Raw genomic sequence first — 56,863 nt, 5'->3', positions numbered from 1 at the left:
AGCTGGCTCGCCTGGCCCTGCATCCTGGTCATCTGCTTCTCCATCTGCGCCAGGGCGTCCTCGTAGATCGTCTTGGCGCGGATGAAGGCCTCGGCGTCGACCTTCGAGCGCTCGACCTCGGCCTGGTGCTCGACCTGGAGCAACGCGCTCTGCTGGGACTTCTTGCTGGCGTCCGTCGCGGACCGGAAGGCGAGGTAGGCCACGCCGAGCGGCACGACGCCGACGCCGAGCTGGACCAGGATGTCACTCAGACCGGACATGGCGGCCCCCCAAGGGACGGATCACCCCTGTGTAGGTGACGCCGTCGTCGCTGTACCAGGCGTTGACCGTCAGCCCGATCGCGAACTCGCTGCCGTCGCGATGGAGGCCGACCAGCGGGATGATCCGGCCGGCCAGCTCGGAGTGGCCGTCGGAGAGCACCCGGGCCAGGCCGTCGGTGTGCGGGTCGCGGAAGCGCGGCGGCATCAGGATCGTCAGCGACCTGCCGACCGCCTCGTCGGTGTCCCAGCCGAACAGGGCCTCGGCCTGCGGGTTCCACGACTGGATCGTCCCCGAGGAGTCGGCCACGATGACGGCCGTCGACGACGCGGCGCGGCGGCCCGGCAGGCGGTTGATCACGACGGCCTCGGGCCAGGTGGCGATCAGCGCGATCCAGCCGCCGAAGGCCAGCCACACCGCCCCGCCGACCCAGCCGCGCGGGTTGTCGCCGGTGAAGGTCGAGAGCAGATAGATCAGCCCGTACGTGAGGAGCACCGCGGTCGCGGCGGCGAAGGCCACCCGGTCGGACCGCATGAACGCCTGCGTCAGGCAGAGCAGGCCGAGCGCGCACCAGACCGCCGCCCAGGCGGGCAGCGGGGCGATGACGGCCAGCGTGGCGTAGCCGGGGGTGCCGCGCTGGCTGCCCGGCACGAACGCCAGCGAGGCCGCGATGGCCAGGCTCAGCAGGCCGACGAACGTCAAGGAGGCGCCCCGCCTCCCGATGCGGCGGAGGACTCGGGTGAGGGTACGGCGACGCGGGGGCGTACCGACAACGGACCCATGACTCACAGTTGCCAGATTAATGCAGACGGTTATTTTCCGATGAGACTATCGCGCCTGGAAACGCCGGGGAAACGGCGCCGGCGCTTGCATTCCTCTCCTGGAACCGCCCGAGGAGAGGCGTGCAATGAGTGGAGCCGGATTCGCGCGGCCGTCACGGCGGACGACGTTGGGCCTGCTGGGGGCCGTGCCCCTGGCAGTCGGCGGTGGGGCTGCGCCTGCCGAGGGTGGGGTGGCGGCCTATGACCGGTATCTTCGCTCGCTGGCCGAGCGGGACGAGTTCTCCGGGACCGCGCTGCTGGCTCGCCGTGGGCGTCCGGTGCTGGCCCGTTCGTACGGGATGGCCGACAAGGAACGGTCGATCCGCAACCGCACCGACACCGTCTACTGTCTGGCCTCGGCGTCCAAGCCGTTCACCGGGCTGGCGGTCGTGCAGCTCGCCCAGCAGGGCAGGCTGAAGTTCTACGAGAAGCTGGGCACGTACCTGGACGGGTTCCCCGACGAGGTCGCCAGGCACGTCACCGTGCACCAGCTCCTCACCCACAGCTCCGGCCTGCCGGACTTCACCGTCCAGGACCCCGACGACGTCAAGCGGGTCACCCACAGCGTCGAGGAGCAGACCCGGTTCATCAGTACGCGCACCCGCCTGCTCAAGCCCGCCTACACCCCCGGGACCGACAAGACCTACAGCAGCTCCGGCTACGAGATCCTCGGCGAGCTCGTCGCCACCCTGTCCGGGCTGCCCTTCCACGAGTACGTGCGGCGCAACATCTTCGTCCCCGCCGGGATGACCCGCTCCGCCTACTACACCCGGACGGACTGGCTCAACGACGCACGCATCGCCCATCCGTACATCTACCAGTCGGACGGCTCGCGGGTGGACGGCGTCCGCCACCTGGAGGCGGGGGCCGTGCTGAACGGCGGGCCCGGCACCAACGCCGCCCGCGCCTTCATCGGCTCAGGCGGCGGCAGCGGCTTCTCCTCGGCCCCCGACCTGGTGCGGTTCGCGCTCGCGCTGCAACGCGACAAGCTGCTGAACCGCGCCTACACCCAGCTCTACCTGAGCCCCAAGATGTCCGGCCCACCCCTCGCCGGCCCCGGCCCGGCACCCGCGGCCGAGGCGTTCCAGGCGTACGGGCCCATCGCCGTGATCACCGGCGGCCAGCGGCACATCGGCCATGGCGGCGGGATCGCCGGCGGCAACACGAACTGGTCGATCTACCTCGACAGCGACTGGGTGGGGGTCATCCTGTGCAACTACGACCTCGACATCCAGTCCGTCATCCGCCAGGAACGGCAGGCCGTCCTGGGTGCCTGAACGCCGTCGATAGGGTCGGGCGCATGGGTGTCGAGGTGGGTGTGGTGCGTGAGGTGGACCAAGAGCTCGTGGACGCCTTCGGGGTGCTGCTGCCGCAGCTCTCCGCGTCCGCCGAGCCGCTGGACCGGGCGGCGCTCGAACGCGTCGTGCGCAGCGAGGCGATCACCGTGCTGACCGCCCGCCTGGACGGGCGGATCGTCGGGACGTTGACGCTGGTCCTGTTCCCGGTGGCGACCGGCATGCGCGCCCGCATCGAGGACGTGGTGGTCGACGCCTCGGCGAGAGGGCGCGGGGTCGCCGCCGAGCTGACCCGGCACGCCCTGCACCTGGCCGGACAGGCGCGGGCCCGTACGGTCGACCTCACCTCCCGCCCCGACCGCGAGGCCGCCAACCGTCTGTACGAGCGCCTCGGCTTCCGGGCCAGAAGCTCGACGGTCTACCGCTACGGCTCCGAGCGGTAGCCCGTACGGCAGCTGGTCAGGAGGCGGGCGAGGGTCCGGGCAGGGGGGTCGCCGTCGGTGTGGAGGACGGTCGTGGCCAAGGTACGGGTGCCCGGGTCGCGTACCCACTCCGCGAGGAAGTCGTGCCCGTCGGCGCCGATCCAGTCGGTTCGCTTCGTGGCGAGGCTGCGCCGCCGCAGAATCCGGACGGATCGTTCCTCGTCGGAGCAGGGCAGCACCAGCACCACGTGCTCGACGGGGGCAAGGGCGGTCCGGACCCGCCGGAACAGGTCCGGACGCGTGTAGTGGCTGTGGCCCGCGCCCAGCGCGACGACCGCGTCCGGATGGTCGGCCACCGCGCGTTCCACGGCATGGGCGCGTGCCGGTTCCCATTCCCGTTCGGCCGCGACCCGGCCCACGGCCCGGATCCGGGAGCGCAGCCGGTCCATGTCCCAGCCCACTTCGGCGTAGTAGCCGCCGCCGATCGCGTCGAGGTCGACGAAGCTCCGGCCGGTCGCCGAGGCCATGCCCTCGCCGAGGGTGCTCTTGCCCGTCGCGGCGGGACCGATGAGGATCATCCACGGCGCTGCACGCATCTGTCCATTCTCCCGGCAACCGGTGAAACCTTGTCGAGGGCACCGTGAAACCGGCGTCCCCGACAGTGGAGCCATGAGCATCACAGAACTCGGGCACACCGGGGTCGGCCCACCCCTCAGCGGGGCCACCGAACTCGCCGTACGCGCCGAAGGGCTGGTGAAGACGTTCGGCGCGCACCGGGCCGTGGACGGCATCGACCTGGACGTACGCACCGGCGAGATCTTCGGCGTCCTCGGCCCCAACGGCGCCGGCAAGACCACCACCCTGCGCATGCTGGCCACCCTCCTGAAGATCGACGCCGGCCGCGCCGAGATCTTCGGCGTGGACGTGGCCGCCAACCCGCACGTGATCCGCCAGCTCGTCGGCGTCACCGGGCAGTACGCCTCGGTCGACGAGAACCTGACCGCCCGCGAGAACCTCTGGCTGTTCAGCCGCCTCCAGGGCATCGCCAAGCCGCGCGCCCGGAGCATCGCCACCGAGCTGCTGGGCCAGTTCGGCCTGGAGGACGCCGCCGACAAGCCGATCTCGCAGTTCTCCGGCGGCATGCGCAGGCGCCTGGACCTGGCGGTCAGCCTGATCACCAGGCCACCGTTGATCTTCCTGGACGAGCCCACCACCGGCCTCGACCCGCGCACCCGGGGCCAGATGTGGGACGCCATCCGCGACCTGGTCGCCGACGGCTGCACGGTGCTGCTGACCACCCAGTACCTGGACGAGGCCGACCAGCTCGCCGACCGCATCGCCGTCATCGACCACGGACGCAAGGTCGCCGAGGGCACCCCCGACGAGCTGAAGAGCGCGGTCGGCAACTCGACCCTGCAACTGCTGCTCGCCGACCCGGACGAGGTGCCCGCCGCCGTCGAGGTCGTGCGGCGCGTGCTCGGCTCCGACCCGGTGCTCAGCCCGGAGCAGGGCCGCCTCAACGTCGCGCTCGACCAGGCGGACCTGGCCGCCGAGGTGCTGATCGCGCTGCGTACCGCCGGGGTGTCGATCTCCTCGGTGAGCGTGGCCAAGCCCAGCCTGGACGAGGTGTTCCTCGTACTGACCGGCCACGAGACGGACGGCGACGCCGCGACCGGCACGGAGGAGAACCGATGAGCACCATGATCGCCCCCACCCGCGAGCGGGTACGGGCCGCCGACCGCGTGGAGGCCGCCCGGCGGCGCGTGACCATGGGGGAGACCGTCGCCCAGACGTTGTCGATGGCCTGGCGGGCGCTGAAGAAGATGCGCCGCAACCCGGAGCAGTTCTTCGACGTGGCGCTGCAGCCCATCCTGTTCACCGCGATGTTCGCCTTCATCTTCGGCGGCGCCATCGCCGGCGACGTGCAGAACTACCTCCCGCTGATGATCCCCGGCATCCTCGCCCAGACGGTGCTGACGACCTGCATGGCCACCGGCACGCAGCTCCGCGAGGACATGGAGAAGGGCGTCTTCGACCGGTTCAAGTCGTTGCCGATCGCCCGGATCGCGCCGCTGGCCGGCCCGATGGTGGCCGACCTGCTGCGTTACACGATCGCGGCCACGCTGACCTTCGGCATGGGCCTGGTGATGGGCTACCGGCCGGGCGGCGGCGCGGTCGGCGTGCTGGCCGCGATCCTGCTGGCCATCTTCACGGGCTGGTCGCTGGCATGGATCTTCACCTGGGTCGGCACGATCGCCCGGAGCGCCCAGGCCGTCCAGGGCATCTCGATGATGATCCTGTTCCCGCTGACGTTCCTGTCGAACGCGTTCGTCCCCGTGGAGACGCTGCCCGACTGGCTGGCCGCGTTCGTCCGGGTCAACCCGGTCTCACACCTGGTCACCGCCGCCCGGGACCTCGCCAACAGCGCCTCCCTCAGCGGCGAGGTGGCCTGGACGCTCCTGGCCTGCGCGGCCGTCATGGCGATCTTCGCTCCCCTGTCGGTACGCAGCTACAAGCGGCACATGTGAGCGCCGCCGGTCAGGGCCGAAGACCTGCTCGACGTGCCGCCGCGCCTCGTCGAGCAGGTCCGGTCCGCGCCGGTCGCCGTACTCGGAGCGGACGGTGGCGAGCATGCCGGGCGCGGCCCGTTCCGCGTACGGCACGATCCGCTCGAAGCTCATGCTCGGCATCGTGCTGTTGTACGTGAACCGTTCGGCCAGCACCAGCAGCCTGATCGCGTCGCGCGCGGCCATGGCCTCCCGCAGCAGCCCCCAGGTCCCGAACGCGAACAACATCGTGCCGCACACCGGGAAGTCGAGGACGGGGTTCTCCACGACCAGCAGGTCGTAGCGCCGCGCCCGCGCGAACAGCTCCTCGCCGAACCGGACGTCCCGCGGCCCGGCGTGATGCGCGTACGCCGTCAGCGTGATCGCCTCCGTGACGATCGACCAGGGCGTGGTCTCCTCGGGCGGCACCCCCGGCGGACGCAGGTCGCCCGCCCGCTCGACCGCCCTGCGGTACTCCGCCAGCGCCGCGGCCGTCTGCCCGCGGGCCAGCGCGATCTCGGCCGCGCACAGCAGGTCGATCGCCGCCCCGCCGAGTATCGCGTCACCGTCGTTGATCCCGGTGATGCCGGCGAGCTCGGCCTCGGCGGCGTCGAGATCGCCGTCGGCCAGCGCCGAGACCAGCAGGACCGAGCGGAGCTGGGCCTCGTCGTCGGCGGCGCCGAGCCGGCGCAGCACCGGGATGGCGGTCCGCGCGTGGCCGACCGCGCGTCCGCGGTCGCCGAGCTGCATGACCAGATGGGCCAGCACGGTGTGCGTGATGGCGGAGATCCACGGCCCCTCGTCGCCGCGGAGCAACGACAGCGTCTGCTCGGCGGCCTCGATCGCCTCGTCCACGGCTCCCACGTTCTCCAGGACGTGGATGCTCGCCTGCGCCGCCGCCAGCGCCACGTCGCGGTCGGGGCTCCGGCGCAGCACCATCAGCTTGCGGAAGGCGTCGTCCCGGTCCCACGAGAGCACCACCGTGCTCATCGCCCCCAGGCGGGGGTCGGTCTCGCCGGTCTCCGGCAGCTCGCACAGGAGCAGGCGAAGAGGGTCGTGGGCGCGGTCGCTCACGGCGATGGTGTTCATCAGCGAGATCAGCAGGGCGGCCCGGGTCACCTCGACGAGGTGCGGCGGCGGCGCCCAGCCCTTGATCACCTGCCCGATCGCCTCCCGGTGGACGAAGATCCGGGAGTGGTCGCCGCGGATCGACCACAGGGCGCCCACACCGGCCAGCAACTGGACCGTCGTGACCGGATCGGACTCGGCGAGCGCCTGCCGGAGCAGGTCGGCGAGGTTGCCCTCCTCCGCGCACAGCGCGTCGACCGCCGTGTACTGCTCGGGGCCGAACAGTTTGTAGGCGTACGCGTGGGCGTACGCCGTCGCCCACTCCCGTTGCGCCGTCCGGGCCGCGGCCTCCTCGCCGGCCTCCTTCAGGCGCATCCGGCCGAACTCCCTGACCGTCTCCAGCATGCGGTAGCGCAGGCCGTACGCCGTCTCGCGGACGCTGAGGATGGACTGCTCGGTGAGCGCGTCCACGACGTGCAGGGCGTCCAGGCCGAGTACGTGCTCGGCCGCGGCCAGCGTGAACCCGTCGCCGAACAGCGCCAGCCAGCGCCACGCCTGCCGTTGGGGCTCGTCCAGCAGGTTCCACGACCAGTCGATCACCGCGAGCAGCGTCTGGTGGCGGTCGGGGGCCGTACGGTTGCCGCCGCGCAGCAGGACGAACCGGTCGGCCAGCCGCCGCGCGATCTCCTCGACCGACATCACCCGCACCTTGGCCGCGGCCAGCTCGATCGCGAGCGGCAGCCCGTCGAGGCGGGCGACGACCTCCCCGACCGCCTGCCCGTCCAGCCGCACCCCCGGACGGGCGGCCGTGGCACGCTGGCGGAACAGCTCCGCGGCGTCGTCCGCGCGCAGCTCGCCGAGCAGGTAGACGCGTTCGGCGGGGATCGACAGGGGAGCCCGCGAGGTGGTGAGCACCCGCAGGTCGCGGGCCGTCACGGTGAGGAAGGCCACCAGGTCGGCGACGGCCTCGATCACGTGCTCGCAGTTGTCCAGGATCAGCAGCGCCGGAGCCTGGTCGAGATGCTGGGCGATCCGGGCCCGTACGTCGGCGCGCTGCTCGGCCGTCAGGGTACGACGCCCGCCGACCGAGTCGCGGACCCCGAGCGCCGACCCCACCTCGCCCACCACGCCCTCCGGCGAGGAGACGCCGACCAGCTCGATGAAGTGGACGACGGACTGCGCGGCGTTCCGGCCGACGACATGAGCCAGCCTCGTCTTGCCCAGGCCGCCAGGGCCGATGACGGAGACCACCCGGTTGGTCGGCAGCAGCGAGTGGATCGCACGGATGTCGTCCTCGCGGCCGAGCAGGGACGAACCGTCGAACTGGATGCCCACGCGTACCGGCCGGTCCGCGTGGAGGAGTTCGGCGTGCACGCGGGCCAGGCCGGGGCCCGGTTCGGTGCCGAGCCGGTCGATCAGCCCCGAACGGTGACGTTCGTAGCGCTCCAGCGCGGCGGCGGCCCCGCGTACGGCGGCCTCGCTGCGCAGCAGGCAGGTCAGCAGCTCCTCGTCCTGCGGCCGTTCGACCGCGACCTCCTCCAGCAGCGGCAGCGCGCTCTCGTGCGCGCCGCTGCGGCTGCCCGCGATCGCCGCCACGCGCCTGGCCTCGGCCACCTGCCTCGCCGCGACGGCGCGCAGGTCGGCGAGCGGGCCCGTGGCGCCGTCGGGGCCGGCCACGACCAGGCCCATGGCCTCCTCGGCACGGCGGCGCGCCAGCGCCGTGTCGTCCTCGCCCAGCGCCGCCCGCGCCTGCTCCACCAGCGTCCCGAGCAGCAGCACGTCGACCTGTGCGGCGGGGAGCCCGAGCCGGTAGCCGCGCGGGACGCGCACGACGGCGTCGGGGCAGGTCGCCGCCCTGGTACGGGAGACGACCACCTGCAACGCCTTGGTCGGGTTGGCCGGCGGCCCGTCGGGCCACAGCTCCTCGACCAGCCGGTCGTCGCCGACCCCCGCGCGTCCCTGGAGGGCCAGCACGGCCAGCAGGGTGTGCGCGCGGTCGCTCACGACGTGCGCGCCGCGCCACCGGACGCCGTCGAGGAGGACCAGTGAGGGAGACACATCCTCAGCTTACGGACGATTCACCGGCCCGTGCCGCCTCCGGCGCGCGGCCCACCGGAACGCCTTGCCCGCTTGACACTCAGACCACCTTCGCCCGACCTCGCCGACTGATTCGGGCGCGTCGGAGGTGCGCCCGCCCGCTCTGACCGGTGTGATTACGATGAGGTGTGGAACGGCTTCGTAGCGTGCCCGTGGCGGACGACGAGGTGGAGGTGCTGATCGTCGGTGGCGGAGCGGTCGGGCTCACCGCACGGGCGCTGCTCGAACGCTGGGGCGTGCGGACCCTGCTGGTCGAGCGACACCGCGAGCCGTCACCCTTTCCCAGGGCCCGGCTGCTCAACGTGCGCTCGATGGAGATCTACCGCCTGCTCGGCCTCGCTCCCGAGATCACCGCCACAGCCTTCACCCCCGAGTACGGCCGCATCCGCTTCCGCGACACCATGCGGGACCGCGACTTCGCCACGGCGGCGATGATCGGGATCAACGCGCCGGTGCCCGAGAGCCCTGTGACCGGCGTGGTCACCTCCCAGGACCGGCTGGAACCGATCCTGCTCGCCGGGGCATCGTCGCCGGTCCGCTTCGGCGCCGGGCTCGTCGACCTGACCGAAGAGGCCGACGGCGTCGCGGCCCTGATCGGCGGCTCTCACGGTGGTTCTCTCGGTGGCTCTCACGGCGCCTCTCGTGGCTCTCGACCCGGAGACCGGACCCGCCTGCGCGCCCGGTACGTCCTCGCCGCCGACGGTGCGAACTCCACCGTCCGGAGCCTGCTGGGCATCGGCGTCTCCGGCCCCGGGCGGATGGGCGGCTTCACCACCGTCGTGTTCGACGCTGACCTGCGCCGCTGGTGCGCCCACCGGCCCGCCGGCGTCTACTTCACCGCGCATGGCCTGTTCGTGCCGCTGTATCCCGAAGGTGGTTGGGCCTGGATCGTCCCCACGCCGGACGACGGCCCGCACGCCGACTGGCCCGGCCTCCTCTCGCGCGCCCTCGGCGGCGGCGTACGGGCCGACGTCGTACGGATCCAGCACTGGGAGATGAACGCGTTCGTCGCCGATCGTTTTCGTCACGGCCGAATCCTGCTGACCGGCGACGCCGCGCACGCGATGCCCATCGTCGGCGGCCTGGGCCTGAACACCGGCATCGCGGACGTGCACAACGTGTGCTGGAAACTGGCGGGCGTGCTGCGGGGATGGGCCTCTCCGAGCCTGCTGGAGACGTACGAGGCGGAACGGCGGCCCGTCGCCTTCCGGACGCTACGTCAGGCCGTGACCAACACCGCCCTCATGCTCGACGCCCAGAACCGCCGCCACCAACAACTCCACCCCGACCAACCACCGCAGACCTCCGTAGAACGCCCGTGGTCTGCGGTGTCGGGCGACGTCGAGTTTTCAGGGGCGGAGGCGTCAGGTCATGTCGAGCTGCCGTGGTCGGAGCGGTACTTCGCGCAGCTCGGCCTGGTGCTCGGCGTCACGTACCGCTCGGCCGCCGTCCTGGCGGGTGAAGGCCCTCCGCCGGAGCCGCCGGGCGCGGACTACGTCCCCGGCGCGGAACCGGGCCGTCGTATGCCACACCTCTGGCTCGGCACCGGCCGCTCGACGCTGGACACGTTCGGCGAGTGGTTCACCGTACTCACCCCGGACCCCGCCGCCTGGTCACCCCGGACGCCATGGCCGCTGCACATCGAACCCCTTCCCGACGAACACGCCGCCTTCTGCGGCCTCACGTCCCGCGGAGCACTGCTCGTCCGCCCCGACGGCCACATAGCCGCCCGCTGGCCCGACCTTCCCCCGACCGGCGCCACCCTCCTGAACACTCTCACCGCACTGACCGGCGGAGGCACCGAGGCCGTCCGTCGCACCTGATCTCCGTGACGCTCAGCCGCACCGAGCCTTGGAAGCCGCGTCCGAACATGGAGGGTCGCCCACACCGCTAGGGTGTCGCGAAAACGGAGATCAGCTTGTCGCGATCAGCCCCCCTCGCCTGGGTGGCCGCCCTGGCCGCCGCAACGTTCTCGACCTGGAGCGCCTGGCAGGTCGAGTACGGGTCCTCCTACACGCCACTCGGCTGCGTGGCCCCCTTCGACACCAACGGCTACGGCCCCACCAGGCTGGGAGCGGCCTTCCTGGGAGACGCCTACGACATCGCGGGCCTGGCCGTCCAATGGGGTGTGCCCGCCGTCCTCGTCCTTGCGGGGCTCTGCATGTCGGTGGCCACCGGGAACAGGACGATCATCGGACGCCGGGTGGCCGGCCTGCTCGTTCTTCTCGCGGTCGTCGGGCCGGCCGCTCCTGCGTACGTGGCTTCGGACGGCTGCTCGGAGATCCCCGTACTCAGCGGCGAGTGGTTCGCGACCGTGGCGACCGCCTACGGGTACGAGGAGTCGGCCCTCCTGCTGTCCGCGTTGCTGGTGCTGCTGGCCACCCGGACAGCGGGGGAGACCTGGCCGAGTGGATCCACCGGGCGCCGGGCGGTGGCGCTCACCTTCGACTACCTGGTTTTCGTCAGCCTCCTGAGCCTCTTCGAGGGCTGGCCGGGCAGCTTGGACTACGGCCTCCTGAACTGGTTCAGGATCAACGAACCCACATCGTCGCTGGTCGCCGTACCCGCGTTCCTCTACGTCCTGTCAGGGCGGACGTTCGGCAAGCGGCTCATGCGCATCCGCGTCGTCTCCACCGAAACCGGATACTGGCCGGGCTGGCGCAGGGCCGCGGTCCGCGGGCTGGTCTTCCCCGTCCTCGTCTGCGTGCCACAGGGCGGGCTGGTCATGCTCTTGCTGGACGGTCTGTGGTCGTTGGCCGACCCGGCCGCCCGCACCCTGCACGACCGCCTCGCCGGCACTCGCGTCGTACGCGACCTGCTGTGACCGCGAAGACGTCGTCGCCGCCGGCGTGGCCGCACTGCAGGACGATTTGGCGGAGGAGATCACGTCGCTACTCGACTGCGGAGAACGTTACCCGCGCCAACGCCAAGCCCTTCAGGCGCGACTGGCTGAGCACAGAGACACAATCTGGCAACAGGCCAGACGGTTACGTGCCGACGCTGCTCCAGGTCGTGCTGACGCGGCGCTGGAACTCGAAGTGGCCAGCAGCGCCACCCGTGTCCTCATGGCCGCCCTGCTCCCGGACCCGATCGAGGCTGCCCTCACGGCTGCCTCTCAAGGCGCATATCTGCGGCTGCCCCCGGTCGAGCACGAACGTATGGAAGTGCTCTACAAGGTGGGACGTCGCATTGAGTACGAGCTACGGCATCCCTGATACGCCACGATCGGAGATGGGGCATCCATTGCCTGCCGACCGCCGCCCATCCGTGTACACGAGACCCGGCACAACGTGCTCTTCGCTCTGGCCGCCCTCGACGTTCACCCGCGTGCGGCGATGCGCGTTCTGCGGCACTCGCAGATCCCGAGACCCGCAAGGTGCTCGACCGGCTGAAGAGCCTCTGATCCGTAGCAAGGTCGGAGACGTCCACCACGACCCAGCGCCGACGTCAGCCAGATCATGACAGTCCAAGGTGTTGTCGGCCCCAATGACTACTCTCCGGCGCATGGCAGTCCCCGACATCATCCCCATCGTTCACGAACCCGACCATCACACCGGCACGATCGGCCATTGGAAAGGCGGTCAGTTCTTCGGCTCCGTCGTCGCCGCCTTCCGTGAGGGCTACACCCACACCGACGACTGGCCGAGGCACAAACGCTGGTACGCCGTCCTGCACACCTTCGACGACATCCCCATCCGGCCCTTCCGGCACACGTTCGACGGAGTACTGTTCGGCCTCGTCATCGAGACCTTCGAAGGCGAAGAACACGCCGAGTTCCACCCGGACAACATCGGTTTCTACGAACCGTGGGACGGCCTGTACGACACCTGACCCTCTGATCGGCAGGGAAGGGCGGACGCCTCGTCAGTCACCGGCGCCCCTGGTGAAGCGGGGAACGCCGGCTCATTCACCCAGGGGCCGAAGCTGTCTGGCCTCCACCGCATGCCGCCCCTTGCGTCGCTCGGCCAGCCGCATGCCCACGAAGACCAGCACGGCCAGCAGCACCGCGGCGATGACGGCGTTGGTGCCCACGCCGACGTAGGCCTCCACCAGCGACCAGTTCTCGCCCAGGATCCAACCGGCCATGACGAAGATCGTGTTCCAGATCAGGCTCCCGGCGGTGGTCAGGAGGGTGAAGACGCCCAGCGGCATGCGTTCCACTCCGGCGGGAACGGAGATCAGGCTGCGAAAGATCGGAATCATCCGGCCGAAGAACACCGTCTTGCGCCCGTGCTTGAGAAACCACGCCTCGGTCCTGGCGATGTCGGAGACCTTCAGCAGCGGGATCCGGGCGGCCAGGGCCAGCGTGCGCTCGCGCCCGAGCAGCGCGCCCACCCAGTAGAGCGCCAGCGCACCGATCACCGAGCCGGCGGTGGTCCACAACAGCGCGGAGGCCAGGTTCATCTCGCCCTGGGAGGCGGTGAAACCGGCCAGCGGCAGGATCACCTCGCTGGGCAGCGGCGGGGAGAGATTCTCCAGCGCGATCGCGATCCCGGCTCCCGGCGCGCCGAGCATTTCCATCAGGTCGATCAGCCATTCCGTCATGCACATGAGACTAGGAATGATCAGGTGAGGCCACCATGAGGTGTGTGGCCGTTCAGGGGTGCGGGAAACCACACCCCTGAACACCTTCGCAACCGACCGCTCCGCGCAGTCGCGACGGTCTCGTAGCTCCTCGGACAGGAGATCTGCGGCCGAGACGGGCCGCAGGTCGCTGACGACGCGGCCGACCGTCTCGTTGCAGCGGAAGTAGTCCACCGCCCTGCTCGATCGGTGTCTTCAGGGGTGGACCGACTGGTCGGCGAGGGCTTCGGCGACGGTGAGGCTGTCTTCGTAGACGGCATATCGGGTGATCAGCCCGTCCTTGACGGTGAGGTGAAGCGCGCACAGGGCCACGTATCGCCTCCCAGTGGCCTTCACCATCTGCTTGATGTCGCCGAGCACCGCCGCTTCCGTTCCGTCGATGAGGACGCGGGACACCTCTCCGGCCGACTCTTCGGGGACGTGGAAGGCGGCTATGTCCCGGAAGTGGTCGGCGACGTCGGCGCGGGTGTACCGGGGACGGATCCACGGCACCGCCGGATGGCCGTCCTCCGGCCAGTCCAGTTGCCACTCGACGTGCTCGGCGAACAACTCGGCTATCCGGTCCGGATCGCCTTCGCCCAGCCGGCGAAGGAACTCCTCCGTCGTGGCACGAGTGCTCGCCTGGTTCGGCGTGCTCATAGTGAACTGGTACTCGTGTCGGATCAGCCCCTTTCCGTCGAGGGTGAGAAAGATCCGGCCGGCCCAGACGATGTTCCCTCCTGTTGCGGGGACCATGTGGGTGGTGAAGGTGACCGTGTCGTGGTGGCCGGTCGCGTCGCCCGCGGGCCGGAAGACGAATCCTGCGTCCCGCACCAGATCGTTGTGTGCCTGGGTGATCCGGGCCTCAAGGTCGTCATGACCGTGGTATCGGGCGGATTCGGTGACCTGTGTGCCGTCCGCGTCCCACAGTCCAGCGATGGCATTTCGGCGCGCAACCGGGTCGGTCTCGTTCCATACAGCGACGTAGCGGTTGACAAACTGGTCGATATCAATGTCGATGTCCACGTGTGGGACGTTATTTCGGTTCCACTGACATCCCATGTCAGTGGACTGAAGCAGACTTCACCGCATGCGTGCGAGCCGTGACCACCGTGCAGCTCGAACTCATGGCCTCCCGCGAGGGCGGCGACGGGCGGAGGGATTCGATGGCGGGTCGCCGAATCGTGTTGTGGGACATCGACCACACCCTCATCGACACCAGAGGTGTCGGCCGTGAGCTCTCGGCGCAGGCGTTCGAGCAAGTGACGGACGTCCCCATGGTCAAGCAGGCGAAGATCGACGGCCTCACCGAATCGGTGATCTTCCGAGAGACTGCGAAGCTCCATGGCCTGAGGACCGACCGGTACGATTTCGAGCGCTTCGCCGCGGCCCTCGCCAAGGCCCACCTGGCGCGGGCTGCCGACCTGCGGAAGCGCGGTCACGCCCTCCCCGGCGCCGCCGCGGCTCTGGACGCCTTGGGCGCCACCCCCGGAGTGCTGCAGACCGTCCTGACCGGGAACGTCCGCAGCGTAGCGGAGATCAAGCTCCAGGTCTTCGGCCTGGACGGGCGTATCCGCTGGGACATCGGCGCGTTCGGAGAGGACGACGACGTGCGGGCCGAGCTGGTGCGCATAGCGTTGGGCCGGGCAGCCGCGCTGTTCGGGGCGCCGGTCGCGCCTGGCGAGGCGGTGCTCATCGGAGACACTCCGGCCGACGTCGAGGCCGGTTTGGAAAACGGCGTACCGGTGATCGCGGTGGCATCAGGGCGAAGCTCCGCCGATGACCTGCGCGACGCCGGCGCTGTCCACGTCCTGCCGAGTCTTGAGGTCACGGACGCGGTCGTAGCCATGGTTCGGGAGGCGTAGCCGACGGCCGAGCCGAGCCCCTGTTGACAAGATCCCCAGATTGCCTGAACAGCTGAGCGACTGCGGCAGGAACGTCTGGCCGCATGCAGCGTTCCTCGACTCCCGGACCGGGCGACGCTTACGCACTCTGCCCGTTCACCTCAAGGGTGACGCCTGACTTCTCCGCCCAGAAGGCGAGCCGTCCCGCGATCTGTTCGACTCCCGCAAACGGCTCCGGGTAGGACCAGACCACGTCTTCGGCCAGACCGTCAGCGGTGTCCACCGACCAATAGACGGCATCACCCTTGAACGGGCAGTGCGACGTCGTCGTCGACGACCGGAGCAGATCCATGTTCACATCGTCCGGCGGCAGGTAGTACCGCGGTGGGCAGCCTGTCTCGGTGAGTACGAGCGGCCGGGAGGAGGTCGCGACGACCGAGCCCTTGACCCGTACCACGACATGGTCCGACGCAGGCGTGACCTCGATGTCATGTCCTCGTGTCTTCATGTGTCAATCCCATCAGACATCTCCGGTGACGGCCAATGTCACCGGCCACGCGCGTCCGTCAGAGGGCCCATCGGCATGAGCGGCTGTCCCCATGCGAGCGAGTGCGGTGTTGCCGGTTGGCGGCTGCGACGTGTAGGACGGCTCTTGTCGTCATGTCCGTACGCCCGAGGTGCCGGGAGCCGAATCATTGATGATCGCTTCAACGTGATCGTGAGCGCAGGATCGCTGAAGGTGACGGACGATCACGCGGTGCGTTTCCCTCATCGATGGACGCCCGAGGGCGTGAGCGTCAGAGCGGACTTCACCGGAGGACATCTCCTTCACCTCGCAGCGGCGGGATGCGTCCTCAACGACCTCTACCGGGAGGCCGCCGCACTGGGAATCGAACTCCAGGGAGTGCGCGTCTCCGCAGCCGGCGGCTTCGACACCGAGAGCTGGCGGTCAACCGGGATCACCTACACCGTCGATGTCATCTCCAGTGCTCCAGCCGAGAGCATCACCCACCTGATCGACATCGTGGACTCCGTCGCCGAGATCCCCCGCGCCATCCGACAGGGTGCGACCGTGCAGAGGATCAGCTGACCGACCATCCAGGAACACAACCAGCAGAACTTCCGCACCACGTGCATGGGACTCGAAACGGCCCGGCCGCAGGGTATATCCTGACGTTTGGGGGCGACGGGACGTGGATTGCCACTGAACCGCAGGGCGTCGAGCCCTAGACTTCGGCAGTGAACGCCGACGATGTCCGGCGGTTGCCCGCCCTCCGGGGGAGGAGATCGCATGCAGGACCCTTCGGACCCGATGGAGATCGTCGAGCCTGAGGAGAACGGCCGGAGCAACACCACCGACTCACCTGTTGTGGACGATCCGACACCCAACTCGGACCTCGGCTCAACGACGGCATCAACGGTGCTGGCGGAGGTGCTCCCAGGGGTTGCTGTCGTCTTCGGTGAGTTCCCGGCGGAACTCAAGCCCGATCTGATCGACTTTGGGCTCGTGTCGGCCGCCGACCGCAAGCAGATCTCCACAGTCCTCGCCTCGATCGGAGACACGGCGACCGTGGCAGGCAACCTCGGAAACGCATTAGCCGGCGCGCAGGGGCTCTACAGGATCAGCGACGCGACACAGGCCCTGCTGAAGGCCGGCGGAATGCTCGCCGTCAAGGATGGCGCGAAACTCGGAACAGTGATCTCCTCCAGCGGCCTCGCTCAGGCCCGCTTCATCCCCGTGACTGCGGTGAGCGCGGCGCAGACCGCGGCCGCAGTCGGGCCGGCGCTGGCCATGGTCGCCCTTCAGATGCAGCTGAGTGAGGTCACGAGCCTTGTCAGGACCAACGTCGCACTGACAAGCCAGGTGCTCACAACCATCCGCAACGAGCAGTGGGCCGAACTGACGGGACTCGTCGCCACCATCGATCGCGCAGTTGACCAGGCGCGAGAGGTCGGATCGGTCCCCACCTCCTTGTGGGACAGCGTCGCGGGTAGTGAAGCGTCGCTGCGTAAGCAGCTTGACCTGTACCGACGGAACGTCCGCGGCCACGTCGGGCAGATCGATCGGCCCGACACGCATCGCCGCCGCGAGTATCTCCAGACGAACGCCGAGGCGATCCTCTTCGACGCCAACGCCCTTCTGTCCTCCGTCAAGGCGTGGACCGGGTATCAGGCACTCCGCGCCGCGAAGGCGAGAGCCGCCGGACGCGAAGACGCTGACGAGGCACGTCTCGTCGACGTCATTGCGCGCGACACTCGCACGGAGCTCGACTTTGCTCTGGCCGAGACGACGAGCCTCGTCGACTCGCTGACGCGGGAGCTACGAATCATCGCCGAGCTTCCCGGACGCGACACACTGTCACAGTCACTGACGGGGAAGCGGAAGGACGCGCAGGCAGCCCGCCAAACCTCCGTCCGTCTTCTAGAGGCGATCGAGCCTCTTGCCGATGCTCTCCATCGGCCGGCCCCTCCGCTCGAGGCTCCGGGCGTCGTCTGCGCAACCAAATCGCTGGATCTCGAGCCGTACCTTCGCATCCTGCGATGGTTCTTCGAGGACGGTGAGACCCTACGTGTCCTCGGCTTCCCCGAGCAGCTTGACGCCCTCGGCCCAATTTCTGCGATCTTCAGCGGAGCGAAGGAGAAGCTGGCGGCAGCGAGGGACAAAATGGCAGCAAAGACACTGGTCGCCGTCACGGATCGCCGCATCCTCACGGCCAAGACGAACGCATTCCTTGAGCAAGGCGAGATCCGTCAGGACATCCCGATCGACCGGGTGCGATACGTCCGAGCAGCGACCACACAGGACAGAAGCGGGCGCTTGGCGATCGACCTCATCACGCGCGACGAGAACATCCGGTGGCTCTTCCACGCTGACACCGACGACACTCAAGTGAACGCACTTGCCGCTGTGCTTGCCGAGTCGATGACAATCCCGGATGTTGAACGCGACGAGCTCCAACAGCGGCGCTACGCCTCCATCGAAGGCGGGCAGGAAAGGCGAGAGTGCTGGCACTAGGTCTACGGAACCGACCGGATCCGAGGCCACGACCTGCGATGCCGAGTAGGCCTCTGGCCAATTGACGAAGGGCCGCCCCGACCGCACGTACCGAGCCTGGCCACGTGCGGCAGTGGGCAGTGGTGCGCGGCCACCTGTGGTTGCAGGCCGTTCGGGCTGCCGCGATCACCAAGCTGTACCGGGGTCTGAGGGCCGACGGCGGCAAGAACGGGCGGCCGCGCTTCGGAAGGCTTTCCGTGACGCCGTGAACGTTGATGAGATCCTGGCATCCAGTCCGGTGGAGAAGGCCAAGCGCCCGCGACGGGAAATCAGCGAGCCTGGCTCGGTCTGGATCACGGACCAGCTGAAGACGTTCCTCCTCGCTGCCCGTGGCCACCGCCTCAGGCCTTTCTTCCACGTCGCGGCCTATACAGGTGCTCGGCGCGGTGAGCTGCTTCGTCTGCGCTGGTCCGATGTCGACCTTGAGGGCGCATCTACCAGGGAACAATCACCTTCGGCGACCTCTACAAGGTGTCACCCACAGCGGGCCCGGACGATTGGAGGGATTCTCCCTCCTGAATCTCCCCGCCGAGCGGTGGGCGCTCTTCTTTTGAAACTGGCGTCCCTTACTCCTGCTTGCAAACGGGGCCAGTCACCACCTGGACCTTGCGTCGCCCAGCTCAGAGGGCAGTTGACGAGTGTCAGCGTGTGATCGTGTGAGACCTCGTTGCTGTACTTCTTTGCTGTCCAGCAGCAGGCGTGCGATGGGACGCCAGCAACTGATCCAAAGTGAGCCTGGCTCAGTCGCCCGGATTTGGCGGCCGACGATTGTGATCATCGAAGTCACCACAGACCCATTGCTGGCCCAAGCACGTGGCGCGCTCAAGTCGTGGTGCTTGGCACTGAGGCTTTTCATCCTGAAGTGGCAGTTCATGGCGGGTGGACTGGTGGAGGAGCAAGGCCCGACCGAATATGGTTCGTCCCGGCCGTTGGACGACAGCTAGGGTGTCCGCCATGCAGGACGAGGTCTACCACTACAACGAGGAACGCTGGGAAGCCCTTGTGGGGGCGGAGGCGTTGTTCACCCGTCCTATGCTCGACCTGGACGCGGAGAAGGCTCAGGCCTATCTGGGCCTGGAGAGACTGGGCATCCCCGGCGATCTGGCGGGCCGGAAGGTGCTCTGCCTGGCGGGAGGGGGTGGGCAGCAGTCTGCGGCCTTCGCTCTGCTCGGAGCCGACGTGACGGTTCTCGACATCTCGTCCGGGCAGCTGGAGCGGGACCGCTTGGCCGCTGAGCACTACAGCATCGGCATCCGCACGATCCAGGGAGACATGCGGGACCTGTCGGCCCTTGACGACTCCTCGTTCGATCTGGTCTGGCATCCGTACTCGCTGACCTTCGTCCCGGACTCCCGGATCGTTTTCCGCGAGGTCGCGAGAGTCGTCGACGAAGGCGGCTACTACTACCTGATGTGCGCCAACCCGTTCTTCTCCGGGCTCACTCACCACTCGTGGAACGGGGAGGGCTACACGCTGAAGCACCCCTACACGGACGAGGCCACGACCCGCTATCCCGACCAGGACTGGGTCTACGACCGCAAGCCGGCCGGCCCCCACATTCGCGAACCCCTGGAGTACAGGCAGACACTGAGCCGGATAGTCAACAGCCTGATCCGGGAAGGCTTCATGCTGAGGCTCCTTTCTGAGGTCCGAGGTGACTACCCGGGTGCGGAACCGGGCAGTTGGGCGCACTTCACGGGCGTGGCCCCGCCGTGGCTGGAATTCGTCTGGCAGTACTGCCCGGCATCCTCGGAAGGCGAGGGTGTCTGGGGGCGGGGCTGACCGCGACCCACGAATTCCAGCTGTGAGCCTCTTACATCCTGAGTAGCGGCCCTCCTCGACGAGTTGGCGCAAGTCCCGGCACTCGGGTCGTTGGGCTGCGCCGGCCTCCTTCACGACAGTGAGGGGGGCAGTGTCCATCGGCCGACTGGCGCTGTTCGACCTGATTGCTCAGCAGCCCGAAGCGTGCCCTCTGCCTTGGTCCGAATCGCTGCTCACCCACCTCGGCAGCGTTGAAAGGCACCGCGGCGCCGGCGAGCACACGCAGCGTGTTTCCAAGAACGGCCTGGAAGCCTTCGGAGTCGAATCTCCGCCGTGTCGTCCACCAGACCCTGCAGGCGCCCAGGCCGGGCAGCAGCGGATCGAATGGTCAGCTACGCGCGACCGCCGGTGGTTGCCATGAACCCGCGACGATGGGCGTATCCGGCCAGTACGCGCGCAGATGGAGCGTGAACTCCTCACGGGGAGCCGGGAGTCAGTTGGCATGCAGTGCCGGATCACTCGGCACCTCGCCACCGACGCCCAGTGTGAGTGAGCCGTCCTGGCCGTAGGCCAGGTTCTTGTTCTTCGTGCCGAGCGAGAAGCGGCCGAGCTCGTTGGGGTGGAAGAAGTGGTGCTTGTCGTAGACCGTCAGTGACCAAAAGCCCCGCACCGGGGGGAGCTGTCCCGCCTTGAAGTGCACGGTGTAGGTGTTGGAGCCGTCGAGCCGTTCGCCCTGGTCGTCGAGATCCTGGTAGTAGTAGGTCGTCTCGTTGGCCGTGTTGACGAAGATGTTGGACTTGCCGACCGCGGTCCGCATCAGGTAGTCGGTGCCGAACGCCGCTCCGGTGTGCTGGGTCGACCAGTGGCGGGCGAGCGGGATGCCGTAGTTGCGGAACTCGAACAGTTCGCCGACCATCGCGTCGGCGTCGAGCGCCGCCTGCTTCAGCGCTGCGGTGATCTTCGGGGCGTCGGCGTCCGTCTGGAGCACGGAGCGGAACCAGTCATACATCGCCTGCTCGCCCGGCAGGGGCGGCACCTCGTCGAGGACCTCCTCCCCGAAGACCTCGAAGAACGCGGCCGGGTCCACCCACTGGGTCTCCTGCCCGCCACCTGTCGAGCCTGCCTGGCCCCAGGACGCCGAAACCGTAGGCGACGTCCTGGTTGGGGCAGGCGACCATCCGCTCCTCGGGGCGGATGTGGTCGTACAGCATGCCGATCGTACCGGGCGGGCCCGCCGGCACGATGCCCGCCAGGAGACCCGGCCCCGGGAGCTGCTCCATGAGCACGCGTCGGTTACGCAGGTTCACCGGCGGCCAGCCCCACAGATAGGCCGCTCGCCCAAGCCTGGCCTTGCGGTTGGCTGTGGTGGTCAGCCAGGCGCCGGGGTTGGGCGGTACGCCGCGCCCACTCCTCATGGTGGGCCCGGGTGATCGCCTCCCCGACGTCGCTCACAGGAACGGCCGCACCTCGATCTTCCGATCGCAGACCTTCGACGCCTCGCCGGCGAGCTTGAACGCCACATCCAGATCAGGGGCCTCCCACACCCAGACGCCGGCGAGGTACTCCTTCGACTCCACGAAAGGCCCGTCGCTGAACACCGCCTGCTCGCCCCGGTTGTCGATGACGGTGGCCACGTCGGTGTCCGCGAGTCCGCCCGAGAAGCCCCAGTAGCCCTCGGCGATCAGCCGTTCGTTGAACGCGCTGATGGCGGGCCGCCTGTCCGTGCTGCCGGGATCGCTCTTGTCATCGATCACGGAAACCAGGTACCGCATCTGTAGATCAATTCCTGTGATGTCACGACAGCGTGGTCCGCCGGTCAGGGACTTCAGGCCGTCGCATACCGCGGGCGCCCGGCCGGCCGGAAGACCTGGATCGACACACCCTTGGAGTCGACCCGCGACTCGACCAGGTCGAGCGCAAGGTCCGGGCCGGTCTCCGGGAACAGGCGCGCGCCCTGGCCGACGACCACCGGGATGGTGATCAGCGTCATCTCGTCCACCAGGTCGTTCTCCAGCAGCCACTGGATCAGGATGCCACTGCCGTGCACCTGCAGCTCACCCCCGGGCTTGGCCTTCAGCTCACTGATGGCCGCCGCGAGGTCACCGCGGAGAACGGTCGTGTCCTGCCAACGCGGGGCGGTGAGCGTGGTCGAGGCAACGTACTTGGGGGCCTCGTGCAAGGCCACGCCGATGGGATGTGCACGCATCTGGTCGACTGCCCCCCAAGAGCCGGCGAACAGCTCATAAGTGCGCCGGCCGAACAGGAACGCCTCGGCGCGCTGATATGCCTGCGTGATGAACGTCCTGGTCTCGTCGTCACCCTTCCCCCGGGCCCATCCGCCGCGCTCGAATCCGTTCCTGCGGTCATCCGACGCGGCGCCGTTTCCCTGCATCACGCCATCGATGGTGACCTGGGTCATGGTCGTCAGCTTCATATCGCGGTTCCTTGCCTCGGAGCCGCCGCCCCCTTACGGGCGGCCTCACCCTTGCTACGAACGCCACCGCCCCGATCCGACACCGCCTCCCGGACTTCTTGCAGAATTTTCCGGGACGCCGGTCGTCAGCAATCCGACAGCACGACAGTTTCGCGGCGACTGCGCCTCCACCTCTTTGATCGCGCCCAGCGCGGACGAGCTCTTGGACCAGATCGATCGCGAAAATCCTGACCAGGGGTTGGCGGGCGTCGAACGGCTCGTGGCGTGAGGGCCCAACCTCGCCGGTGGCGTAGCCGCACGCAAGGCCATCAAAGGCCGGCCAGAACGCCGCACCACAACAGAGCGCCGCCCTGGCCGACCACGCCGCCGGACCGCCCGTCCGCAAGGCGCACCGGGTGTACGCCGCCCGCATCGCCGCCGTCGATCAGCCACCGCCGTCCAGGCAACTGACCAACACCCCAGCCAGCGCCAGGCCCGGCTACTCGTCTTCGCCGTCATCAGGGTCGCGCAGTTCACGAACGACCGGTCGCCCCTGCGGCTCCTGCCAATTTGGCGGCCCTTGGATGATCAATCCCAAGGGGGCAGTGGCCCACCGCTTGAGGAGTTCGGCCGGCATGGCACTTGAGCTTCGTCCATACTTCCGAGCAGCGTGCGGCGCCGACACCTGCTACCCCGACAGCCGGGAGGAGTGTTCTCCCCGGCACAGCACGGACGCTTGCACGGCGTACGGCTTGCCAGCACCCCTCCAGCCGCTCCCGGCCGCTTCCCGCGGGTGGAGCGGGTGGTGTCCAGCAACGGCAGCCTGAAGGTGGCCGGCTGCAAGGTCCAGGTCGGCCAGGTGCGCCGGGGCAAGGTCGTCACCGTGGTCCTGGAGGAGACGCAGTTGCGGGTGCTGTTCGAGGGCGAGCTGCTGTCGGTCCACCCGCGCACCATCCTCAAGGAGGTCAACCGGCTGCGAGCCAGCGGCCATATCGACTACGAGATCTAGGCACGGTGTAAAGCATCAACCGATGCCAAACCGTCAAGCATCAACTGAAGGTTGACACCGTAAGGCACTCCATCTGACCTGCTGTTTCGTTGACTTCTCTCGTGCTGGCGATGCTGGTCAGGCTGGGGCTGGCCCCTCGGTCCCAAGCCGACCTGACTCAGCCGGCCTCTTCGACGTATGACGCCAGGTTGGCCAGCGAGGAGGCGATCCCGGCCTCGTGCACGGCTTGGTTGATGCCTGGTGGTACGTCCGTGGCGGTGACAGCTACCTCGGTCCCTTCGCCGACAGCAGTTAGGTGCCAGGTCATCGTCATGGTGCCGGCGTACGACGGGTCCTCGGCCTCGAACACCGCCCGCTGCACCACGCGCTCCGGTGGAACCAGTTCGGCGAACCCGACGTCGACGACGTCCGTCGCGTCTGACGTCTTGCCAGGGCTGTCGGTGGGGTCAAGGTACGTGAGGACCATCCGGAACCCGCCACCGGTCCGGGGATCCCACCGCTCGATCCGCCCGCGCATACCGTCCGGCGGCAACCAGACTTCGAGCGACTCCCGGTCGAGGAGGGCGCCGTAGACCGTCGCCGGTGGTGCCGCGATCAACCGGCTGGCGCGGTCAGTCCTGTCCATGGCCCGAGTCTAGGACCGAAGCTGTTCGGGCCCATCCTCGCCCATCCTCGTCGAACGACAGCCGGACCAGCGCCTTTAAGGTGCCGTGGATAGCTTCCCATCAGGTGTCGCCGGTGATGCGGCTGTTGAGGGGCAGGCCGTCGCCGCCTACATCGCCAAGTACGCCACCAAGGCCGCCGAATGTGTAGGGACGCTGGATCGCCGCATCCAACCCCTCGACATCTCGACGCCCTACCTGTTCGCGACCACGCCCGCCGGCTGATCGCCGCCTGCATGCGCCTTGGCGAGAACGCCGACCTGGCCGACCTGCGGCTCATCCAATGGGCTCACATGCTCGGCTTCCGCGGTCACTTCTCCACCAAGAGCCGCCACTACTCCACCACCCTCGGCGAACTCCGCGCCGCCCGCGAAGAACACATGCGCACAGAAGAGATCAACCTCAGGCGGCTGCCGCTTTTCGACGAGGACACCATCCTCGTCGTCGCTCACTGGGAGTACGCCGGACAGGGCCTCTCTCCAGGAGAACAACTCCTCGCCGCCATCACAGGTCACCGCGTGCCGAACCTGGGGGAACAGCATGACGCCTGAACTGCTCACGGTTCCGCAAGCCATGGCCACTTTGCAGGTCAGCCGGTGGACCCTCTACAACCTCATCCGCTCCGGCGAACTGGGCTCGGTCATCGTAGGCGTCCGCTGCCGCCGCATTCCTCAAGCCGCCCTGAACGACTACGTCACCCGACTCTGTGAGGAGGCAGCCTGATGCCCGCCATGACCGCGCTCGCCTCCCCGGAGGAGCCCAAGCGTCCGCGTACGGGCCGTCGTACCCGGGCCAACAACGAAAGCTCGATCACCCGTACAAGAACGGCTGGGCAGGCTACGTTCCTTGGTCTCACGTGTGTGGATCTCGTCGGCTAACAGGTCTGGATCTCCCACCAACTCACCACCAAGACAGAGGACTCGACCGCTTCGCTGCCGCTCTTCGGCCTGTGCGTCTCCGCACTCAGGCACCGTCGGCGCGTCCAGGAGGAGGCCCACAAGATGGCCGGGGACGCATGGAAGACCTCGGACCTGACGTTCACGCGGCACGCCGATCGAGCCGCGCAACTTCAACCGGGCCTTGGAGAACCACTGTCGCCGAGCGGGTGTGCCGCGCATCCGCGTGCACGACACCCGGCACACGTGCGCCTCGCTTCTGGCCGCCCTGGACGTCCACCCGCGTGTGGCGATGCGCATCCTGCGCCACTCGCAGATCTCGATGACCATGGACGTCTACACCCAGATTCCCAGTCCCGAAACCCGTAAGGCGCTAGACAGGCTCAATCAGAGCCTCGACCGCTCAAACGAGTCACAACTAATCTCTCGGTACCAAACTTAGGTCCTCTTGGGGTATCCCAAAAGGGCCTAAGTGTGTTCATGGGGTCGTCTCATAGCCCAAGGGATATGCAGCACTAGCTGCGCTGGTCATTTCGTATCTCGTTGCATGTGGTTCAAAGGGATGGGGGCTTCCAGTGAGGCGCCAGGTCATCTCCGGCCAGACGTAGCGGAGGGCGAATGACGCACCCTGTGAATTGCGAGCGGGCCAAGGGACATCACTGCGGCTGTTCTGCGTGCGGCGGGGCACAGCACGGCTGGACGCACGCTCTCTCGCTGGCTCGCGATCCCTCGACCGCGGCTCGTGAAGCGGCGAGAGACACTAGCGACGCGGCCTGGGCCGCAAGTCGGCCTCCCATGGGGCGACGAAAGCCCTCCAAGGAGCGAAAGGCAGCCGCCACCGATAGTGCCACGGTCGACCTCGTTGACTGGCTATCCAAAAACCCCGACGCCATCGACCTTATCCAAGAAATCGGAGATGCCCTTGCTGGCCCTGTGATTCAGGAGCTCGATAAGAGCTTCGGTGGGGGCAGGCCGAGAGAAGCGCGAAGGCAGCTCACCAATCACTTCTGGTGCGATCTCCTCATTGCCATGGCCGAGGCCATTGAGAAGCTCTCGAAATCTCTGAACCGAATCCCGGAGTACGTGACGACGGTCATTATGCAGTCCCGGCAGAACGAGGGACGCGGAGCCCTCCTCGATGCTCTGGTGGGTCTCGCTGTGCGGACAGCGTGGGAGCCCATCAAGAGCATGATCCATACGGCCGGGATCGAGGAGCTCCAACGGACGTGCCGGATCCTCGCCGTTCTGATCTGCCCGGCACCTGAGGATCACAAGGCCGTCCAGGACGGCGCTCTTCTTCCCCTGGCGCAGGAAGGGATGCTGGAGATCAGCAAAGAGCGGCTTGAGCAGGTCTTCCCCGCAGACTGGGTTCACCGTCTTCGGGAGGGCCTCGGCGGTGCCTGAGCAAGGCCGGCACCTTCCGCGGCCCGTGAAACGAACCCATCGTTAAGCGCTTCGCCAGCCGTCGGTGATGCAGGCCTCCTCGAAGTGCCACCAGCCATCCCTTTGGCCACGCGTCAACAGCGTCTTTATCTGCCCGAGCCCTGCGCCCGCCGGCACAGTGAAAGCGACCAGGGGAAGCTCCGAGCTGAAGGATTCCCCGCCCAGGCCGAACGGTGCCAACTGCTCGTACACGGCCTGCGCGCTTCGCCCCAGCGGTCCATTGGGTGACGGCAAAACCCGGATCGTGCAATTGCCCGACGCTTCCACCCGCTCACAGGCCCAGTGGCGACCGTCATCATTGGTGATGAAGCGCACCACGTCGCCTTCGGCGACCCCGTCCTGCAGAAATGGGACGTTCGCCACACGGGCGGTGTCCTCGGTTAAGGGCATGGCCCAAAGTCCTTCGGTGTCGTAGGGAAGCCAACCTTCCCGGGGCACGAACTGAAACCACAGCTTGATCAAGCCTGGCTCTGTGGGGAGACGTTCGGAGGGGGCAGAGAGAACCATGCCCACATGATCGCGCAGCCTGCCGAGTGTCCTTGAACAAGCTGATCGCGGGTATGCCCGGAGGCGGATGCTGGGTCCGGGTTGGAGCACCTGCATGGTCGGTACGAGAAGATCACGTTGATCTGGCCGACAGCGGGTGCATGGGCGCGCTGGTGGCCTGGGTCAGGCAGAAGCTCCGACTGGCGTTGGAGATCGTCAAGTAGCGCGAGGGCGCCACGGGATTCGTCGTCTTCGCGCGGTGCCTATGGAAGACCGGTTGCGCGAGCCCACGTTGCTGTACAGCGCTGCTGTACGCCCACGAAAAAGGCCCTCCGGGATGATCCCGGAGGGCCTTTGACCTGCTGTGCGGCCGGAGGTACTCGAAACCCCAACCTTCTGATCCGTAGCCAGTCGGCGATCGTCCACAAGTGTTTACCGCCGTCAGAAGCAGCTGCTCAACGACTTCCCCGACTTGATCTGGTTCCACGGACGTACACCAGTGTCCGGAGCCATTGTTAGCAGCGGCGTTAGCAAGATCGGTCGGGCCGATGGCCGTACCGAGACGGCATGCAGGTGTCGGCTCTCGGCGATCAATCGGTCCGGTGCACCATGGGTACGAACCCGCCCCGGGCCTTTCCACCATCTGCCAGGGCCGTCCAGTTGTCCACCGGAACGTGCGAGTCGACGACTAGCACGACCGCACCACCGGCTTGGTCCATGGCCTCCAGCCATGCCAAGCGCTCCTCGGCCTCCTCGGGACGGACGACGCCTTCGACGAAGATCCCAGAACCATCGGGGCCGTCGACCACCGAGACTGTCAGGCCGGCGAGGATCTGCCAGCCCTCACAGGGCAACGGCCTGCCTGCGTCGAGCTGGAAAATGGGAAGCCGCTCGACTGGTTCGGTCGAGACGAGAACCAGTATCGGTACGGCGCCACCGAGGTAACCTGCGTCCTCGCGAGAGATGTAAAGCGGCACCTGGCGAGTATCGCATCATCCTACCCATGGCCGGATTCTCGAGCTCGCCACCCCAGGCAGAACTCAGCCACCTACTCTGCAACCCCGTTAGCCTGTGCGTGTTCATCCTTCAAACAGGAGAAGCCATTGCGATCAGACATCAGCCTGGATGAAATGGCCATTGAACTATCCCGGCTTACTGATCTCTCGACGGCTGTTGCTCTGCCCGAATCCGAAGTTGTGGCCCTTGAGGAAGTGATCGGCGCACCACTTCCTGACGAGTTCCGGTCGTTCCTGCTGCGTTTCGGCCGGGGAGTCTCGCCCAGCCACTTGCTCGACCTGCGTTGGATCGTGGAAGAGACCCAACGGGAGCGTGAGTACTTTCAGGAGGAACCCGAGGTCGCCGCCTACCCCTGGGAGCCCTTCCCGGTGACTGGGGATCATGAGCGGCAACTGCGGCACCTCGCCGCCGACGAGGCAGGTCCCACCCTGTGGATGGAGAAGCCGTCGCCTGGAACCATGTTCCTGTGCAGCCATGGGTGCTCATGGATCAGCATGCTCGCCATGAACGGTGAGTACGCCGGGACCGTCTGGCTCACCGAGATGGGCTGGGCGAAGGATATGTACTGGTGGCCATCGGCTCCATGGAGGGACGTCGAGCCGTCGGGCCGTCTGCATGGAGGCTGGAGTGAACCGGTGCCGTTCCTGGACTGGTACATGCGCTGGACACGGCAGATCGTCAACCGGCATCGGCGCGCGCGGCGGCCTGACTTGCCTAGATAGCAGAGACGTTCAGCTTGCTCCAAGCAGACAAACTCTCGCTTCTTGATCCATGCGCCCTACCACCCGATCCGTAGGGAAGGGCAGATGTCCTGTCAACACGCGACTGTCCTGCTCAAGTGGTGATCGTGGAGAGTCGGCATGCGGTCGGGTAAGACAGCGTTGCTGTACGTGCTGCTGTACAGCCCGCGTATCGCTGCGTCGCCGCATGTGGTCCCCGGGCTGTCAGCGCCTGTTCAGTCCACGTAGCACCGGCAGTCCCGCGCCGGTTTCGAGCACGAGGCAGTCGCCCAGCGATCGGCCTCCAATAACATGCATCAGCGTCCAGGGACGCTGCCAGCAGCGGCGTTGGCAAGATCTGTTTGGCCGGCACCCTCATGGTGCGGCACATCGGCGTCACTAGTCACTATCGCCGAACATCTGCCGGAATCGCTCCATGACGTGGTCCGCCTCTGCCCTGCTGATCTCAATCAGGTCCTGGCTCGACTCGCCTCGGCGCCAGTCGCCGATCGCGTCGCTCTCGTGCCATTGAAGGTCTCTATGGAGAGCCTCATCAACAATTCCACCGCTTGGCAGGATGCGTCGTCGCGCCAACCCGCTGGGTTCTTCCGGCGTGTCATCGGAGAACACCATCGCGTAGTAGGTCACCTTCTCGTCCATCCAGTCACCCCCCTTCAACTATGGTCGGGATACGGTCCGCTCCTGGTGGCACGGGAACAGCCTCGAATATCTGTTCCTCATACTTCTCCAGGCGCTTTAGACCTTCCGGCATAAGATGGCGCTTGTATTCGTAGATTTCATGGGTGACTTTTTTTGCCCACAGGCTCGAAGGCGTGTGCATCTGCAGTTCGAAGAGTTGGCCGTCGGGTCCACGCCATCGGGTGTTGACCCCTTTGTACTTCCCGTGCTCGCCCCATGAGGGCTTCTGCTGGACCAACTTGAACCCCTGCCGCTCCATCGCTGTCTTGATATCCGCCACGCTCTTGACGTAGCGATCATTGCTGAAGGTGAACGAGTAGCGGATCCCGTCATGAATCTTGTTGCTGACGAGGTCTTCAGGGGTTCTCGTGGGGCTTACTTTGATCAGCTTCGCGAGCTTCTCCTTGAAACGATCAGAGCCTCTGAGCACGTGCCCCGGGAAGCCTGCCATATCGGCGCCCACATCTCGCGCGGCGGCTTGAACTCCGCGGGAGATCTGCGGTTCGGCACCGCGCATCTTGGCGATCGCTTGATCCGCGACAGCGTTGACATCCCGATCTAGGCTAACCCCCTTCCACTCCCAGACGCCATCAGGTGTGATGCGGGGGAGCTACTCGTGTTCCGACCTTCGCCTTCGTCCTTTTGAGAAGCTCCGCGACCTTTTCGAGAGCGCGCGGCACCCTGGTTGCCGCCGACGCCGCGCTGCTTCCGCCAGCGGTGGCGGCGGCTGCCAGGAGGTCGGGGACGAGGTGACCGAAGGCGCGATGGGGATTGGTGGTCCAGGTATCCCAGTCCGTAATGGCCTTGAGCATCTCCAGGGGATTCTGAATCTCATAGATGACGCCTCGGGCGCTGTCCTCAACCTGGCGCTGCCAACCGTCGGGATCGATGGCCTTGCGTACCGAGGAGGTCTCCCGCAACCATCCCGCGAACTCGGAAGTGCTTTCCCAAGCGCCCTTGGCTGTCTCGGTCGCCGGGTTGCCGGAGTTTTGGTCCCGGTCGAAGGTCGACTGGAGCTGTTGCACAAGCCGGTCCCAGACGTTGCCGACCGTAGGGATCGGATTGCCAGGAGCGAACATATCGGAGTTCACGAAGACCGGCTGGCCGGCCCGGACCGTAGGATCGTGGGTCACAACGCGTTCCAGCAGCACCACGCGCCGGTGAATGTCGGGAATCTGCTGTCCGGCCCACCCTGCGATCTGCCTGACGGTATCGGCCGGCGCGGTGGCAAGGTCCACATGACGCAGCAAGCCCCAAAGCTCGCTTTCAGCCGAGTCAAGCGTCGACTCCGCCCTGCGTAACTCGTCCTCAAGCGCTCGGACGCCATCGGGCATCATGCCGTCGATGTTCACCGAACTACTCCGTTGTCCAGGCGAGTAGGGTACGGAGCTCATCGACCGCCGACGTACAGGCATTGATGAGGGCCTGCCGTTGTGCAGCGAGTTCCCCGCCGAACCGGTTGGCCGCCGGTCCGGTCCAGACACGTTGACTCATCAACCCCAGCGGCCGGTCCAGGCAGCCTTTGACCTGGCCGGTCAACGCCTCGGCCCGCCGTAGCGCCTGTTCTATCTCCTCCCGCATCATCGGACCGCTCCGTGGGGAAGGCTGCAGCTTGTTTCGGCCGGTGGCGCAGCTGGTTGAGCGTGCGCTCGGCAGATGAGGATCTGTTTCTGCGTCGCCGTCATCCGGGGATCCCTTGGATCATCGGAGGTGGGTATCGCTAAGGTCACCGTGACGATAAAGGGCAACTCGGGCTCAGTCGCCGAGAACTGCCGAACCGGCATAAGAGCCACATGCAACTCGAGTTGTGACTCTCCTTCTCCACGGCCCCACTGCGCCGTCGTGATCTAGACCGAACACTCAAGGAGAGGCTGCAGTGCAGAGCCACGATGGCCCCTTGAGGATCGAAGGACAACCTTAGACCCGCGTCCAAGTCATCTGGTAGACGCGCCTTGATCACGACTTTCTGTCTGCGCACGGATGGCGGGCGAGCAGCCATCGATGGCTTGGAAAAGAGGTGTGAGGCCGAGAAACCACAGGTCAGAAGTCGAAGCGTCCGATAGAGAAGGAGCGTCCCGAGATACGAACCCGCTTGAGGAGAGAGCGCGCTTCTCCGGATTCTTAGGCGGGCTGAGCTGCGTAAAGGACTGTTGAGCTGAGTGACTGACCTACGCGGTATCTGAGCCAGGCAAGGTGATCTCCACGTATGCCCACCGCCGGGCAAGAACAGGGCATAGGCGAGTGATCTACGCCGCCAAGTGGCTAGCCTCGACTACTCGCGATGGCCGTCACGGCGGAGGCGGCATGTGTCTGTGGCCGCCAGAGGCCAACGCCACATCGTCACTTTCGGTCGACCGAAGCTATCTTTTCGGCGGTAGGGCCAGAGGCTATGGACGGTCACCCATTTGCATCGCAGCATCCTCACGCTACCGTCTTCTGTTGGTGGGCTTTTAGAATGACGTCAGCGATGTATCCGTGCGAGGCTGGCCCGGGAGGCAAGATGGCACGCGTGAACCTCCGTGCTGCGTTCATGTCAGGGATGGCATCGACCATTTCGGCGCAACAGGTATTTACCGACCGTGTGGACGAAGTGAGTGCATTCGAGAGATCACTTAATGAGCTCCAACGGACTCTCGATGAGGCCGACGTGTCACCGGTAGCCGATCGCACCCAAGGGCGACGCAATATTCTGGCCTTCTATGGAGTCGGTGGTATCGGAAAGTCCACCCTCTCCCATGAGCTGGAGCGACAGTTCCTCCCAAAAGTAGCGGCCAGAAACCGGCACGACACTGTGTCCGTACGGATCGATCTATCAGAGGACGGCGCGACTGACCTCGAGCACCTTCTACTACGCATACGCGCGGGCTTGGGCCAATTGGGAGGCCATTGGCTTGCCTTCGATCTGGCATTGGCCTCTTACTGGGCTCGAGCTCATCCGGGGGAAGCCCTGCAGGAGTTCATTGACACTTTGCCAGCCTTGAGGCGAGTATCCCGGAGTGTCGCACTGAGCGAGCAGATTGCATCGAGCGTCGAGCAGGTCGTTCCTCTAGCGGGCCTGGCCCAGCGTGCGGTGCTAGGTGCGTATCGGGCCATTCGGGATCGCGTGCGGAGTGGACGACTATTGACGGAGTGCGAACTATTCGCAGAAATCATTGAGGCCGATGCTGACTATGAGTCACTCTCATTCTATCCATATCTTCTGGCGTGGGAACTGGAGCGCTACTCTAGTCAGAGAAGGCGACCTTGGGTGTGCATCTTCCTGGACACTTTCGAGGTGCTCGGCGACCGAATTGATCGCACGGTCGAGCGGTTCATACAGCGGTGCGCATATTTGATGCCTAATGCCCTGTTTGTAATTACGGGTCGGAATAGAATTGACTGGGCGGATAGCGAAAGCAGTGGCGAGCTCGACTTTCAGGGGCCCGAATGCTGGCCGAACTTGCACTTCACTAACAACTCGATCGAGCCGCGCCAACACCTTGTAGGCTATCTATCGGACTCTGATGCCGACAGCTACCTGCGTGAGGCACTTATTACTGATGACGAACCTGCTGTGCCCGCGGAAATTCGCCAGCGCATAATCGAAAGCGGTCAAGGACTGCCGCTCTACCTTGATCTATCTGTCTCGCATTTTCTGGAACAATTGGCGCGAGGCAGGCAACCAACGCTCGACGACTTCGGCGGATCGTTCACCGCCGTTGCTACTCGATCCATCCGAGACCTCCCTCGGGAGGAGCGCGATTTGGTTCGCACTGCCGCGCTCATTGACCGCTTCGACGCAGGCTTGCTTCGAGCGGGCCAGCCGTCCCTCGCCGACGGCTGGGTAGCACGGTTCCTCCGGCGCCCCCTTCTTACCCACGATGACGCGTACGAACTGCCCTACGCCCTTCATGCTTCGCTCCGCTCTGCGATAAAGGATGCAGACCGTGGGCTTCCGGATGGTTGGTCCGATCGTGACCGTGCCGAAGTCGCAGATCGGCTGCTGCGTCATCTGGGAACGCGACTCGGGCCCACAGTCGGCCGGGCTGCGATTGCTCAGGCTCTCGAATCGGGCTTGAGGCTGTCTGGCAAGCACGGCGTCTTCAATGATTGGCTGGTTCGGGCCACGCAACGCCTAGTGGAGGCCGGCCAGTGGATGGTGATCGGGACGGATCTCACGTCAGGACCAGGCGAAGGAGATGAGCTTCGCGCGCTTCAGGCAGCAATACGCGGCGTCCGATTGCGTCGAACCGGGCATGCGAATGAAGCTGTTCAAGTGTTGGATGACGCAGACGCGAGTGCTCGGCCCGAAAAGGTGGCGACACAGCTGGTGCGCATCCACCTAGCGCACGCGCTCCGCAACGCAGGTGACTACCGGAGGGCAGCGGAGATATATCGAAATCTACTCAGTGGCGAGTTCGCCGCTGCGGCACGCTATTGGCTATCCGACTATGACTTCCTTAACGGTCGCTTTGCTGCTGCTCTCGCCGCACTACGAGGCCAATCCACGCAGGACGCGGCAGAAGAGGGCGAGCGACTACGACTGATTGGTCACGTCTTGCGAGTCAACGCTCGATTCGATGAGGCCAAGGGGGTCTACACAGAAGCCATCGTCCTGGCGCGCAGGGAAGACCTGGCTGCGGCAGAAGCAAAGGCACTTGTTAACATGACTCAGACGGCCTGCTGGGTTGGAGACATGACTTCGGTGTCCGAGGCGGCCGAACGGGCTCGTGGACTGCTCGACCTAGTGCCAAACCCGGTTGAGCTCGTTAAGATTCGTTCCTCCGAGGCGATCGTCCTTGGCCTGACAAATAACGTAGACACAGCATACGAGGTCGTTCACGACACTCGACGACTAGCCGACCAGATTGGATATCGGGGGGGCCATAACCTCGCCGATGTCGCCGAAATCCTTCTCGACATCCTTACCGGTAATCTAAATGGCGCACGGAGGACGCGATCTCACCTCGCTGAGCGCACGCGCGCGTCTGGGGGTAACATTTACTGGATCCCCATCGCCTCCTCCTGGATCGAAGGTCCGGAAGAGGCGCTACTCAGTCATTCCTCGATTCAGTGGATCGATGACCCGACTGTCACGCTAAACCGTTGGGCAGCGATATTCCCCGTTCAATAAACATGCCTCATGAAGAGATGTGAGAGGTTGGCATTAAATGGATCTATCTAGGCTGGCAAGGTTTCATGTGTGATTCTATAAAAGTCGGCCTGGTTGGCGTCGGGGTTATAGCGGCTACCCACCTCGAAGTTCTAGCCAAACGGTCCGATATTGACTTGGAGTTTACTGTCGACTCCCAACGCGGCGAACCGGCCGTTTTTCGAGGGGACAAGCGACCTCACTTTTCTACTATCGATCGTGCTCTGGCCGCTCATCAACCTGATTTGATTGTCATCGCCACCCCAACCGACACGCACGCAGAAATAGCCGCACAGGCGCTCAGGCTCTCTAGGGCGAGAGTTTTGGTTGAGAAGCCCCTCGCGCATAACCGTGAATCTCTAGCACGGCTACTATCTTTGAACGCGTCTACCAACGCGAGTGTACGTATGTTCATCGCGCATCACTTCGCATTCTCTCCAGAGGTGAGTTGGGCAGTCGAGAAGCTTTCTGAGCATCCTGAATGGGGGCCAGTCACCGATTTCACCTCGGCGTTCTATGATCCATATGTTCTTCTCGGAAAGCATGCGTTTGACTCTTACATCTCTAGCTGGATGGACTCGGGCGTGAATCAGCTCAGCGTGCTGTCACGCTTCATCGACCTCTCCACGCTAACGCCACGGCAACAGATAGATGAGGGAGCGAGTTCCTGGTTCACGTATGAGCACCACTCAGGAGCAACGGTCGGCACGGTTCGGCTGCGTACCAGCTGGCTAACCGGGGACAGTAGTAAGAAGACCGCGCTATGGTGCGGCCATTCCGGCGTCGAAATATGGATAGACCATACATCAATGAGTGGCTTTGCCACTCAGGGCGATGAACTTCTTGCCTATTTCGGAACCGATGGCCGAACTGATCGCAAGACTGCCCATTACGTCCCGCTATGGGAAAGCCTACTTTCAAGTCGCCCAGACCCAGTGATTGGATTCGACGTCGCTATTGCTATCACCGAACTTCACCAGGCATAGGTGAGCCGCGAGATGCATTAAGTAGCGAACGGCCCTGTGCGACGGAGTCTGAGCAGCGAGCTGACAAACCTTGCCGAGGCCGAGCGTGGCGGCCACGTATCGCAGACTCACGATCGCAACTCGAGCACTTCAGTACGAGTGAAGCAGAGGGCCATGGCCGAGGGCCGGCGTTGCTGCTCAGCTGTGTGACGACGTCCGGAACGATCGGGCTGCGTGAGGCGGCCTCGCTGTGCTGCCCCTGCTGTGCAGCAGACAGCAGCAACCCACGTGTCCGGTGGCAAGTCGACCCGGAGCGCAAGGGCCTCCAGGTCCGAGACATCCGACCGGCGGCGATGTCAAGCATGCTCGGTCCGTGGTGGCCGGCGACGCTACGGCGGGCTGTGATCAACGAGATTGGGCGTCGTCGGCTGCCACGGTTCGCGGGAGTCTGGGGGCGGTGGAGCCCCCAGGGGCTGCGGTGGGGAAGGCGAGACGTTCGCTGTAGGGCTGGCGTGTGGTCAGGCAATGAAACAGGCAGCAAAGGAGGCGGTTGTAGAGGTTGCGCAGTGCCGCTGAATGTCGATCGCCGTGTTCTTTGCGCCGGTCGTAGTGGACACGGGCGCCTGGCGAGGCGGTCAGGCTGGCGAAAGCCCAGATGTAGCCGACAGCTGCCAAGCGGCGATTCTTGACCCGGCGGTGGACGACGGCCCGGCTGCGTCCGCTGGCGCGGGTGATCGGGGCGGCTCCGGCGTAGGCATTGAGGGCGCGGGCGTCGGCGAAGCGAGTGTGGTCATCGCCGATCTCGGCGAACAGCCGGGCGGCCGTCAGCTCGCCCAGGCCGGGGAAGCTGGTGACGATGTCGTGGTCGGGGTGGTCACGGAAGGCTGTGACGGTGGCCTGGTGCAGGTCGGCTGCGGCTTGGCTGGCGGCATCGAGAACGGCTAGTAACGCCAGCGCTTGCCGGCCCATTGCCTCTTCGATCGGGGTTGGTTGGCGCAGCTGGGCGTCTTGGAAGCCGGTGTGCAGGCGTTCGGCCCAGGTCTGTAGCTGGTAGATGCGGCCGCAGTCCTTGAGCGCGGCTCGCAGTTCGGCGATGGTGCGTTGGCGCGCTGTGGCGAGGGTGGGGGCGATCTTGAGGACTGCGCGGGCTTCGCGGCAGGTGATGCCGCCTTCCTGGCCCGCGAACAGCGTCAAGAAGGCCGGGTGGTACTCGCGCAGGAACGAGCGCAGCTCGTTACCGATGCGGTGGACGCGCCAGACGGCGTCCTGGTGGCCGCGCGCGAGCACCGCGATGCCTGGGCCTGGTGGCTGTCGGCAGGCAGTGGCCGGTGCGGTGCCATGTCGGTGCGCAAGATGTTGGCCAGGACGACGGCGTCTTGCCGGTCGGACTTCTTGCGGGACACCGAGTGCCGGTCGCGGTAGCGCGAGGCGCTGAGCGGATTGATGGCATAGACCCGCCGGCCGGTTGCGCGAAGCTGGGAGACCAGCAGGCCACGCGGGGTCTCGATGGCCACTGGGATCGGCATCTCGGCGGTGTCGCCGGCCTCGGCCAAGATGGTCAGCAGTTCCTCGTAGCCCTCAGGCGATTCGGCGATGCGTTGCTGGGCGATCACCGTGCCTGTCTCGTCGACCAGGGCGATGTCGTGGTGCTTCTCGGCCCAGTCGATGCCGCAGTAGACCTTCATGACGTTCCCTCCGTCTGCTGATGCAGCGTGCAGAGGTCCTCGCCGAGATCATGCGGCGTGCTAATGACAAGACTTGGTTGTCTACCATCCGATGAGCCGTCTGCTGACCTCGGCACCCGCGCAGTCCCGGCCTTGCTGAGAGCTGACAGCCCACGACATGAAGAGGGATGCCCCTGCGCGAGCGGCCCTCGATTCCGCTCTATCAGAGGCGGTCACACCCTGCGAGCCGGTTGGCCAAAGGCGCCGGTCTCGGGCGGAAGATCTCAAAGATCTTGCACCGGAAGTAGGCATCCCACGCGGCCCGGCCGGTGGGGCGTGACCTGCCCCACCGTCATTAGCACCGGAAGCGGCGCGGCAGCCTGACCTTTTCGCCTGTCAAGTAGAACGATCACTGTGCCGGGTGCCATGACCGGAACGTTGTGGGCGATTGCCGCTGTACGTACATGGTGTCTAACGTCGTCGTCACCTTTGTTGCCAGAATCGGCGCATTTGGCGCGTGGACCGGCACGGTGTTGCCATCGAGCATGTTTCCTGGTTTCGCAGGGATTCGGGATGGTTGACGCGGACAAAATGCTTGATATGACGGTGCAGCGATGGGTGCTGGCGGGGACGGCTGTGGTGGTGGCCGTGCTGGCGGTGGTGTTCGCGGTCTTGGGTTGGGACTGGGCTGATAAGGCCGCCTCGGTGGTTTCGGCGCTGGCCGGAGTAGCTGCGCTGGGGGTAGCGGTGTGGGCGGCGTGGCCGGTGGCCTCTGGCGGGGGAAGCGTTCGCGTCTCCCACACCGGGCGGGCCACGACCAGTGGAGGCGGGCGGGCCAATACCGGGTTTTCTGGACGGGCCAGCGCGGTGCCGGGCCGGGTACGGGTGAAGCGCACGGGGCAGGCGAGCTCCGACGACGGCGATGCCAACACCGGCGTTGACCTCACCTAAGCACCACAAGAACTGGGGTCGATGCAGAACGGGGATGATCGGCGAAAGGGCGATCCTCTGATGAAGAGCACGGCCCGGGACACCGGTGACGCGTCCGGTGGGACGGGCAGCTATGTCAACACCGGTAGCCATCAGGGGGATGTGTATCTGACAGATGCGCCGATGGCGAGGTCGGCCTACCGGGATCAGGTTGAGCAGATCTTCCCCTGGAAACTGGTGGGGCGTGAGGCCGAGTTAGCAGAATTAGCCAGGTTCTGCATCAGCGATCACGAGAGCGCCTATGTGTGGTGGCAGGGGGAGGCCTGGGCGGGCAAGTCGGCGCTGATGGCGACCTTCGTGCTGCATCCGCCGCCAGGGCTGCGGGTGGTGTCGTTCTTCATCACGGCCCGCTATGCGGGTCAAAGCGATCGGAACGCCTTCCTGGAGGTGGTAATCGAGCAGTTGGCCGAACTGCTGGGCCAGTCGATGCCGACGCTGCTAACCGAGGCCACGCGGCAGGGCTGGTTTGCCCGGTTGCTGAAGGAGGCGGCGCGGCGCTGTCGCGAGCGCGATGAGCGGCTAGTGCTGGTGGTGGACGGGCTGGATGAGGACCGCGGCGTGACGGTCGGCCGCAACGCGCACAGCATTGCCGCGCTGCTGCCAGCGATGCCTCCGGAGGGAGTGCGGGTGGTGGTGTCGGGGCGTCCACATCCACCAGTGCCCTCGGATGTCCCGGCCCGGCATCCGCTACGCGATAGGGCGATCGTGCAGATGCTGAGCCCCTCCTCTGCGGCGCAGGTGATCCGGGAAGATGCCGAACGCGAGCTTGATCATCTGTTGTTCGGCGATCAGAGTGAGCGTGATTTGCTTGGGGTGTTAATTGCCGCCGGTGGCGGTCTGAGCGCTGGTGATCTGGTGGAGTTGACCCGGATAGCAGCGGTGGAAGTGGACCGGCGGCTTCGAGCCGTTTCCGGGCGGACCTTCAGTAGCCGCGACAGTGCTTGGCGACCTCGGGAGGGTGCCAAGGTGTTTGTGCTGGCACACGAGGAACTCCAAGCCACCGCGATGGCCACGTTCGACGAGGCCGACATAGCCGGGTACCGGAAGATGATCCATACCTGGGCTGACGGGTACCGTGCTCAGGGCTGGCCGGTCGGCACTCCGGAATACCTGCTGCGCGGCTACCACCGCCTTCTTCACACCAGCGGCGATCTCGGGCGGATGGTGGCCTGCGCCACCGATCAGGCCCGGCTGGATCGAATGCTGGATGTCAGCGGAGGAGATGCTGCAGCGCTGGCGGAGATCACCATCTGCCAGACGATCATTTGTAAGCAGAGTGCACCAGACCTGGAAACGATGCTGCTGCTGGCTCGTACCCGCGACTTCCTGACTGATCGCAACGCCAAAATCCCCACTGGCTTGCCAGCGGTGTGGAGCAGGATCAGCAATCCGATTCGTGCTGAAGCCCTCGCCCGCTCTATCGCCAACCCGGACTCCCAAGCCCAGGCACTGGCCGGCCTAGCCGGCGCTCTGGCCGAGGCTGGGCAGTTCGACCGGGCCGAGGCCGTTGCCCGCTCCATCACCGACCCGGACTCCCAAGCCCGGGCGCTGGCCGGCCTAGCCGGCGCTCTGGCCGAGGCTGGGCAGCTTGACTGGGCCGAGGCCGTTGCCCGCTCGATCACTGATCGGGACTTCCGAGCCCAGGCATTGCGCGAGCTGGCTGAGGCAGGGCAATTTGACCGGGCAGGGCAGATGACCAACCGTACCGAGGCCATCGCCGGCTCCATCACCGACCCGTACTACCAGGCCCGAGCTTTGAGCGGTCTGGCCGGCGCCCTGGCCGAGGCAGGGCACCTCGCTCGCGCGGGGCAAATGGCCAATCGCGCCGAGGCCATCGCTCGCTTCATCGCTGGCCCGCACCACCAGGCCCGGGCGCTGGGCGACCTAGCCGGCGCTCTGGCTGAAGCAGGGCAGCTTGACTGGGTCGAGGCCATTGCCCGCTTCATCACCGGCCCTTCCGCCCAGGCTCGGGCCTTGAGCAGTGCTCTGGCCGCGGCAGGGGAGCTTGACCGGGCTGAGTCAGTCGCCCGCACCATCACCGACCCGTACTCCCAAGCCCGGGCACTGACCGGCCTAGCCGGCGCCCTGGCCGAAGCAGGGCAACTCGACCGGGCGGAAGCCGTCGTCCGCACCATCGCCAACCCGTCCGCCCAGACCTGGGCACTGGGCCGCCTGGCCGGCACTCTGGCCGAGACGGGGCACCTCGCTCGCGCCGAGCAGATGGCCCACCGCGCCAAGGCCGTCGCCCGCACCATCATCAACCCGGACTTTCATGCCTGGGCGCTAAGCGACCTGGCTGGCACCCTGGCTGAGGCGGGGCAGCTCGACTCGGCCGAGGCCGTTGCCCACTCCATCACAGGCTTGGACTTCCAGGCTCGGGCATTGAGCGCACTGGTCGATGCTCTGGCCGAAGCAGGCCACCTCAACCGGGCAGAAACCGTCGCCCTCACCATCCCTGACCCGGACTCACAAGCCCGGGCACTAAGCCGCCTGGCTGGAGCCCTGGCCGAGGCGGGGCACCTCGCTCGCGCCGAGCAGATGGCCCACCGCGCCGAGGCCGTCGCCCGCACCATCACCAACCCGGACTCACAAGCCCGGGCGGTAAGCCGCCTGGCCGGTGCCTTGGCCGAGGTGGGGGAACTCGACTGGGCAGAAGCCGTCGCCCGTACCATCACCGACCTGTCCGCCCAGATCTGGGCACTGGGCCGCCTGGTTGGCGCCCTGGCCGAGGCAGGGCACCTCGACCGGGCAGAAGTCATCGCCCGCACCATCCCTGACTCGGACTCCCAGGCGCGGGCGCTGAGCCGCCTGGCCAGCGCCCTGGCCGAGGCAGGGCTCCTCGACTCGGCCGAGGCCGTTGCCCACTCCATCACTGACCCGGAGTTCCAGGGCCGGGCACTAACCACTCTGGCCGATGCTTTGGCCAAGGCAGGGCACCTCGACCGCGCAGAAACCGTTGCCCTCACCGTCACCGACCTATCCGCCCAGACCTGGGCACTGGGCCGCCTGGCCGGCGCTCTGGCCGAGGCGGGGCACCTCGCTCGCGCCGAGCAGATGGCTTATCGTGCCGAGGCCATTGCCCGCTCGATCACCGGTTTGTCCGCCCAAGCCCGGGCACTGACCCGCCTGGCCAGCGCCCTGGCCGAGGCAGGGCAACTTGACCGCGCAGGGCAAATGGCCAACCACGCCGAGGCCGTCGCCTGGACGATTACCAACCCATCCGCCCAGGCCCGGGCCCTGGGCCGCCTGGCCGGCGCTCTGGCCGGGGCAGGGCACGTCGCTCGCGCCGAGCAGATGGCCCATTGCGCCGAGGCCGTCGCCCGCACCATCACCGACCCAGACTCCCAAGCCCGGGCACTGACCGAGCTTGCTGGCGCTCTGGTCAAGGCGGGGCAGCTTGACCGCGCAGGGCAGATGATCGACCGTGCCGAGGCCGTCGCCCGCACCATCATCAACCCGGACTCCCAAGCCCGGGCACTGAGCGTCCTGGCCGGTGCCTTGGCCGAGATGAGGAAGCTCGACCGGGCCGAAGCCGTTGCCCGCTCAATACGTGAAGCGGATTACCTCGTTGAAGCGGTTACTGCGATCACTGCTCAAGCGAATACACAGAGATCTCGTCAAATGCTTGCGTGGGCGCTGACCAAAGCAAGAGCCCATGCGTTGTTGATGGCAATTGCCAAGGTTGATCCGCTGGTGATTCTACGGCTCGCTGAGGAAATGCACCCCGCCCGCGCAGTAGGAGAAGGCCTTGGTAGTGGTGAGGAGCAGAGGTGATCGGTGGCATGCCGACCCGGAGCCACCTACTCCCCGGGAAACAGTCGGGAACCAATGACCTTAAGTGATGCGGTCGTGACATTCACGAAAGATCAGCACCATCCACCCGCGAAACCCCAAGGTAAGACTCCAGTGCCTGCTTGATGACCTCGTAGGGCGTGCAGGCGATCTGTCGCGCGTGCTCATGGAGCCATGCTTCCAAGTCGAGAGGGAGATACTTCGACCGGTTGTCGAGGTTCTCTAGCTTGGTGACCCAGCGGCAGTTGTCGGGCGAGTAGCCGAAGTCATTGTCGATTCGGTCGAGTTCCTTGCCTTCGACATAGCCGTGCCTCATTGCCCAGTCCCGGAATTTCTCGAAGCTGTCGACCCACTCCGTGCAGACCGTGATCCCCCGCCCGGAGTAACGATGGGCTCCCCTGATGTTGGGGTTGGAGCAGCGCTGCTTCATAGAGGACCAGGCCTGGTAGAGCGGTGTCCCAGACTCACCATGGGTGCGGCGCCTGGTCTGCCGGCTCTCGAAGTCGAGGCATCCGCAGCTTCTCGTGTTGTTGCTGCGCACGCTGCCCCATCGAAGCTCCTTTCGGGTCCGGTTATGGCAGGAGCATTCGACCAGGACCCAGCGCTCGTTCCCTCGCGCGGAGAGCGCCGGTCGGAGGTCCAGGACCTCCACGACCGTCAGGCGTCCGGAAGTGAACCCGACCCTGGCACCACGGCCAGGGCGCGGAACTAGATCACTCCTGCCGGTCGGCGTCGCTGAGGTCGTCATGAGATTTGCTCCCTCTCGGCGCGCAGCGCCTCGAGGGCCGCTCGGATCACGGAATAGGTATCAACGTCATCCACGGCGGCACGTGCCTCCAGCGCTTCGTGCAGCGGCGTTGGGAGATACCTGGCGCGGTTGAGTAGGTTCTCTAGATCAGTGACCCATCGGCAGTTACCCGGCTCGTACCCGCGGTCGTTGTTGATCCGGTCGATTGTAAGGCCGTCCGCGTAGCCGTTCTCCAGGGCCCATGCCTCGAACGCGCGAAAGTTCTCCCAGCCTGGATCCACCGTTATTCCGCGGCCGCCGTAGCGCTTCCACTTTTCAGAGGTCGGGTTTGAGCATCGTTCGCGCATGTTCGCCCAGATCCTATGGAGACGGTCATAGGACTTCCCGTGATAGCGGTAGCGGTCGTACGTCTGCGGCCTGCCCTTCCATACCCGCTCTACGTGAATCCTTGCCTCGGGGTCTACATCGAGGCTGATGTAGCAGAAACCGCATGCTGCGGTCTTGCGCCGCTCCAGATCGTCCTCCCGGACATCGTCTTCCCACTCGCAGTCAGGGCCCGTGCACCGCAGCCGTACGAAGTAACGGTTGCGCATCTGGGATTGCCCGCTGCGCCCCGGCACCAGCAGAGGGAATGGAAGCGAGACGACCTCGAAGATACCCAGCTGTGTACCTATCGGCAGAGGTGTGCGGTTTCGCGCTGGCATCGGGCCGGTTCCTTGGACTAGAAGGCGGAGGAGATTCGCTGACACTATCGGCCAGTCCTGACAATCTCTCCCCTCGATCGAAGATGCTGGAACCGGGGATACGTTCCGATCTCGTACCCAGCCGACGCCGGACGCAGGTCAAGCGGTCCTGTTGCTCCGCGATAGTGGTGCGGCCGTGACGTCCACAAACATGAGCTTGATCCGGACTCTTGCTCCCGCTTCCCTGACTCTCGCGTGAGCTACTGTCGGATGCTGTTCGACAAGCGCCGACCTTCCGCTTTTCAGGTGGAGCAACCACCCTGCCCGGTTGATCGAGGGCGTGGTCAGGCGTATGTGGACGGTAGCGCGGACGCGTCGGCGTGTGGGGACGTTGTGTCAACCGCTCCTGTCACGCCCGCCGCTGGGAGGCTCTGGGCGAGGCAAGTGTATGAGGGCCCCGTAGTGACCGGATGCTTCGAAAGATTGTTCTGTCTAGCGAGTTCATTTCGTTTTGCAAACATTCGGCGACAGCGTGTGGGGGAACATTCAGTATGGGTGGCATGGCAACACGGAAGAGCCCGTGGGTGTGGATTTCGGTAGTGGCTGCCGGACTAGTTGCAGGCGCGCTCGGCACGATCTTCACCGTCCTGGGATTGGAGGAGGCCGACCGACTGGCTAGCGTTGTAGGAGTGTTTGCCACCCTGGGAGGACTAGTGGTGTCGGTCTACGGGGTGGTGCTGGCCCGCCGCCAGGGCAACCCGCAACGCAATCCGCCCTCGTCTGCAGCACCATCGCCCAAACCGCCCGAAGGCCCCTTCACCGCGCAAGGGGAGCGGTCGGTAGCGGTTCGCGACAATTCCGGTGTGATCCAGACCGGCGATGGTTCCACCGCACAACGATGACCGACGAAACACCTGCCCGCGGCGTGGCCGCACATGGCCTACGGTCGGCGGCAATGTGCACCAACTGGGGCATCGTACAGACAGGTGATCACGCCAGCGCCACCTTCCAGCCGCCGCGACGACCGCTGCCGCAGGCTGCGCAGGTTCGGGTGTCCCCAAGCTTGATCGGGCTACCGCGCTGTGCCACGCCGACGTTCGTTGGCCGTCACTGTGCAATGGGCGCCTTGCGGGCGGCGCTAGAGAGCACGGCGGCGACAGGCGTGATCAGCCAGGCTCTGGTCGGCCTAGGCGGCGTGGGCAAGAGCGAGCTGGCACTGCAGTACGCTGACCGGCATCGTCATGACTACCAGTTGGTGTGGTGGATCGACGCCGAGGCACCAGCGCAGATCCAGGCGGGGCTCGCCGGATTGGCTCGCGCACTGACCTCCGCCACGGACTCAGTGGCCGCCGCCCAAGCCACTCAGGACGAAGCCGCAACATGGGCGTTAACCTGGCTGAGCGTCCATCCGAATTGGCTCGTGGTCTTCGACAATGTCGAAGACGCCGCCGATATTGAACCTTATCTGGCCAGGCTCTCCCATGGGCATGCGCTGATCACCACCCGACGCGACATCGGCTGGCAGGATTTAGGCCTAACCCCGCTACGGCTCGATGTACTGGACCGGCAAGAGTCCATCGACCTGCTGAGCCGCCGGATCGGGCCGCTCCCTGCGAGCGAAGCCGAGCTGCTGCATGACCTCGCTGACCAGCTAGGGGATCTTCCGCTTGCGATTACGCAGGCCGGCGCCTATATCAGTCGCACCCCCCGTGTGACCGTCGCGAAGTACCTGCAGCTGCTCAAGGATGCTCCAGCTAGAATGCACGCCGCGATCCCCGCTGGCGGCGACTCCGCGCGCGTTGTTGCCAAGGTGTGGGCGCTCAGCTATCAGCGGATCCGCACGGTCGACCCACTGGCGACCGACCTGTTGAGGCTGCTGGCATGCTTTGCCTCCGACAGCCTGCCCTGCTCCGTGTTGGACAGAGTGAACGACGCCGACGACATTGCGGTCGGTGAAGCTCTGGCCCTGCTGGCCTCGTACAGCCTCATCAACTTGACCCTCAACCTCCAGGGTCACTCAGCGAATGGCGAGCAGGAGGAGAGGGCAAGCGTGCATCGTCTCATCCAAGCCACCACGCTGGCGCAGCTCTCCGACAACGAACGGCAGGCAGCGCGTGATCAGGCCGCCGCACTGCTCCAGGCCGCGCTTCCGGAGGACCCCGAGGCACTGGCTAACTGGCCCATGTACCGCAGGCTTGTCCCTCACGCTCGCGCAGTCCTGCCCTTCGACTCGCCGGGCCTGCACTGCGTGCGGGACTTTCTTACCGCCAGCGGCGACTACCGCACCGCTCTTTCCATGGCGCGCCAAATCCACACTCATTGCATCCAGATGTTTGGCGGTGATGATCCGGGCACTTTGGCTGCTCAGCACGACATTGCCCTCTGCACGGGAATGACAGGGGATGCAGCCTCCGCTCGTGATCAGTTCGCTGTCCTGTTCCCAATCCGCGAGCGCGTCCAGGGATCCGATCACCCTGGCACGCTGAGCACCAGGCACGAGCTTGCCCGCTGGACAGGTGAGGCGGGGAGTCCGGCGAAGGCCCGCGACATGTACACGGCACTGCTTCCCCTGGAGGAGGGCTTTCTAGGCTCCGAGCATCTACACATTTTGATCACCAGACATGAGCTTGCCCGCTGGACAGGTGAGGCGGGACAGCCAGCCGAGGCCCGCGATATGTACGCCGCTTTGCTGTCTCGCGAAGAGGAGTTCCTGACCGCCGACGACCCTAGCCTGCTGAGCACCAGACACGAGCTTGCACGCTGGACGGGGGAGGCGGGAGAGCCGGCAAAGGCCCGAGACCAGCTCGCTGTCCTGATCCCGATACAGGAGCGCGTCCTGGGCCCCGACCATCCCAAATCCTTGAGCACCCGAGCAAACCTCGCCATCTGGACGGGTTATGCGGGAGACGAGACCGCCGCCCGTGACCAACTCGCCACCCTGCTCCCCTTCCAAGAGGGTGTTCTAGGCGTTGACCACCCCGACACTCTAACTACCCGACACAATCTTGCATTTTGGACAGGAATGACGGGGGACACGGTTGCCGCTCGTGACCAGTTCGCGGCCCTACTCCCTATCCGCGAGCGCATCCGAGGCGCTGACCACCCGGACATCCTGATTACCCGCGCCAACCTTGCCAACTGGACGGGTTATGCGGGAAACGTCGAAGCCGCCCGCAATCAGCTCGCTGCCCTGCTCCCCGCCATCAAGCGCATTTTGGGTAACCGCCATCCCCATACCTTGATCGTCCGCAACTACCTCGCCCATTGGACACGTCAAACAGGCTACGCCAGGCGTCCATATCTCAGGCGACCTCGGCCACGATAAGGCCGTCAGAGTACCTGGAGATCAGCTTAGTAGACGACTCGATTCGGCTACTCGACGGAAGATGGTCCTAACTCCTCGTCCCAGCCCGGATTTGGGAAACACGTCCACAGTCGAATATGTCTCGAGCGCCGACTGCAGGACACATGACCGCCCGCTTGCAAACGGGAGCCAGTCACCACCTGAACCTCGCGTCGCCCAGCTCAGAGGGCAGTTGACGAGTGGCAGCGTGTGATCGTGTGAGACCTCGTTGCTGTACTTCTTCGCTGTACAGCAACGGGCGCACGGTGGGGCACCAGCATCTGATCCAAAATGAGCCCGGACCGGTCACCCGGCCGACAATTGTGATCAACGATGTCACCGCAGACCCATCGCTGGGCTCAAGAATGTGATGCGCTCAAGTCGTGGTGCTTAGTACTGAACGGATGCGATGATCCACTCCCCGATCACTGGTGAGGCTATTGAAATGTGCGTGGATATCTGGGTTGCGCTCTAGCGCCGCAGCCACGATCGACGCGGCCTGCCCGGAGCAGGATGCGAGCCAGGACTGTATGTCGGCCTGGACTCGCCAGCGGTCCCAATGGTCAAGGTAGAAAATGCTCTCGGCCGTGTCTTCAAGAAGGTCCCACTCACCCAGTCCTTCGGCGTGACGAGCTATCACCAGCAGCCAGGAGACGAGTCGGTCCACGTCGCCGTACTCCAGAGTCACCGTCCCACTGTGCAGGTCGGGAACGCCTCGAACAATCTCGCGAACCGCGGCCGGATTCGCTGTGACCGCAGCGCGGGTCTGGCTGTCGTTGAGGTCAAGCAGGATCTCTATGTAGAGGTCATAGTCGCCAGCGTGCTGGGCGGCCATTTCAATCAGTCGCTCAAGCGCAGTCGCATCACCAGCCCGGACTGCGGTGAGCAGTTCAGTCCCGCGGCTGATGGGGTTCACTGGCGGGTCGTCCAACTCGCGCGCGACCAGGGCCAGTAGGTTGTCGACGTTGGCAGGGCGGCGTGCCGGGTCGGTAGCTGAGGCGACCCTGACGATGGCCCGCCACGGACCGTCAGCCGGCAAGAGTGGCACGTTTGCTCGTGGCTGCTCTCCGGTGAGTGCCCAGCCGATGATCTGACCAATGCTGTATATATCGGCTTGAGGACCGACGGCGTGCGCGTCGATAGATTGTTCGGGTGCGGCGAATCCTTCAGTGCCAAATTGGCCGCCGATTTGCGTGCGGCGCGGGTCGGTAGTCTGACCGCGGGGGCGTCGCCCCAGGCCCCAGTCTGCAACGGCCCATTGGTCGTTGAGCTTTAGGATGTTGTCAGGCTTGAGGTCACGGTGGATCCATCCTTTCTGGTGCGGCTCCCGCAGTGCATCGCATACGGCAGTGACCAGACCGCGAAGCGCTAGCGTGGTGCCCAGGACGGCTGCCAGCGTCTGGGCGCTCTCGCTTGCCAAAGGCATAACGAACCAGTCGTAGGTGGGGCTGCTGTCTAGGACAGGCATGACGTGCGGATGGTTTCCGAATCGCTGAGCTGCCTCAATCTCACGCCGCATCCGCGCCACGCCGTCCGGGCTGCGGAAGCGTAGCCTCTTGAACGCGACACGGCTGCCGGTGGCCTTGTGGGTGGCACCAAAGACAGTCGCCTGTCCCCCGCTAGCGACGGGTCTGGCGTCGAGTGCATAATCTCCTCGATTCCCGCGCGCGCCCGTCCGCACCGCATGGTAGCGGTCGTTCCCTTCAGACATCGGGGTAGCGGCTGGAGGTGTCACCGATGTACTCCCCGTATCGCCTAGCACGATTAGGGCGCCCCTTCTAAGTTCGTTAGCTGTTTCCATCATGTCGTCTTCAAGCCATCCGAAGAATGTCGCCGTTGCAGTAGAATATCGCCTTAGAAACTTCGGAGGGTGTCGCATCACCGGGTAGCTCTGAGCTGCAGCTTACCTAGAAGGTAGCTTCCCAGCCGCTCTATTACGGGTAGTAGGGGAAGATCGTCCGGGTGCAGGACCTCATTGTGATGATCGTCTACTGCCGCCGTCCACAGTTGTCCACATGACCTTCCGCTTTCGGACGGGGCACCAACCCCGCTCGGCTGACCAAGACCGTGGTCAAGCTTGTGTGGGACGGTGGCGCGGAGGCGTCGGCGTGTGGGAACGCTGCTGTCACCACGGACAAGGCCATCCGGAGTGAGGGCCCGCCGAAGAAGGGGCCTTGCCAGAGAGATTGACCCCGGAACGGATCTCAGCATCCCACCGTCGGTGGTGTGATGCACAATCAATCCATGTCCGCGAATCCCCCCGCCTCGGGCGACCGAGGGTATGCCGTCATCTGGGCACTCGAATCAGGCTACGCCGTGGGCGAATCGGCTGGCCCTGAGATCGCTGACAGTGTGCATCGCGTCATAGGCCTGGCGGTTCGCCTGTGCTGGATGGGAGATCACGGCATCGAGGACTACGACAATGATGACGTGCGCCCGGTCGCAGTTGCTCTGAGCCGGGTGGCCAAGGTGGCGCTGACTAGGGACCAGGACACCTTTACGGGCGGCCAATACCTCCTATGGGAGCTTTGGTTTCGCGAGCCCGAGCACGCCCTTGTGAGTGAGCACAGCTATCTGATTCAGCAGGGACTCAGGGCGGCTGTGGACAAGTTGTGGCCGAATCGGCATCATCACGCGGACTATCTTGCTCTGGATAGCGTTGTGATCCAGAAACTCCAAGAACCGCAGGAGGTGGCGCTTGACTGGCACCTGCGCTTCGCCGAGTTCCTCCAGGCTCAGGGTGGGAACCAGGCTAGAATTCCGCGCGTCAAGCAGCAAGCTGGTGGCCCATCCGCGCCTGCTCTGCCGATAGAGGATCACCTGATCTTCACTAACGCGGGAGAGCTGAAGCTGTACCAAGCGCTGAAGCGTCGACAGGAGAAATATGACAAGCTGGAGACGATCGGCATCTTCCCCCTGCCTGGTATGCACATTCCGGGGCACACCTTCGAGCCTGACGTCCTGGTTACCTTCAAGGGGCGTGCCGGAGTCATCGAGATCGACGGTCCGCACCACAACAAGCGCTGGGCCTTCGACAAGTCCAAGGACGAACTGCTAGAGAACGCGGGGATTACCCTCATCAGCCGTATCAGCCCCGATGCGGTTGACAGGCCGGAGGAACTAGAAGCCTTCCTGGAGCGCTTCCTGCGTAAGCTCGGTGGCGATTGAGTGGGGCCAGGGCCCGGGCTTTTGCTCGTAGCGGTGCAGTGAGGACGGGGTCGAACTGCCGACCTTCCGCTTTTCAGGCGGCCCGATCCCCTGCTCGGATGATCGAGGCCATGGTCAAGTGCGCGTTGACGGTGCGGCGGATGCGTCGACGTGTGGGGACATTGCTGTCAGCGCTGCTGTCGCCTCAGCCACGGTCACCCGGTGCCGGGACCTGACGAAGGAAGGGCTCGGCGTCGATCGCCCTAGCCACGGTCGACGAGTAGCGAAGTGAGCGATCGTCACGGCCTTAACCACCTTGAGGCGAACCATCGGCATGCTCATGGTCGGAAGCTCACGATGCCGATCGGACCGAGTATTGGCGCACGGCTGGATGAGGCGGTATGCGGTGGGTTGCTGTACTCAGCTGCTATACAGCACGTGGCATTGACCAGTACGGCGACTTGGTGGGCTATTTAGGATTACGGCAAGCACTCGCACAGATCACGATCTCGGAATTCCGCACTAGTTGATAATCCAAGAGCCATGGTCCACACAGTCGGACTTCCTGAAGATCGCTGAATTTCCCAAATAGGGATCGATCCTCACGCTGAAATTCATGCCGGACAAATCGGCATATTCAAGCTTTGCCACAAAGACGCAGTTATCATTGTCACTATAAGCGAATAAACTTTCCGTTGCCGCGCGCAGACCTGCCAGCAATGAACTCCTGGGGATTTCATATAAATGATTGAAGAATCTACTGCCAATTCGCTCCCAGTGAAATACAAAGATTCGATCGGATTCGGCTGCATAGTCGACCATTTCCGTGCGCACCCCAAGCGCGCATAGCTTCGGGTCTAGATCTGGATCTTCAAACCAGTGAATCTCATCATCTCCACCCATATTTCCCATCGGTATTTCAGATAGGCGGACTTCCACTCCATCGCCCTTTTTTGCCCATTGTGTATCGAGACGCCAGCGCTCACTTCCGAGGAGCATGTTGTAGGGTTCCATCGACATTATCTTTATATCACGATGCCCCTGACTTCTTAGGCAATGTTCCATGGAGCTCCAGAAATCGCCTGCATCCAGCCCCCTTCCTTTTAGAGCGTGATGCATGGCCACTCTATAGCCCATTTCGTCGGCGAACGTCGCATCGACGACATCAGAGTCGGCCCCAGGACGGAAAACGGCATCGGGGAGCCGGTGACGCTGCCCAGAGATCCCGAGTTCCGCTATCTGATCAAACTTCTCGCGCATCCAGAATAGGACGTCTCCACTGGTGGTCATTCCTGCATATGTCTGCCGGACTTCGGGATAGATGTCAAGATATGTGCATATTTGATCATGATGCCATATCTTCCACCCTTTTATTGGAATATTGAGCTTGCGACACAGCTTGTCGATATGTAAATTTGCCTGATCAACTCCGCCCGAACCTGCTGCGGGCGTAAGCACGATGTTCGTGGCGAGTATCAGATAGTCCGGAATCTTCCCCGACAGGTTTCGCGACGACTTCCGATCCGCCCATTCGTTGAGTTCCTTTCTAATCTCGGACATAAACCAGTTACCGTCTTGTGGTGCACCCAATGGCCTACCGCGAAACTTAGATTGCAGGACAACGTAACCATCCCATGCTTCGGACGGATCCAGAGCCGGGAACTGGGTCTTCCCTTTAAAAGACGCTTCCCTTCCACCATCAGGACCATCACCGAACACACTTACGCCATGTCCGATTATCTTTGCCGCAAGAGCCTGTGTCAGGTGCTCAAATTCGCGAGAGCCGAGTCGAGTCAGATCGTAGTCCACTTAACTATTGTGCATGAAAGGTACGTCCGGCGCTCGTGATCGTCAGCTCTCCTTGGCAGGGGTGAGATGTCGGTTAGCGCGCGGGGTGGCGCTGGCCGCGACCGGCCGAAGAGCCGCAGCGCGGCCAGCGACCGCCCGACGCGCGGCAGGCCGCCGCAGGCGGGCTGCCCTTGAAACCGTAGGGAAAGTTCTCATCCGGTCGTGAAGCACTCCGTCTGACCTGCTGTTTCGTCCACTTCTCCGGTGCTGGCGATGCTGTTCAGGTTGGGGTAGCACCTTCGGGTGCAGTCCGGACTGAGTCAGCCGGCCCCTTCGACGTGCGACGCCAGGTTGGCAAGCGAGGAGGCGATCCCGGCCTCGTGTACCGCTTGGTCGATGCCGGGCGGTACGTCCGTGGCGGTGACGGTTACTTCGGTCCCTTCGCCGGCGGCAGCGAGTTGCCAGGTCATCGTCATGGTGCCCGCGTACGACGGGTCATCAGCCTCGAACACTGCCCGCTGCACCACGCGCTCTGGTGGCACCAGGTCGACGAACGCGACGTTGACGACGTCCGTCGCGTCTGACGTCTTGCCGGGGTTGTCGGTGGGATCGAGGTACGTGAGAACCATCATGAACCCCCCACCAGGCCGGGCATCCCACCGCTCGATCCGCCCGCGCATGCCGTCCGGCGGCAACCACGTTTCGAGCGACTCCCGGTCTAGGAGAGCGCCGTAGACGGTCGCCGGTGGTGCCGCGATCAGCCGGCTGGCGCGGTCAATCCTGGCCATGGCTCGAGTCTAGGACCGAAGCTGTCCAGGCCCATCCTCGTCGAACGACAGCCAGACCAGCGCCTTCGAAGGTGCCGTGGATAGGTCCCCCACCAGGTGTCGCCCGAAATACAGCTGTTGAGGGGTCAGGTGTGCGTTCGCGTCTGAAGTGGCGACCTCTTATGCGACCTGGCGAAGCATGTGGCGATTTCTCACCTGATCTGGCGAGGATGTCACTGCGCCTGGAGTGGTTCCTGGGGCTGTCGACCGCTTTGGAGGCGACGTGTCACCGTTGGTTATCGAGTTGGATCCGCTGAGGGCTGCCGGCCCGGTGCTGCTGGGGGCTTCGTTCGAGGATACAGGGCGGGTGCTGGCGGCGTGGGGCGCGCCGCAGCCGTACGCGCCGTATCCGGGTGCGGAGCCGCTGGATTGGCGGCTGATGGGATCGGGAGTTAATGTGCACGTATGCTGCGGGTCCGCAGGAGTGGTGCAGACGGTCGAGATCTACCGAGACTTCGACGTGGAGCCGCGGGCGCAGGTGTGCCTGCTTGGTGTGGATCTGTTCTCGACGCCTGCCGAGCAGGTGATCGCGGAACTGCGAGCCCGTTTCGACGTCGAGGTCGACCAGGGCGACTGCGGCTTGGTGGTGCCGGAGTTGTCCGTTGGGATGTCCCGATCCGGGGTCCCGTATCCGGGGGCGGATCAGGAGACCATCGACCGCTACACGTGTTTCGAGAGCGTCCTGATCGCGAGCCGGGGCTACTACGACCCGCCGCCTCGGAACGGGGCATTATGAGCACGGGGCTGGCTGCGATGGACGAGTTCTATGCGATTTATGTCGGAGAAGACGGCACAGAACGGCGTGTCCCGTGGGCGTGGCTAGGCGAGCTGGCTGATGACCTGGTTCGGCCGGTGCGGTCGTTCCTGTCCTGTAGGGGGCAGCGGAACTATCCTGGCTGGTACTGGTCGGCCGACTTGGGGCGCCACATCGGGTACGAGTCATGGCAACCGGTTCTGGGTCCAGCACAGCTCCACCTTGGCCATCGGCGTCCCGTTCCCCGAAATCCGCCACTTCAAATGAGAAGGCAAGGCCAGTGACCATCGCGGACACAAATGGCGAACCGCAGGTCAACGATGCCGGCCTCGACAGATCAACAGAGAAGTCACATCAGGCATGACTACTGCGGGGACACGATGGAGCCCTTGCCGGGCTTTGTGGTGATCAGCCCTCGTTCCCTGAGTGCCTCCATCGCCTTGCGGATGGTCACTCGTGCGACGTCGAACTCCTCCTGCAGCTTCACCTCGGAGATGAGGGTGAGGGGCGGGTAGGTGCCGTCGCCGATGCGCTCGGCCACGACGTTGGCTATCTGCTCCCACTTGTAGAGCCGCGGGTCCCATTCGATCACGGGACGACTCTAGGTATCCCCGCACCTAACGGCATAGAACAGGCATTGCTAGGAATGCTATAGACAGGTTAAGACAGGCTGGGATAGGTTGTGGCCATGGCGTTGGTGAGTGGCTGTGCGGAGTCCCGCCGGGTGGGGCTCCGTTCGGGCGCTTCGGTCTGCCGCTCCGCGAGGACGCGTTGTGCGGCTGGAGACAGCCCCTCGCTCACCAACGCCTGTTCATCGATCGCGACATCCGCGAGCACTGCCGGCGCCGCGCCGGCGATCGCGCGTTACGAAGGACGGTGAGCCCGGTGACAGAAGTCGGAGACCTTCACAGTACGCACCCCGCCTCGCCTCGACCGCACGCGGTGTCGGTGAGGTGGCTCCCAGCCGAGCAACGCCCCGATCGCACTCGGGTCCTGAACTACACCTGCGAATGCCGGTCGCCCGTCTTCGAGCATTGCATGGCCGGCGGGCAGAGCTTCATCCGGCGCTACGACCGGTCCGCCCCCTCCCCGAACGTCGTGGAGAGCCCGCGCATGCGGGTCGCTGATGCCATGACGCTGTGGCGACAGCTCATGCGAGGAGAAGCGAGGTAACGACGCACAGATCCGGCGAGCCATGCACACGTAGCGTCACTTTCTGAAATCGATCAGTGACGAGCGTTTCCGCAGGTCGAAGGCCGACCTGCGGTTTCGCATGCCCTTCGACTGGCAGTTTTTCTCCCAGTGACGCAGATCACCCGTCTTATCGTCGAAGCAGGCGACGAGAAGGAGGGGCGGCGACGTGGCAACAGAGTACGTGACGCAGGGCCAGCGGATCGCGCGGGCTCGTCACCGCAAGGGCTGGGATCAGGCGACCCTCGCCGAGAAGGTCGGCCGATCTGTCTCCTGGCTGTCGAAGGTGGAGAACGGCCGGATGCCGCTGGACCGGATGAGCGTCGTCGGGCAGCTCGCCGAAGCGCTCGGGGTGGAGGTCGGCGAGCTGACGGGCCAGCCGTACCAGCACGAGACGACGGAGCTCGACTCCGGGCACGCGGCCGTTCCGGGGCTTCGGCTCGCTCTTCAGCAGGCGTCGTTGCCCAGCGGGATCGGGCTGCCGGCGCGCGGGGAGCCGCGGACGTTGCAGGAGTTGGAGGCGAACGTCCGCCTGGCGGAGCAGCTGCGCCAGGACGCCAAGTTCACCGCCCTCGGTGAGGTGCTGCCCAGGATCCTCGCCGACCTGATAGCGATCATCAACGGCTCCTCAGCCGATCGCGACCGGGCCGAGGCGCTGATGCTGCGGGCCTGCCACATGGCGCGGGTGTCGTCGAACCTCCTGGGGCACCATGATCTCGGCTGGACGGCGGTACAGCGCGAACTCGTGGCGGCACAGCACGTGGGATCACCCGATCTGATCGCGGCGGCGAGCTGGGACCTGTGCGGGGTGTGGCTGCACGAGGCGCAGCTCGACCCGGCCAAGGACGCGGCCTTGTCGGCATTGGACCAGATCGAGCCGTACGTGAGCGGAGACGACACGATCAAGGCGATGTGGGGTGCCCTGCATCTGCGGGCCGCCGTGGCGTATTCCAGGCTGTGGGACCAGAGAGAGGCGGAGAGCCATCTGGACGAGGCCCGCCGCGTCGCCGAGGTCCTGCCGCGGGACGGCAACGCGTTCCAAACCCAGTTCAACCGGGTCAACACCACCATTCACGCCGTCGAGGTCAGCATGGAGCTGGGCCGGCCTCGTGAGGTCATCTCGCGGGCCGAACACGTCGAGATCGCCGAGATCGCCTCGTCCGAACGCCAGGCTCACTACTGGACCTGCACCGCGGCGGGCTACCACATGAACAGAAAGGACAACGAAGCCGCAGACGCTCTGCTCCGTGCCGACCGGATCGCGCCTCAGCACGTCCGGAACCGTCCGTTGGTCCGCAACATCGTGCGCGACCTGCGAGACAGCGGCAAGCTGCATCGTCAGCGCGAGATCCTCAACCTCGCGAAGGTCATGCGGCTGCTCTGAGCACGACGAACGGAGGGCTATCCGCGCAATGGCTCCTCACCCAGCAGGTAACCCGGGGGCGCTTCGGCGTTCTGCCTACACGATGGGGTGATACGTGGGTCTTAGCGAGACTGAACGACAGATCCTGCTTCGCGAGCTGGCGGAGATCGCGGTCGATCTGGCCGAACTCCAGCGGCGTGCGATGAGGGTCTCTACTCGGCTTGATCAGGGCGAGTCCGAGCGTCCAGCTCGTCCAGCCTGACCGTCAGCTTGTTCATGTGCTGACGGATCTCGCGCAACTGCTCGGAGATGATGCGGAACTCTTCGCTGTGCTCGCCAGAGGCGGGGACGGCCTCGACGTCGTCAGGGGTGCGGGTGACGAAGCTGCCCGCCCCCTGGCGGGTCTCGATGAGTCCTTCGTCGCGGAGTACAGCCAGGGCGTTGCCGATGGTCATCATGGCCACGCCGTACTTCTCGGACAGCTCACGCGCTACGGGGAGCTGTTCTCCCACTGCATACCGGCCTGAGGCGATGTCGCGCCGAATGTCCTCGGCAATCCGCAGGTACGGCCGGCGCCGGTCAGTGGTTGCCATGACTCAATTTTAGCGGTTCTAGATGCCTAGGTCTCTGGGCAACCTGTAAGGAATCTCGAAGCGATTTAGCTATCTCGGTTTACAGAGCTAGTTACCTAGGTATCTTTGTAACTAGCACAGTCACTCTGAAGGAGAGCAGCTCTCATGCGCACCATCCCGATCCCCGTCGACACCTCCAAGCTCGTCATCACCTGCGTGAAGGCACCGAAGCCCCGCCTGGTCAACAAGGACACCGGCGAGATCAAGACCGACAAGAACGGCAACACCGTCTACGAGATCACCGTCTCGGTGGAAGACGAGTTCGGCCGGATCGAACTCGTCAAGATCGGCACTTCGGGGGAACCCCCGATCGCTGCCGGTCAGCAGGTCAACCCGTCCGGCATGGTCGGCTACGTCTGGGAGATCGCGGGCCGGTGGGGCATCTCCTACCGCGCCGCCACCCTCCTACCGGCAGACACGGAGCCGCTCCGTGTCTGACACCACGCTCCTCGTGCTCGGAGTCCTGGCCGCTGCGGCGGCCGGGCTCTGGGCCTGGCGCCGCTGGCACTACCCGTCGTTCTGGCTCGTGGCCGCCTTCCCGCTGGTCGCGATCAGCGTACGGGCGAGCTGGCGCAAGGTCGCCCTCGGCTGCCACCTCACCAAGAAGCGGCAGCGCTTCTGGTTCACCACCGTCCCCGGCCTGGTCGCCTCGACCGGCGTCGTCCGCGTCCGACGCAAGTGGCAGCGCATCGCCGTGGACACCAAGCCGTTCATGTGGCTGCCCAAGCCCACCCGCTACGGCTGGCGCGTCACCCTGCACACCTTGGAAGG

Annotated in this window: 54 protein-coding genes and 2 pseudogenes (2 of these 56 cut by a window edge); 31 read left to right on the top strand and 25 right to left on the bottom strand. The window is 65.4% G+C overall.

Annotation, left to right across the window (positions count from 1 at the left end; translation table 11 throughout):
* Positions 1–260, bottom strand: the 5' portion of a protein-coding gene (locus ABZ815_RS02295; RefSeq protein WP_357693055.1) for a hypothetical protein. Its footprint begins 199 nt before the window's first position; only the first 260 of its 459 coding nucleotides appear in the window; its start codon is at positions 258–260; its stop codon lies off the left edge, out of view.
* Positions 244–960, bottom strand: coding sequence for a PAS domain S-box protein (locus ABZ815_RS02290; protein WP_357693053.1), 717 nt, complete (start codon positions 958–960; stop codon positions 244–246). Before ABZ815_RS02290 ends, ABZ815_RS02295 begins: the two co-directional genes overlap by 17 nt.
* A gap of 310 nt (positions 961–1,270) precedes the next feature.
* Here ABZ815_RS02290 and ABZ815_RS02285 point away from each other — a divergent pair, with 310 nt between their 5' ends.
* Together ABZ815_RS02285 and ABZ815_RS02280 are read left to right on the top strand one after the other, a co-directional pair.
* Positions 1,271–2,356 (top strand): serine hydrolase domain-containing protein, encoded by a 1,086-nt coding sequence (locus ABZ815_RS02285; RefSeq protein ID WP_357693051.1) that lies wholly within the window; start codon positions 1,271–1,273, stop codon positions 2,354–2,356.
* A 23-nt stretch (positions 2,357–2,379) separates the two neighbouring features.
* Complete coding sequence (locus ABZ815_RS02280; protein WP_357693049.1) at positions 2,380–2,817, top strand: GNAT family N-acetyltransferase; 438 nt, start codon at positions 2,380–2,382, stop codon at positions 2,815–2,817.
* On the opposite strand, the gene ABZ815_RS02275 is transcribed toward ABZ815_RS02280, so the two are convergent.
* Positions 2,799–3,392 (bottom strand): shikimate kinase, encoded by a 594-nt coding sequence (locus ABZ815_RS02275; protein WP_357693047.1) that lies wholly within the window; start codon positions 3,390–3,392, stop codon positions 2,799–2,801. The genes ABZ815_RS02280 and ABZ815_RS02275 overlap by 19 nt on opposite strands.
* Before the next feature lie 73 nt (positions 3,393–3,465).
* Here ABZ815_RS02275 and ABZ815_RS02270 point away from each other — a divergent pair, with 73 nt between their 5' ends.
* Together ABZ815_RS02270 and ABZ815_RS02265 are read left to right on the top strand one after the other, a co-directional pair.
* The gene (locus ABZ815_RS02270; RefSeq protein WP_357693045.1) at positions 3,466–4,491 is read left to right on the top strand and encodes an ATP-binding cassette domain-containing protein; all 1,026 of its coding nucleotides are present in this window, start codon (positions 3,466–3,468) and stop codon (positions 4,489–4,491) included.
* Entirely contained in the window at positions 4,488–5,324 is an 837-nt protein-coding gene (locus ABZ815_RS02265) for an ABC transporter permease (protein WP_357693043.1), read from the top strand. Before ABZ815_RS02270 ends, ABZ815_RS02265 begins: the two co-directional genes overlap by 4 nt.
* Positions 5,325–7,004: 1,680 nt before the next feature.
* Here ABZ815_RS02265 and ABZ815_RS02260 read toward each other — a convergent pair.
* A pseudogene (locus ABZ815_RS02260) lies at positions 7,005–8,189 on the bottom strand (BTAD domain-containing putative transcriptional regulator); the annotation flags it as partial.
* A gap of 446 nt (positions 8,190–8,635) precedes the next feature.
* Here ABZ815_RS02260 and ABZ815_RS02255 point away from each other — a divergent pair.
* The 4 genes from ABZ815_RS02255 to ABZ815_RS02240 all read left to right on the top strand — a co-directional run bounded on the left by ABZ815_RS02255 (position 8,636) and on the right by ABZ815_RS02240 (position 12,338).
* Positions 8,636–10,330, top strand: coding sequence for an FAD-dependent monooxygenase (locus ABZ815_RS02255; protein WP_357693041.1), 1,695 nt, complete (start codon positions 8,636–8,638; stop codon positions 10,328–10,330).
* Positions 10,331–10,425: 95 nt separating this feature from the next.
* Positions 10,426–11,331: an RDD family protein gene (locus ABZ815_RS02250; protein WP_357693039.1), complete on the top strand. Its 906-nt coding sequence runs from the start codon at positions 10,426–10,428 to the stop codon at positions 11,329–11,331.
* A 25-nt stretch (positions 11,332–11,356) separates the two neighbouring features.
* A complete protein-coding gene (locus ABZ815_RS02245) occupies positions 11,357–11,722 on the top strand; it encodes a hypothetical protein (RefSeq protein WP_357693037.1) in 366 nt (121 codons plus the stop codon).
* A gap of 289 nt (positions 11,723–12,011) precedes the next feature.
* On the top strand, positions 12,012–12,338 hold the full coding sequence (locus tag ABZ815_RS02240) for a hypothetical protein (RefSeq protein WP_357693036.1): 327 nt from the start codon (positions 12,012–12,014) through the stop codon (positions 12,336–12,338).
* Positions 12,339–12,410: 72 nt separating this feature from the next.
* On the opposite strand, the gene ABZ815_RS02235 is transcribed toward ABZ815_RS02240, so the two are convergent.
* Both ABZ815_RS02235 and ABZ815_RS02230 read right to left on the bottom strand, forming a co-directional pair.
* Positions 12,411–13,265 carry a DedA family protein gene (locus ABZ815_RS02235; RefSeq protein ID WP_357693034.1) on the bottom strand — a complete coding sequence of 285 codons (855 nt, stop codon included), beginning with the start codon at positions 13,263–13,265 and terminating at the stop codon, positions 12,411–12,413.
* 21 nt (positions 13,266–13,286) lie between these two features.
* Complete coding sequence (locus ABZ815_RS02230; protein ID WP_357693032.1) at positions 13,287–14,096, bottom strand: nuclear transport factor 2 family protein; 810 nt, start codon at positions 14,094–14,096, stop codon at positions 13,287–13,289.
* A 77-nt stretch (positions 14,097–14,173) separates the two neighbouring features.
* Between ABZ815_RS02230 and ABZ815_RS02225 the strand changes: the two genes are divergently transcribed.
* The gene (locus ABZ815_RS02225) at positions 14,174–14,935 is read left to right on the top strand and encodes a haloacid dehalogenase-like hydrolase (RefSeq protein WP_357693030.1); all 762 of its coding nucleotides are present in this window, start codon (positions 14,174–14,176) and stop codon (positions 14,933–14,935) included.
* Positions 14,936–15,053: 118 nt separating this feature from the next.
* Here ABZ815_RS02225 and ABZ815_RS02220 read toward each other — a convergent pair whose 3' ends face one another.
* Entirely contained in the window at positions 15,054–15,422 is a 369-nt protein-coding gene (locus ABZ815_RS02220) for a DUF427 domain-containing protein (RefSeq protein ID WP_357693028.1), read from the bottom strand.
* Positions 15,423–15,704: 282 nt separating this feature from the next.
* Between ABZ815_RS02220 and ABZ815_RS02215 the strand changes: the two genes are divergently transcribed.
* From ABZ815_RS02215 to ABZ815_RS02200, 4 genes are all read left to right on the top strand, one after another.
* Positions 15,705–16,004 (top strand): OsmC family protein, encoded by a 300-nt coding sequence (locus ABZ815_RS02215; RefSeq protein ID WP_357693026.1) that lies wholly within the window; start codon positions 15,705–15,707, stop codon positions 16,002–16,004.
* 201 nt (positions 16,005–16,205) lie between these two features.
* Complete coding sequence (locus ABZ815_RS02210; RefSeq protein WP_357693024.1) at positions 16,206–17,930, top strand: hypothetical protein; 1,725 nt, start codon at positions 16,206–16,208, stop codon at positions 17,928–17,930.
* A 743-nt stretch (positions 17,931–18,673) separates the two neighbouring features.
* Positions 18,674–18,913, top strand: a complete 240-nt coding sequence (locus ABZ815_RS02205) for a hypothetical protein (RefSeq protein WP_357693021.1) — start codon at positions 18,674–18,676, stop codon at positions 18,911–18,913.
* Positions 18,914–18,923: 10 nt separating this feature from the next.
* Positions 18,924–19,751: a class I SAM-dependent methyltransferase gene (locus tag ABZ815_RS02200; protein WP_357693019.1), complete on the top strand. Its 828-nt coding sequence runs from the start codon at positions 18,924–18,926 to the stop codon at positions 19,749–19,751.
* 472 nt (positions 19,752–20,223) lie between these two features.
* On the opposite strand, the gene ABZ815_RS02195 is transcribed toward ABZ815_RS02200, so the two are convergent.
* From ABZ815_RS02195 to ABZ815_RS02185, 3 genes are all read right to left on the bottom strand, one after another.
* On the bottom strand, positions 20,224–20,817 hold the full coding sequence (locus ABZ815_RS02195; RefSeq protein WP_357693018.1) for a DUF1214 domain-containing protein: 594 nt from the start codon (positions 20,815–20,817) through the stop codon (positions 20,224–20,226).
* A gap of 361 nt (positions 20,818–21,178) precedes the next feature.
* On the bottom strand, positions 21,179–21,502 hold the full coding sequence (locus ABZ815_RS02190) for a YciI family protein (RefSeq protein ID WP_357693016.1): 324 nt from the start codon (positions 21,500–21,502) through the stop codon (positions 21,179–21,181).
* 53 nt (positions 21,503–21,555) lie between these two features.
* Positions 21,556–22,164 (bottom strand): dihydrofolate reductase family protein, encoded by a 609-nt coding sequence (locus ABZ815_RS02185; protein WP_357693014.1) that lies wholly within the window; start codon positions 22,162–22,164, stop codon positions 21,556–21,558.
* Positions 22,165–22,948: 784 nt separating this feature from the next.
* On the opposite strand from ABZ815_RS02185, the gene ABZ815_RS02180 reads away from it, so the two are divergent.
* Positions 22,949–23,152, top strand: coding sequence for a hypothetical protein (locus ABZ815_RS02180; RefSeq protein WP_357693012.1), 204 nt, complete (start codon positions 22,949–22,951; stop codon positions 23,150–23,152).
* A 157-nt stretch (positions 23,153–23,309) separates the two neighbouring features.
* On the opposite strand, the gene ABZ815_RS02175 is transcribed toward ABZ815_RS02180, so the two are convergent.
* Positions 23,310–23,777, bottom strand: coding sequence for an SRPBCC family protein (locus ABZ815_RS02175; RefSeq protein ID WP_357693010.1), 468 nt, complete (start codon positions 23,775–23,777; stop codon positions 23,310–23,312).
* Between the two features lie 85 nt (positions 23,778–23,862).
* On the opposite strand from ABZ815_RS02175, the gene ABZ815_RS02170 reads away from it, so the two are divergent.
* The 5 genes from ABZ815_RS02170 (at position 23,863) to ABZ815_RS02150 (ending at position 26,114) form a co-directional block, all read left to right on the top strand.
* A complete protein-coding gene (locus tag ABZ815_RS02170; RefSeq protein ID WP_357693008.1) occupies positions 23,863–24,039 on the top strand; it encodes a hypothetical protein in 177 nt (58 codons plus the stop codon).
* 11 nt (positions 24,040–24,050) lie between these two features.
* On the top strand, positions 24,051–24,365 hold the full coding sequence (locus tag ABZ815_RS02165) for a replication initiator (protein ID WP_357693006.1): 315 nt from the start codon (positions 24,051–24,053) through the stop codon (positions 24,363–24,365).
* Positions 24,355–24,537: a helix-turn-helix domain-containing protein gene (locus tag ABZ815_RS02160; protein WP_357693004.1), complete on the top strand. Its 183-nt coding sequence runs from the start codon at positions 24,355–24,357 to the stop codon at positions 24,535–24,537. The genes ABZ815_RS02165 and ABZ815_RS02160 overlap by 11 nt, the downstream gene beginning before the upstream one ends.
* Before the next feature lie 330 nt (positions 24,538–24,867).
* Positions 24,868–25,152 carry a tyrosine-type recombinase/integrase gene (locus tag ABZ815_RS02155; RefSeq protein WP_357693543.1) on the top strand — a complete coding sequence of 95 codons (285 nt, stop codon included), beginning with the start codon at positions 24,868–24,870 and terminating at the stop codon, positions 25,150–25,152.
* A 353-nt stretch (positions 25,153–25,505) separates the two neighbouring features.
* Positions 25,506–26,114 carry a hypothetical protein gene (locus tag ABZ815_RS02150; RefSeq protein WP_357693002.1) on the top strand — a complete coding sequence of 203 codons (609 nt, stop codon included), beginning with the start codon at positions 25,506–25,508 and terminating at the stop codon, positions 26,112–26,114.
* Between the two features lie 42 nt (positions 26,115–26,156).
* Here ABZ815_RS02150 and ABZ815_RS02145 read toward each other — a convergent pair whose 3' ends face one another.
* On the bottom strand, positions 26,157–26,615 hold the full coding sequence (locus ABZ815_RS02145; protein ID WP_357693000.1) for a DUF4265 domain-containing protein: 459 nt from the start codon (positions 26,613–26,615) through the stop codon (positions 26,157–26,159).
* 614 nt (positions 26,616–27,229) lie between these two features.
* Positions 27,230–27,616: a hypothetical protein gene (locus ABZ815_RS02140; protein WP_357692998.1), complete on the bottom strand. Its 387-nt coding sequence runs from the start codon at positions 27,614–27,616 to the stop codon at positions 27,230–27,232.
* 126 nt (positions 27,617–27,742) lie between these two features.
* Between ABZ815_RS02140 and ABZ815_RS02135 the strand changes: the two genes are divergently transcribed.
* Positions 27,743–28,378, top strand: coding sequence for an SMI1/KNR4 family protein (locus tag ABZ815_RS02135; RefSeq protein ID WP_357692996.1), 636 nt, complete (start codon positions 27,743–27,745; stop codon positions 28,376–28,378).
* 396 nt (positions 28,379–28,774) lie between these two features.
* On the opposite strand, the gene ABZ815_RS02130 is transcribed toward ABZ815_RS02135, so the two are convergent.
* The 4 genes from ABZ815_RS02130 to ABZ815_RS02115 all read right to left on the bottom strand — a co-directional run bounded on the left by ABZ815_RS02130 (position 28,775) and on the right by ABZ815_RS02115 (position 30,658).
* Positions 28,775–29,035, bottom strand: a complete 261-nt coding sequence (locus tag ABZ815_RS02130; RefSeq protein WP_357692994.1) for a hypothetical protein — start codon at positions 29,033–29,035, stop codon at positions 28,775–28,777.
* Positions 29,036–29,039: 4 nt separating this feature from the next.
* Positions 29,040–29,591 carry a hypothetical protein gene (locus ABZ815_RS02125; RefSeq protein ID WP_357692992.1) on the bottom strand — a complete coding sequence of 184 codons (552 nt, stop codon included), beginning with the start codon at positions 29,589–29,591 and terminating at the stop codon, positions 29,040–29,042.
* Positions 29,592–29,664: 73 nt separating this feature from the next.
* The gene (locus tag ABZ815_RS02120) at positions 29,665–30,426 is read right to left on the bottom strand and encodes a hypothetical protein (RefSeq protein ID WP_357692990.1); all 762 of its coding nucleotides are present in this window, start codon (positions 30,424–30,426) and stop codon (positions 29,665–29,667) included.
* Positions 30,427–30,430: 4 nt separating this feature from the next.
* On the bottom strand, positions 30,431–30,658 hold the full coding sequence (locus tag ABZ815_RS02115) for a hypothetical protein (RefSeq protein WP_357692988.1): 228 nt from the start codon (positions 30,656–30,658) through the stop codon (positions 30,431–30,433).
* A gap of 916 nt (positions 30,659–31,574) precedes the next feature.
* Here ABZ815_RS02115 and ABZ815_RS02110 point away from each other — a divergent pair.
* Together ABZ815_RS02110 and ABZ815_RS02105 are read left to right on the top strand one after the other, a co-directional pair.
* Positions 31,575–34,187, top strand: a complete 2,613-nt coding sequence (locus ABZ815_RS02110) for a hypothetical protein (RefSeq protein WP_357692986.1) — start codon at positions 31,575–31,577, stop codon at positions 34,185–34,187.
* 65 nt (positions 34,188–34,252) lie between these two features.
* Positions 34,253–35,191 (top strand): Gfo/Idh/MocA family oxidoreductase, encoded by a 939-nt coding sequence (locus tag ABZ815_RS02105; protein ID WP_357692984.1) that lies wholly within the window; start codon positions 34,253–34,255, stop codon positions 35,189–35,191.
* Between the two features lie 384 nt (positions 35,192–35,575).
* On the opposite strand, the pseudogene ABZ815_RS02100 reads toward ABZ815_RS02105, so the two are convergent.
* Positions 35,576–36,855, bottom strand: a pseudogene (locus ABZ815_RS02100) (IS110 family transposase).
* Between the two features lie 552 nt (positions 36,856–37,407).
* Here ABZ815_RS02100 and ABZ815_RS02095 point away from each other — a divergent pair.
* Both ABZ815_RS02095 and ABZ815_RS02090 read left to right on the top strand, forming a co-directional pair.
* Positions 37,408–37,785: a hypothetical protein gene (locus ABZ815_RS02095; protein WP_357692982.1), complete on the top strand. Its 378-nt coding sequence runs from the start codon at positions 37,408–37,410 to the stop codon at positions 37,783–37,785.
* A gap of 60 nt (positions 37,786–37,845) precedes the next feature.
* On the top strand, positions 37,846–41,598 hold the full coding sequence (locus tag ABZ815_RS02090; protein ID WP_357692980.1) for a hypothetical protein: 3,753 nt from the start codon (positions 37,846–37,848) through the stop codon (positions 41,596–41,598).
* 82 nt (positions 41,599–41,680) lie between these two features.
* Here the strand turns inward: ABZ815_RS02090 and ABZ815_RS02085 are convergent, their stop codons facing one another.
* The gene (locus ABZ815_RS02085; RefSeq protein WP_357692978.1) at positions 41,681–42,157 is read right to left on the bottom strand and encodes a hypothetical protein; all 477 of its coding nucleotides are present in this window, start codon (positions 42,155–42,157) and stop codon (positions 41,681–41,683) included.
* A gap of 203 nt (positions 42,158–42,360) precedes the next feature.
* Positions 42,361–43,068, bottom strand: a complete 708-nt coding sequence (locus tag ABZ815_RS02080) for a hypothetical protein (protein WP_357692976.1) — start codon at positions 43,066–43,068, stop codon at positions 42,361–42,363.
* A 539-nt stretch (positions 43,069–43,607) separates the two neighbouring features.
* Between ABZ815_RS02080 and ABZ815_RS02075 the strand changes: the two genes are divergently transcribed.
* Both ABZ815_RS02075 and ABZ815_RS02070 read left to right on the top strand, forming a co-directional pair.
* Complete coding sequence (locus ABZ815_RS02075) at positions 43,608–43,949, top strand: hypothetical protein (protein ID WP_357692974.1); 342 nt, start codon at positions 43,608–43,610, stop codon at positions 43,947–43,949.
* Positions 43,946–46,372, top strand: a complete 2,427-nt coding sequence (locus ABZ815_RS02070) for a tetratricopeptide repeat protein (protein WP_357692972.1) — start codon at positions 43,946–43,948, stop codon at positions 46,370–46,372. Before ABZ815_RS02075 ends, ABZ815_RS02070 begins: the two co-directional genes overlap by 4 nt.
* A 394-nt stretch (positions 46,373–46,766) precedes the next feature.
* Here ABZ815_RS02070 and ABZ815_RS02065 read toward each other — a convergent pair whose 3' ends face one another.
* Complete coding sequence (locus ABZ815_RS02065; protein ID WP_357692970.1) at positions 46,767–48,101, bottom strand: serine/threonine-protein kinase; 1,335 nt, start codon at positions 48,099–48,101, stop codon at positions 46,767–46,769.
* A gap of 533 nt (positions 48,102–48,634) precedes the next feature.
* On the opposite strand from ABZ815_RS02065, the gene ABZ815_RS02060 reads away from it, so the two are divergent.
* Positions 48,635–49,558, top strand: coding sequence for a hypothetical protein (locus ABZ815_RS02060; RefSeq protein WP_357692968.1), 924 nt, complete (start codon positions 48,635–48,637; stop codon positions 49,556–49,558).
* Between the two features lie 501 nt (positions 49,559–50,059).
* Here the strand turns inward: ABZ815_RS02060 and ABZ815_RS02055 are convergent.
* Positions 50,060–51,346: a hypothetical protein gene (locus ABZ815_RS02055; RefSeq protein WP_357692966.1), complete on the bottom strand. Its 1,287-nt coding sequence runs from the start codon at positions 51,344–51,346 to the stop codon at positions 50,060–50,062.
* 299 nt (positions 51,347–51,645) lie between these two features.
* Positions 51,646–52,113 carry an SRPBCC family protein gene (locus tag ABZ815_RS02050; RefSeq protein ID WP_357692964.1) on the bottom strand — a complete coding sequence of 156 codons (468 nt, stop codon included), beginning with the start codon at positions 52,111–52,113 and terminating at the stop codon, positions 51,646–51,648.
* 262 nt (positions 52,114–52,375) lie between these two features.
* Here ABZ815_RS02050 and ABZ815_RS02045 point away from each other — a divergent pair, with 262 nt between their 5' ends.
* Entirely contained in the window at positions 52,376–52,888 is a 513-nt protein-coding gene (locus ABZ815_RS02045; RefSeq protein WP_357692962.1) for a hypothetical protein, read from the top strand.
* A gap of 382 nt (positions 52,889–53,270) precedes the next feature.
* On the opposite strand, the gene ABZ815_RS02040 is transcribed toward ABZ815_RS02045, so the two are convergent.
* Entirely contained in the window at positions 53,271–53,498 is a 228-nt protein-coding gene (locus tag ABZ815_RS02040) for a GntR family transcriptional regulator (protein WP_352365806.1), read from the bottom strand.
* Between the two features lie 768 nt (positions 53,499–54,266).
* Between ABZ815_RS02040 and ABZ815_RS02035 the strand changes: the two genes are divergently transcribed.
* Entirely contained in the window at positions 54,267–55,481 is a 1,215-nt protein-coding gene (locus ABZ815_RS02035) for a helix-turn-helix transcriptional regulator (protein ID WP_357692959.1), read from the top strand.
* 191 nt (positions 55,482–55,672) lie between these two features.
* Here the strand turns inward: ABZ815_RS02035 and ABZ815_RS02030 are convergent, their stop codons facing one another.
* Positions 55,673–56,053 (bottom strand): winged helix-turn-helix domain-containing protein, encoded by a 381-nt coding sequence (locus ABZ815_RS02030; RefSeq protein ID WP_357692957.1) that lies wholly within the window; start codon positions 56,051–56,053, stop codon positions 55,673–55,675.
* 144 nt (positions 56,054–56,197) lie between these two features.
* Between ABZ815_RS02030 and ABZ815_RS02025 the strand changes: the two genes are divergently transcribed.
* Positions 56,198–56,530: a hypothetical protein gene (locus tag ABZ815_RS02025; RefSeq protein ID WP_357692955.1), complete on the top strand. Its 333-nt coding sequence runs from the start codon at positions 56,198–56,200 to the stop codon at positions 56,528–56,530.
* On the top strand, positions 56,523–56,863 hold the beginning of the coding sequence (locus tag ABZ815_RS02020; protein ID WP_357692953.1) for an FtsK/SpoIIIE domain-containing protein. Its footprint extends 1,030 nt past the window's final position; 341 of the gene's 1,371 nt are visible here — the first part of the coding sequence; the start codon lies at positions 56,523–56,525; its stop codon lies beyond the right edge, outside the window. The genes ABZ815_RS02025 and ABZ815_RS02020 overlap by 8 nt, the downstream gene beginning before the upstream one ends.

The sequence above is a fragment of the Nonomuraea sp. NPDC047529 genome (assembly GCF_040642995.1).
Classification (GTDB): domain Bacteria; phylum Actinomycetota; class Actinomycetes; order Streptosporangiales; family Streptosporangiaceae; genus Nonomuraea.
The sequence above is the reverse complement of the archived record's forward strand: the minus strand, read 5'-3'. Positions and strand labels throughout refer to the sequence as shown.

Bases quoted from the DNA above. Each gene is read 5' to 3' on its own strand.
- ABZ815_RS02280 (WP_357693049.1), top strand. From the start codon at position 2,380: ATGGGTGTCGAGGTGGGTGTGGTGCGTGAGGTGGACCAAGAGCTCGTG.
- ABZ815_RS02275 (WP_357693047.1), bottom strand. From the start codon at position 3,392: ATGCGTGCAGCGCCGTGGATGATCCTCATCGGTCCCGCCGCGACGGGC.
- ABZ815_RS02270 (WP_357693045.1), top strand. From the start codon at position 3,466: ATGAGCATCACAGAACTCGGGCACACCGGGGTCGGCCCACCCCTCAGC.
- ABZ815_RS02265 (WP_357693043.1), top strand. From the start codon at position 4,488: ATGAGCACCATGATCGCCCCCACCCGCGAGCGGGTACGGGCCGCCGAC.
- ABZ815_RS02240 (WP_357693036.1), top strand. From the start codon at position 12,012: ATGGCAGTCCCCGACATCATCCCCATCGTTCACGAACCCGACCATCAC.
- ABZ815_RS02220 (WP_357693028.1), bottom strand. From the start codon at position 15,422: ATGAAGACACGAGGACATGACATCGAGGTCACGCCTGCGTCGGACCAT.
- ABZ815_RS02210 (WP_357693024.1), top strand. From the start codon at position 16,206: ATGCAGGACCCTTCGGACCCGATGGAGATCGTCGAGCCTGAGGAGAAC.
- ABZ815_RS02205 (WP_357693021.1), top strand. From the start codon at position 18,674: ATGGGACGCCAGCAACTGATCCAAAGTGAGCCTGGCTCAGTCGCCCGG.
- ABZ815_RS02200 (WP_357693019.1), top strand. From the start codon at position 18,924: ATGCAGGACGAGGTCTACCACTACAACGAGGAACGCTGGGAAGCCCTT.
- ABZ815_RS02190 (WP_357693016.1), bottom strand. From the start codon at position 21,502: ATGCGGTACCTGGTTTCCGTGATCGATGACAAGAGCGATCCCGGCAGC.
- ABZ815_RS02185 (WP_357693014.1), bottom strand. From the start codon at position 22,164: ATGAAGCTGACGACCATGACCCAGGTCACCATCGATGGCGTGATGCAG.
- ABZ815_RS02175 (WP_357693010.1), bottom strand. From the start codon at position 23,777: ATGGACAGGACTGACCGCGCCAGCCGGTTGATCGCGGCACCACCGGCG.
- ABZ815_RS02165 (WP_357693006.1), top strand. From the start codon at position 24,051: ATGCGCCTTGGCGAGAACGCCGACCTGGCCGACCTGCGGCTCATCCAA.
- ABZ815_RS02160 (WP_357693004.1), top strand. From the start codon at position 24,355: ATGACGCCTGAACTGCTCACGGTTCCGCAAGCCATGGCCACTTTGCAG.
- ABZ815_RS02150 (WP_357693002.1), top strand. From the start codon at position 25,506: ATGGGGCGACGAAAGCCCTCCAAGGAGCGAAAGGCAGCCGCCACCGAT.
- ABZ815_RS02130 (WP_357692994.1), bottom strand. From the start codon at position 29,035: ATGGACGAGAAGGTGACCTACTACGCGATGGTGTTCTCCGATGACACG.
- ABZ815_RS02125 (WP_357692992.1), bottom strand. From the start codon at position 29,591: ATGCGCGGTGCCGAACCGCAGATCTCCCGCGGAGTTCAAGCCGCCGCG.
- ABZ815_RS02115 (WP_357692988.1), bottom strand. From the start codon at position 30,658: ATGATGCGGGAGGAGATAGAACAGGCGCTACGGCGGGCCGAGGCGTTG.
- ABZ815_RS02110 (WP_357692986.1), top strand. From the start codon at position 31,575: ATGGCACGCGTGAACCTCCGTGCTGCGTTCATGTCAGGGATGGCATCG.
- ABZ815_RS02105 (WP_357692984.1), top strand. From the start codon at position 34,253: ATGTGTGATTCTATAAAAGTCGGCCTGGTTGGCGTCGGGGTTATAGCG.
- ABZ815_RS02095 (WP_357692982.1), top strand. From the start codon at position 37,408: ATGGTTGACGCGGACAAAATGCTTGATATGACGGTGCAGCGATGGGTG.
- ABZ815_RS02090 (WP_357692980.1), top strand. From the start codon at position 37,846: ATGAAGAGCACGGCCCGGGACACCGGTGACGCGTCCGGTGGGACGGGC.
- ABZ815_RS02080 (WP_357692976.1), bottom strand. From the start codon at position 43,068: ATGCCAGCGCGAAACCGCACACCTCTGCCGATAGGTACACAGCTGGGT.
- ABZ815_RS02075 (WP_357692974.1), top strand. From the start codon at position 43,608: ATGGCAACACGGAAGAGCCCGTGGGTGTGGATTTCGGTAGTGGCTGCC.
- ABZ815_RS02070 (WP_357692972.1), top strand. From the start codon at position 43,946: ATGACCGACGAAACACCTGCCCGCGGCGTGGCCGCACATGGCCTACGG.
- ABZ815_RS02065 (WP_357692970.1), bottom strand. From the start codon at position 48,101: ATGTCTGAAGGGAACGACCGCTACCATGCGGTGCGGACGGGCGCGCGC.
- ABZ815_RS02060 (WP_357692968.1), top strand. From the start codon at position 48,635: ATGTCCGCGAATCCCCCCGCCTCGGGCGACCGAGGGTATGCCGTCATC.
- ABZ815_RS02050 (WP_357692964.1), bottom strand. From the start codon at position 52,113: ATGGCCAGGATTGACCGCGCCAGCCGGCTGATCGCGGCACCACCGGCG.
- ABZ815_RS02030 (WP_357692957.1), bottom strand. From the start codon at position 56,053: ATGGCAACCACTGACCGGCGCCGGCCGTACCTGCGGATTGCCGAGGAC.
- ABZ815_RS02025 (WP_357692955.1), top strand. From the start codon at position 56,198: ATGCGCACCATCCCGATCCCCGTCGACACCTCCAAGCTCGTCATCACC.